We start from the raw sequence: 56,313 nt of genomic DNA, 5'->3' as shown, positions 1-56,313 counted from the left end.
GCGGCACACGAAAAACTACTGGGACGCGCGAGGGCCGGCGGCCGGACGCTGATCGAGGAATGCCGGATCACCCTCGGCGGCGACTCGTCCCCCCGGACGGTCCCGGCCCAGGAAGGCCCGAGGCCGAGGCCGAGAACCCCGGACGAGCGGGGCACCTCCGTATCCGACCAGCCGGACGCCCCTGTGTCCCACGAGCCGGACACCCCTGTACCCGGCGGCCTGAACGCCGACGTCCCCGGCGGCCGAGACGTCCCTGCTCCCGACGCATCGGCCGGCCCCGTCCCCGCCACGCCTGACACCACCGTCCTCGCCACCTCCGACGCATCGGCCACCCCCACCCCCGCCCCGCCCGGCGCTCCCCTCCCCGGCCCCACCCGCGACCCCGCCGACGACGCCTCCGCGCCCCTGGGCCGGGTGGGCGCGGCGCTCGCCGGGGTTCGTACTCCGCAGGAGCTTGCCGGGTGCCTGCTGGAGCATCTCGCCGGCACCGTCGGCGCCGACGCGGTCATGATCTTCGCCCGGCTTCCCGCCGACGGTCTCGAACTGGTCGGGCACGCGGGCATCGACGCCACCCTGGCCGCACAGTGGGGCCATGTGCCGCCGCTGACCGGCGTCGCCGCGCTGGAGACGCTGCGCACCCGCGAGGCGCGCTGGCTGGAGGACCTCCCGGCGGACCGGAAGCGGTTCCTGCTCATCGGGAACCCGCCCGAGCGCTGGCGGTCGCGGGCCTGGCTGCCCGTCGACGCCGCCGAGATCTCCATCGGCGTCCTGCGCACCCACCCCGGCCCGTTCACGCCCCGCGCCCGCGACCATCTGCGGGCCGTCGTCCGGCTGTGCGCGAGCCGGCTGCGGGCGTTCGACGCCGCCCCGCAACCCGCCGCCGAGGGCTTCGCCCAGACCGTCCAGACGGTGCTCGACACCCTGCCCGGCGCGGCGATGCTGCTCACCCCGCTGCGCGCTCCCTCGGGCGACGTCGAGGACTACCGCATCGACGCGGTCACCCCGGAGGCCGTCGACGTCGTCGGGCGCACCGGCCGTGAACTGGTCGGACTGCGCATCCTGGAGTGCTGGCCGCCGATCGCCGACGAGTCGCTGTGGCAGCGGTGCCAGGACGTGCTCGGCGCCGGAAAGCCGTACGAGGGCGAGCCGCTCGCACACCAGGACGTGGTGGCGGGCGGCTCCGAACCGTCCACCTACTCCGTCCGCGTCGCACGGCTGGGCGAGGGCCTCGTCGTCAGCTGGGTCCGGCACGACCCGCCGGACCGCCAGGAGCAGCGGCTGGCGGACGTACAGCGGCTGGGCAACCTCGGCTGGGCCAGCTGGAACCTGCCGACCGGCGACGTCACCTGGGCCGACCAGGTCTTCACCGTCCTCGACCGCGACCCCGCGGACGGCCCGGTGCGGATTTCCGACCTGCCCGGCCTCGCGGTGCCGGAGGACGTACCGGTCCTGACCCGCGCCATCAGGGCACTGGTGCACGAAGGGCGGCCGGCCGACGTGCCGTTCCGGATCCGGACGGCGCGTGGCGTGCGTCATCTGCGAACGGTCGCCGAGGCGGTGGCCGACCTGCACGGCACGCCCGTCGAGGTGCACGGCTTCCTCCAGGACCTCACGGCGCGGCGCAACGCCGAACTGGCCCTGGTGGAGAGCGAACAGGAGAACCTCACCCAGCACGGAGCGCTCCAGGCCGAACGGGCGCTGGCCGCCCGGCTCCAGCACGCGCTGCTGCCCCTGCCGGACAAGCCGCTGCAACTGGCCGGGCTGCGGGTCGAGGTGACGTACCTGCCCGCCCAGTCGGGCATCCACGTCGGCGGCGACTGGTACAGCGCCATCGAACTGCCCGACGGCACCGCCCTGTTCGTGGTGGGCGACGTCGCCGGTCACGGCATGGACGCGGTCGCCACGATGGCCCAGCTCCGGTTCACCGCCAAAGGCATGGTCATCACCGGCTCCTCCCTGACGGGTGCCCTCAGCCGGCTCAACACCCTGCTGCTGCACTCCCGCGACCCACACGGCACGGCGACCATGGTGCTGGCCCACTACCACCCGGACGAGCGCCGGCTGGTCTGGGCCCAGGCCGGACATCCCCCGCCGCTGCGCTTGCGCGCCGGTGAGGTACAACGGCTCGGCCGGCCCGGCGGGATGCTGCTCGGCGCGAGCACCACGCCGGTCTTCGAGCAGGCCGAGACCCGACTGGAGCCCGGCGACCGGCTGTTGCTGTACACGGACGGTCTCGTGGAGCGCGCGTCGGAGGTCATCGACCTCGGTATCGAGCGGCTCGCGCGGGCCCTCGTCACGCACCACACCGAAGAGCCCGGCTCACTCGGCCCGCTGCTCGCGGCCGTGCTGGAGGAGGACCGGCGCGACGACGTCTGCGTGGTGGACATCCGCGTGCCGACCGACGGCGCCTAGCCCCGTCCGACGGGGGTGATCACCGGCCCGCAGGACATCCTGCGTCCAGCGGTCACATACGCATCAGCGCCGTGGTGCGCGTCAGCCTCTGTCGCGCGTGTCAGCCTGTCGTACGTGTCAACCTTCGCGGGCCGACGCCCCGCTGTCCGCGGGCTCCCGGCCGCGGTCCGCCTCGTCCTGCGCGAGCAGGGCGAGCAGCGCGGCCACGGTCAGTCCCGCCTCGGCCGGGTGCCGCAGCACCTTGCTCGGCTCGATGCGGTACGTGTTGCCCCGCCCCTCACGCCGGTGGGACAGATAGCCGGCCTGCTCCAGGTCGGCGATGATCTTCTGCACGGCTCGCTCGGTGAGCCTGCAGTGTGCCGCGATGTCGCGTACGCGGGCGGTGTGATCATCGGCGATGGCGGCCAGCACCCGGGCGTGATTGGTGAGGAAGGTCCATCCGGTGTGCGGCTCAGGGACTTCACTCATGGGGCCATCATAGGACCGAGGTTTCCCGTATTCAAAAACGCGAACTAGATTTCATGTATCTCTTGACGTATCGCGGTGTGAGGACGACTCTGATGGAGACGGCAGGCAGGAGTTTCGAAGGAGTGTCGGCCATGCCGGAGCCTGCGTATCCCACGCAGTCCGCCACCCCGGCGGCCCCGAGGCCCGGGGCACTGTCGGTCGCCGTGCGGCACGACGACGTCCGCTCGGCCGTGACGGTGCGCGGGGAGCTGGACCTGCACGCGGCCGACGATCTGCGTGGCGCCCTGCGTGACGCGCTGAAGTCCGCGGCCAAGGGCATCGACCTCGATCTGCGAGGCGTGACCTTCTGCGACTGCTCCGCCCTCAACGTCCTGCTAGCCCTCCGCGAACAGGCCCTCGCCGAGGAGAAGACGGTGATGATCCAGGCCCTCAGTCCCGTGGCCGAGCGGCTCCTCACCCTCACGGGCACGCTGCCCCAGTTCACCGAGGCCGCCGACGAGGACGACGACCACGATCTCGGGGTGGAGGTCGTCCAGCTGCGCCGGGCCATGCAGACCCGGCCGACCATCGATCTGGCCCGCGGGGTCCTGATGGCCACCTTCGGGCTGAGCCCGCAGGACGCGTGGCACGTGCTGGTGATGGTCTCGCAGAACACCAACACCAAGCTCCATCTGCTCGCCCAGGACCTGGTGACGGCCGTGCGCGGAGAACCACTGCCCGACGCGATACAGCGCCAGGTGTCCGCGGCCGTGAGCCGGCTGGCCGAGTCCGGCGACCCGGGAGTGCCGGAGGACGAGGACGCGTAGCGGCGTACCGTGCGGGGCACTCAGTCCCCCGGGGCAGCACCGAGTGCCATCGAGGCCTGTTCAGGTGTTACGTTCCGTCCCATGAGCGCGAAACCGCCCATGCGCGAGTCCCTGGTCGCGGCGGCCTTCCAGCTGTTCCTTGAACGGGGCTACGAACAGACCACCGTGGACGACATCGTGGCCCTCGCGGGCGTGGGGCGGCGGTCTTTCTTCCGGTACTTCCCGTCCAAGGAGGACGTGGTCTTCCCCGACCACGAGCGGTGCCTGGCCGACATGACGGCCTTCCTCTCGAGCGGCGGCGAGGACGACGAGCCGGTGGGCCGGGTCTGCGACGCGGCCCGGCTGGTGCTGAGGATGTACGCCGAGAACCCGGACTTCTCGGTGCAGCGCCACCGGCTCACCAGGCAGGTGCCGGGGCTGCGCGCGTACGAGCTGTCCGTGGTGTGGCGCTACGAGCGCGCCCTCGCCGGCTACCTGCGCGGCCGCTTCGCGGGCCTCCGCGACGGCACCCTGAAGGCGGACGTGATCGCGGCCGCCGTGGTCGCGGCGCACAACAACGGGCTGCGGTCCTGGCTGCGTTCGGACGGAAGGGGCGACGCTGCCGCCGCGGTGGACCACGCCCTGGGCATGGTGCAGGGAGCCTTCGGCGCCGGGCCCACGTACCCGGCACCGGAGCGGCCCGAGGACGTGGTGGTGGTCGTCTCGCGGCGCGACGCTCCGCTGTGGCGGGTGGTGCAGGAGATCGAGACGACGCTCGGGCCGGCCTGACCACCCGGGATTTCAGGGTACGGAGTGCCTTTACGCGTGGCACTCAGTGCCATACGCTGTGGCCGTGCACGGTGGCACGGCAAGCCGCGCACAGGCGTGCGCACAGTGTCGCGCACGCGGATTTCCGGCCGAGCGCAGGGAGTTGACAGCGTGTACCACCACTCAGGGACCGTCGCTCAGCAGGCATCCGGCTCCGCCGCGGGCGTCCTCGACCGCCGCCCCCAGGACCAGGAGGCCCTTCACTTCCAGCGGTGCGCCTGGTGCGGCACCGCCATGTACCACCGGCTGCTCTGCCCGGTCTGCCAGGGCAGCGACCTGCGCACCGAGCGCAGCGAGGGCACCGGTACGGTGCGCCACACGACGGTGGTCCACCGCAACACGCCCGCCGCGCGCAACGTGTCCCTCATCGAGATGGCCGAGGGTTTCGTCGTGCGGGGCCGGGTGATGGGCCCGCTCATCGGCATCCACAGCGGCGACCGCGTGCGGCTGTCCACCGCCAAGGACCCGGTGCGGGGCGAGCCGGTGTTCCAGCTGCTCGACGAACCGTACCGGGCCTGGACCTGACGGGCCGTGGCCGGGTCGCCGGGCGTCCCTAGCCGTTCACGGTCACGCGGATTCCGACCGTGCCCTCCGCGCCGCGCCGCAGCCGGCTGCCGAGGAGCGTGAGGCGGCCCACGACGCCGTACTTGCGGGCGATGAGCTTGCGGTAGCGGGCCGTGGTCTCCGCGTCGGTGATCCCGGCGGTGCCCGGGACCTGCTCACCGGTCGGGTTGCCGCGCAGGTCGCAGGGGCCCACGAGGACGTCGGAGCGGCGCCTGATCCGCTTGACCTTCCAGGAGTCGGCGACCGTCCAGACCCCGAGCGCGTCGCCGTCGGCGACGACCCAGACGGGCGTGGGGACCGGCGTGCCGTCCTTGCGGTAGCTGGTGATCAGCAGGTACTTGCCGGCTCCGAGCCGTGTGGCGTCCATGGCCGGAAGTGTAGGCATGCCGCCCTCACTTCAGCGCGGCGGCCATCCGCCGTACCGCCTCCGTGATGATCTCGGGCGAGGTGGCCAGGTTCAGCCGTACGTGCCCGGCGCCGCCCGTCCCGAACGGCAGGCCGGAGTTGAGGGCCACCCGGCCCCGCCGCAGGAAGACCTCGGCCGGGTCGTCGCCCAGGCCGAGGGCCCGGCAGTCCAGCCAGGCGAGGTAGGTGGCGTCACCGGGGCGGTAGGCCACGGCCGGCAACAGCCCGGCCAGCGACGCGGCGAGCAGGCGCCGGTTCTCGTCGAGGCCCGCGAGCAGAGCGTCCAGCCAGGCGGTGCCGTCGCGCAGCGCGGCCGTGTGCGCGAGTACGCCGAGGTGACTGGGGCCGTGACCGACCTCCTCGGGCAGCAGGGCGAGGTCGGCGGCCGACTCCGGGCCCGCGACCGCGAGGGCCGCCTTGACGCCGGCGAGGTTCCAGGCCTTGGAGGCGGACATCAGCGACAGACCGCTGCCGCCGCCCGGCACGCTGAGGTACGGCACGAAGTCCGTGTCGCCGACGACCAGCGGGGCGTGGATCTCGTCGGCGACGACACGCACGCCGTACTCCCCTGCGAGGCGGGCGACGGCGGACAGTTCCTCGGCGGTGTGCACGGTCCCGGTCGGGTTGTGCGGGCTGCACAGCAGGTACGCCGCCCGGCGCCCGCCCGCCGCGGCCTGCCGGAAGGAGTCCTCCAGGACCCCGAAGTCGATCCGCAGGTCCGGGCCCAGGGGCGCCTCGGCCACCAGGCGGTCCATGTGCGTGACGAACTGGAAGAACGGCGGATACACGGGCGGGTTGACCACCACGGCGTCCCCCGGCCCGGTCACCAGCCTGAGCATCTCGACCACGCCGAGCATCACGTCGGGCACGATCGCCGTGCGCCCCACGTCGAGCCCGGACCAGCCCCACCGCTTCTCGGCGAAGCCGGCCAGCGCCTCTGCGTAGGCGGTCCCCGCCGGGTAGCCGGTGTCGCCGAGCGCGAGCGCGTCGGTGAGGGCACGGACGACGGGTGGGGCGAGGGGCACGTCCATCTCCGCCACCCACAGCGGCAGTACGTCGTCGGGGTAGCTGCGCCACTTCATGCTCGTACGGCGCCGTAGCTGATCGAGGTCCAGTGCGCGCAGGGGGTTCGGTTCACCGGACGGTCCGTGCGGGTTCCTGGTCATGGGCACACGATAGGCGCCCGCGGGAGGAGCGCACGGGCACGCGGGCACGGAAAACGCACAAGGCCCGGCAAAGATCAATTCATCGGTCTAGATTGCGTCTTGACACCGCACGGGGCGTCTTCCCGCCCTGCACCAGGCACCCCCAGGAGCTGATTCCGTGACCGAGAACCCGCCAGCCGCGGACGGTTTGGCCCAGTCATTGCGCGAGCGCATCAACACGTCCCAGCCGCACACGGCCCGCATCTGGAACTACTGGCTCGGCGGCAAGGACAACTACGAGGTCGACCGGGCGGCCGGCGACCAGATCCGTCAACTGCACCCGGGCATCGGCGAATACGCCCGGGCTGACCGCCTGTTTTTGGGCCGCGCCGTGCGGCACCTGGTCTCCGACCTCGGCATCCGCCAGTTCCTGGACGTCGGCACCGGCCTGCCCACCGCCGACAACACCCATGAGGTCGCCCAGCGGATCGCTCCGGACGCCCGGATCGTGTACGTGGACAACGATCCACTCGTCCTCGCGCACGCCCGCGCGCTGCTCACCAGCACGCCGGAGGGCCGCACCGACTACCTCGACGAGGATCTGCGCAACGTCGACGCGATCCTCGAACACGCCGCGAAGACGCTGGACCTCACGCGGCCCGTGGCGCTGATACTGCTCGGCGTCGTCATCTTCCTGCGTGACGACGAGGACCCGTACGGCGTGGTCCGGCGGCTGATGGACGCGCTGCCTCCGGGCAGCCACCTGGTGCTGTCGCACACCATCACCTCGCCGTCGATGCCGGACGTGGACGAGGCGGTGAAGTTCTGGAACGAGCACGGCACCCCGAAGCTGACCCAGCGCACACCCGAGGCCCTGACGGGCTTCTTCGACGGCCTCGATCTGCTGGAGCCGGGTGTCGTGTCGTGTTCGCGCTGGCGTCCGGAGGCCGGTGACGGCGCCGAGCCGGAGGAGGTCGCGATGTTCGGCGGGGTGGCCCGCAAGAACTGAGCCGGCCGTCCCCAGGGGTGAACGCTGCCGAACCCCGGCACGTATGGAGAGAGGGCGCTCGACGACCCGGGCGCCCCGCGGCGCGGTCGCGCCGCGTGTTCGGGGTTCGGGAGCCACGCATGAGGCACGTACGACGACGGATGGTCCGGCGGGTGACACGGCTGGCGTCAGTCGGCGGGATCGTCCTCGGGGCGGCGATGGTCACGCAGGCGGTCGCGAGCGAACCTCCTGCCGCCGCGCCCCGGGTCCTCGCCGAGGACGCCGGCCCGGGCGTAGGCCAGGACACCGGCGCCGGCCTCGTCGAGCGGCTCGGCTCCTCCCGCACGGCGGGCAGCTGGATCGACGACGAGGGGCGGCCGGTCGTCGCGGTCACCGACGACGAGGCGGCCGCCGAGGTCCGCGGGGCGGGCGCGACGGCGAAGCTCGTGCGGCACAGCATGCGCGAGCTCAAGTCCGCCACGCGGCAGTTGGGTTCGGCACCGCGCGTGACGGGCACGGCGTGGATGGTGGACTACCGCTCGAACGAGGTGGTGGTACGAGGTGACAGCACCGTCTCCGCCGGCGACTGGTCCGAGCTGACCGACCTCGCGGACGGCATGGGCGACTTCGTCCGCATGGAGCGCGCGGAGGGCACCTTCACCACCCGGATCAACGGCGCCCTGCCGATCCTGTCCACCGCCGGGCGCTGTTCGGCGGGCTTCAACGTCACCGACGGGAAGACCGACTTCATCCTCACGGCCGGGCACTGCGGACCCGACGGTTCGGTCTGGTTCGCGGACAACCGGGGCGACCAGCCGGTGGGCCGGACCGTCGCCGGCAGCTTCCCGGGCAACGACTACTCCCTCGTGCAGTACAGCGGCGGGCGGGCGGGCGACGGCGCGGGTGTCGTGGCGATCGGTGACGGACAGGGCGTGCGGATCACGGGCGTGGGCGAGCCGTCCGTGGGGCAGCGGGTGTTCCGCAGCGGCAGCAGCAGCGGATTGCGCGACGGCGAGGTGACCGCGCTCAACGCCACGGTGAACTACCCCGAGGGCACGGTTTCCGGCCTCATCGAGACGAACGTGTGCGCCGAGCCGGGGGACAGCGGCGGGCCGATGTTCTCCGAGGGGATCGCCCTCGGCGTGACCTCGGGCGGCAGCGGGGACTGCCGGGCGGGCGGCACGACGTACTTCCAGCCGCTGCCGCAGGCGCTGTCCGCGCTTGGCGTCCAGCTGATCGCGTCGGGCCCGCAGAACGGGCAGGCCGCTCCGGCGCCGTCGGGCCCCCAGAGCGCGGCGGCGCCGGGAACGTCGACGCCGATCTCGGCGGAGGCGGGCAGGCAACTGCTGGCCCGGCTGGCGGACCCGAGGAACGTCGGGCCCGGTCTGCTGGTCGTCGGGGGCAGTCTGATCGCGCTGGTGGCCACGCGGTGGATCCGTACGGAACAGGACCGCAAGGCCTACCAGCGCTATTACTCGGCCACGTGGGGCTGACGGAGAGGTCCGGGGGCCGGAAGGGGCACGGGGCCCGTCACGAGCGGGTCAGGCGGCCTGCGCCGGCTGCGGCGCCGCGGCGGCCCACTCCAGGACGAGGCGCTGGTACACCTCGCGCTGCTCGGTGCTCAGTGTCCCGCCCGACCGGCGCCACAGCGCCCGGATCTCCTCGTTGACCTCCGCGGCCGATCGCTCGGTGGCGGCTTCAACACTGGTGGACATGCTGTGAAGCATACGGCGCCCCAGGTGAAGGCGATGTGAGTAATCGCGAGCCAATCGGACATATCGGGCCGTGTCGCTGATCACGTCCATGTCCCCGAACGGGACGGGCAGTTCAGGCGTCCGCCGCGCCCAGCACCAGGACCTGGATGGCCAGGACGGCGGCACCGCGGGCCCAGTCGTGGAAGTCGGACTTCCTGGTCTCCAGGTCGACCGGAGCGGCCAGCGGATGCCGTCGGCCGCGGATCGTCTCCTCCACCGTGTTCCTCGCCACATCCATCAGTCCGACCCCCTCTCCGGCGAGCAGGATCTTCTGCGGCATCGCGAAGTTGGCGATGTGGGCGAGGAGGATGCCGAGGGCGCGGGCGGCCTCGGCGACCACCCGGGCGGGCATGGCCTCCCCGGCGGCGGCCAGGCCGAGGATCTCCTCGTAGGTGTGGTCCCGTCCGGTGGCGGCCCGGATCTGGTAGCGGATGCTGGGGATGGTCAGCAGCGAGACCGCGCTGCCGCGCTCGCCGTCGGGCGTGAGCGGCCCGTTCGGGTCGAGGATCCAGCGTCGGCCGAAGGCCCGGTCCTCCCCCTCGGACGGCACCCGTCTGCCGCCCAGCACCAGCCCGTAGCCGATGCCCGCGCCGATGGTGAGCACCACGAACCGGTCCAGGCCGCGCCCGGCGCCGAACCACGTCTCGGCCTCGACGAGGGCGGCCACGTCGTTCTCGACGACCACCGGCAACCCGGTGCGCTCCTCGACGAGCGCGGCGAGAGGAATGTCACGCCAGTCCAGGAACGGCGACTCCCCCACCACGGCCCGGTCCTGCACGAATCCGCCCACCCCGATGCCGATCCCGGCGAGCCCCGGGTGGCTGTGGGCCAGCTCACCCGCCATCTGCGCGAGCAGGTCGGCCACTTCACCCGGGTCGTGCGTGGTCAGGGGACGGTCGTGGCGCGCGACGATCTCGCTCCTGAGGGTGGTGACGACGCCGTAGACCATGTCCTCGGTGACCTTGAAGCCGAGGAAGGACCGGGACTCGGCCACCACGTCCAGCGGCTGCGAGGGCCTGCCCTGCCTGCTCTCGCCCGCCGCGCACCCGTCGGGGGACTCGATCAGCAGACCCGACTCGATCAGCGGCTTGGTCAGCCGGGTGAGGCTGCCGGCGGAGAGGTCCAGACGCCGGGCGAGCTCCGCGCGGGAGAGGGGGCCGTTGACGAGCACCTCGATCGCCACCGAGCGTTCACCGGGACTCAGCGGCAGCCAGCTGGCGGAACCTGCGGTCATGTAGGTCAGACTCCCACGCCTTGTTTCTTTTGCTCCTGAAGTAATGAATCCACTCTAGAGCCTCGACTGCCGCCTCCAGAAGATCGCTGCACACCTCTTGACGGGAAGATTCTTCCGGCTCAAAAGTAAGTGGCCCCAGGACGAGCCGCCACAGCCGAGGAGCCTGCCCATGTCCGTCGCCTCCAGCAGTCCGCCGACGCCCCGGGGGGACGGGCGTCTCGCGGCCGTGTTCCTCGCGCCCGCCCTGCTGGGCTTCCTGGTCTTCCTGCTGTGGCCCACGCTGCGGGGCGTGTATCTGAGCTTCACCCGGTTCAACCTGCTGACGCCGGCGGAGTGGGTGGGCCTCGACAACTACGTCCGTATGGTCAAGGACCCCATCTTCTGGGAGTCGTTGCGGACCACCGTCGCGTACGTGGTGATCAACATCGGTGTGCAGACCGTCTCCGCACTCGCGATCGCCGTGCTGCTGCAACGCCTGACCCAGTCGGCGACGCTGCGCGGCATCGTGATCACGCCGTATCTGATGTCGAACGTCGTCGCGGGCATCGTCTGGCTCTGGATCCTGGACACCCAGCTGGGCATCGGCAACGAGATCGTCACGGCCCTCGGCGCCGACCGGATCCCGTTCCTCACCGACGAGACCTGGGCGATCCCGACGATCGCGCTGATCAACGTGTGGCGGCACGTGGGCTACACCGCGCTGCTGCTGTTCGCCGGCCTCCAGGCCATCCCGGGCCACCTGTACGAGGCCGCGAAGGTGGACGGCGCCGGCGAGTGGCGGATGTTGTGGCGGATCACGCTGCCGCTGCTGCGCCCCGTCCTGGCCGTCGTGCTGATCATGACGGTGATCGGTTCGTTCCAGGTGTTCGACACGGTCGCCGTGACGACCATGGGCGGCCCGGCCAACGCCACCAACGTCCTTCAGTACTACATCTACGGGTCCGCCTTCGGCCGCTTCCAGTTCGGCTACGCCTCCGCGATGTCCGTGGCCCTGCTGATCGTCCTGACCGCCATCACCGTCCTGCAGTACCGGCTCACCCGGGCCGGCCGGACCGACCTCGGCTGACGGACCGGCTGACAGAAGGGAGAGAGACGACATGACTGCCGTCACGACGACGACCGTACGGCGGGCGAGGCGCAGGCCTTCCCTCGGGCGAGTGGTGGCCTGGGCGGTGATGGCCGCGATGGTGCTCATCACGCTGCTGCCGTTCTACTGGATCCTGCGCACCGCGCTGTCCACCAACACCGGGCTCGCCGCGCAGCCCGCCGACCCCCTGCCGGCCGACTTCACCACCGGCGGTTTCGAGCGGGCGCTCGGCCTGCAGTCGACCGAGGAGGCGATCGCGCAGGGCGGTTCGGGCGGCGGGCTGGCGTTCTGGCGCTACCTGCTCAACTCGGTGCTGGTCTCCACGCTGATCACCGGGTGCCAGATCTTCTTCTCGGCGATGGCCGCGTACGCCTTCTCCCGGCTGCGCTGGCGTGGCAGGGACACCGTGTTCGGGCTGTTCCTGGCCGGGCTGATGGTGCCGACGATCTTCACCCTGCTGCCGAACTTCGTGCTCATCAAGGAACTCGGCCTGGTGGACACGCTGTTGGGGATCGCGCTGCCGACGATGTTCATGACCCCGTTCGCGGTGTTCTTCCTGCGCCAGTTCTTCATGAACATCCCCCGCGAGGTGGAGGAGGCGGCTCTCCTCGACGGCGCCGGGAAGGTCCGCGTCTTCTTCCGGGTCCTGCTGCCGATGGCGTCTGCGCCGGTCCTGACGCTGGCCGTGCTGACGTACATCACCTCCTGGAACGACTACTTCTGGCCGCTGATGGTGTCCTACAGCGACAGCTCGCGCGTGCTGTCCGTCGCGCTGGCCGTGTTCCGCGCGCAGACGCCGCAGACCGGCACCGACTGGTCGGGGCTGATGGCGGCGACGCTGATCGCGGCGCTTCCGATGCTGGTGCTGTTCGGGCTGTTCGCCCGTCGCATCGTCGGCTCCATCGGCTTCACCGGGATCAAGTGAGGGAACTTCCATGCGATTTCGTACGGTCTTCACGGCGCTGGCCGGTGCCGTGGCGCTGTCCCTGGTGACCGGGTGCGCCCAGGTCGGCTCCTCGGGGCCGACGGGGAACACGGTGACGTACTGGCTCTGGGACGCCAATCAGCTGCCCGCATACGAGGCCTGCGCCAAGGGCTTCGAGGAGCAGAACCCCGGTCTGGACGTCGAGATCACCCAGATGGGCTGGGACGACTACTGGACCAAGCTCACCGCGAGCTTCATCGCGGGCACCGAGCCGGACGTGTTCACCGACCACATCCAGAAGTTCGGCCAGTTCGCCGATCTGGACGTGCTCGAACCCCTCGACGACCTGGGCATCGAGGAGTCGCACTACCAGCCGGGACTCGCCGCCAACTGGATCGGCCAGGACGGGCGTCGCTACGGCGCCCCGAAGGACTGGGACACGGTCGCCCTCTTCTACAACAAGAAGCTCGCCGAGGACGCCGGGCTCACCGCCGCGCACCTGGGCGACCTGTCCTGGAACCCCGAGGACGGGGGCACCTTCGAAAAGGCCGTGGCCCGCCTCACCGTCGACAAGAACGGCAGGCGGGGCGACGAACCGGGCTTCGACAAGAACAACGTCGAGGTCTACGGGCTGGCCACGGGGGGCGCGGGCGACGGCGACGGGCAGACGCAGTGGAGCCCGTTCACCGCGTCGGCCGGCTGGAGCTACACGGACGAGAAGCGCTGGGGCAGCGCGTACCAGTACGACAGCGAGACCTTCCAGTCGGTCGTCGACTGGTACTTCGGCCTGGCGAAGAAGGGCTATCTCGCGCCGTTCGCGGACTGGAGCAACAACGCCAACCCGCCCAACGCGCAGATCGCCGCCGGCACGGCCGCGGCCGCCTTCGACGGCGCCTGGATGATCTCCACCTACTACGGCGCGAAGGGCCTGGACGTCGGCACCGCCGTCACTCCGCGGGGCCCGACCGGCAAGCGGGCGACGATGATGAACGGCCTCGCCGACTCGATCACCAAGAACGCCCGCAACAAGGCGGGCGCCAAGAAGTGGGTCCGCTACCTGGCCTCGGACGAGTGCCAGCGGACCGTCGGCGACTACGGGATCGTCTTCCCGGCGACACCGGACGGCACCGAGGCCGCCGTCGCGGCGTACCGGAAGAAGGGCGTCGACGTCTCGGCCTTCACCGAACCGGTCGCGGGCGAGGGGGACTTCTCGACCTTCTCCTTCCCCGTCACCGACTACGCCGCGGACGTGTTCGCGCTGATGCGCCCCGCCATGCAGGACATCTACGCCAACGACGCTCCGGTGAGCGGCCTGGACCAGACCAACAGTCAGATCAATTTCCTCCTCGGCCAGTGAAAGGCTCCCTTACATGACGTTCTCCCTCGGCATCGTCGGCGCCGGGCAGTTCTCCGGACAGTTCGCGAAGCTCTTCCTCGCCCACCCCGGCGTCAGCGACGTCCACGTCACCGACCTGCTGCCCGAGCGGGCCGAGCAGTTGGCCGCCGCGGAAGGCCTGAGCGGCACCTTCCCGACGTACGAGGCCATGCTGGAGTCACCGGAGGTCGACGCGGTCGCGATCTTCACCCAGCGCTGGACGCACGGTCCGCTGGTGCTCCAGGGGCTGAACGCCGGCAAGCACGTCTACTCCGCGGTGCCGATGGCGATCGCCACGGAGGAGATAGCGGCGATCATCGACGCGGTCAAGGCGACCGGACTGACGTACATGATGGGCGAGACCAGTCAGTACAACCCGGCCACCGTGCACGCCCGGGACCAGATCGCCAAGGGCGCCTTCGGCCGGATCTTCTACGCCGAGGGCGACTACGTCCACGACATGGATCTGGGGTTCTACGAGGCGTACCAGTACAGCGGCGGGGAGAACTGGAAGGCGACGGCGAGCTATCCGCCGCTGCTGTACCCGACGCACTCGGTGGGCGGTGTGCTGGGCGCCTGGCAGACGCACGCGGTGAGCGTGTCGGCGCTCGGGGTCGTGGACGAGCGGGGCGACGGCGTGTTCGACCGGTCGGTGAGCCAGTTCGACAACGACGTCTCGAACGCCACCGCGCTGTTCGAGGTCGCGGGCGGCGGTTCGTTCCGTACGAACGAGTTCCGCCGAGTGGGCTACCCGTCCCACATCAGGGAGTCCCGGTTCCGCTTCTTCGGCACGGAGGCGAGCATGGAGCAGCTCGCGACGGTGGCGTTCTGGCAGGACAAGTCAGGTGTCACCGATATTTCCGAACTGCTGGAGCCCAAGCAGACGATGTCCCCCGACGACCCGTCGCTCCAGCACATAGCGCCGGATCTGCGGGCGGCCTTCACCTCGGGTTCCGCGCCCGTGCACGACCGGTCCCGGCTGCCGCGCACGTTCGACCACCTCCACAACGGCCACGAGGGCAGCCACCATTTCCTGGTGGACGACTTCGTGACGGCGGTCAACACGCGCTCACTGCCGTCCGTGAACGCCTGGGTGGCGGCCCGCTACACCCTGCCGGGCATCATCGCGCACGAGTCCGCGCGGCAGGGTGGCGTACGGCTGGAGATCCCGGACTTCGGCGACGCGCCGCAGGCCTGACGCGCCGGGTGGGCCGGGTGCTCTCTCAGGTGCCCGGCTTGCGCCCGTACACGTAGACGTCGTCGCCGTTCTTCAGCAGCGACCAGTACTTCTTCGCCGTGGTCTTGGTCATGTTGACGCAGCCGCGCGAACCGGGCGGGTTCCACATGCTGACCCCGGCGGAGTGGAAGGCCTGGCCGCCGTCGAAGAACTGGGCATAGGGCATCGGGACGTCGTAGATGCTCGACACGTGGTCGATGTTGCGCCAGTAGATCTTCTTCAGGCCGGTGCGGGTCTCGTAGCCGTTGCGCCCGGTGCGGACCGCCACGGGGCCGTAGACCAGCTTCTTGCCGTCCTGGATCCAGCTCAGTTGGAGCGAGAGGTTCACACAGGCGATACGGCCCTTGTTGACCGGGCACTTCCCGGCCTTGTTCGGGTTCTTGCCGACGGCCTTCTGCTTGTTCATGAGGTCCATCACGCCCCAGGTGACGGGCCCCGCGTAGCCGATGTTCGGTGTGATGCCGTGCTTGGTCTGGAACGCCTGGGTGGCCTTGCAGTCGGCGCTGGACTGCCTGCCGTCCACCGGGCGGCCCAGGAACTTCTCCACCTGCTTCTGGTACGGCCCGGTCTGCGTGGTGCAGCTCGCCGCCTGCGCCGGGGCTGCGCCCAGCGCCAGTGTGAGCGGCGCCACCAGTGCGGTGGTCCCCAGGACGACGGTGGCCCGTCTGCGAATCTCCCCCATGGGCTGGCCTTGTCTCTCGCGTCGGATGCGCGTCTGCCGCGCGGTCTCTGCCTGCTAGACCGGTCAGGGGCGGATTCGGTTGTAGGCGCGGGCCGACCGCGACAAAACGGTGACATTCGGCGCGGAGGGGAGCGCGGCCGCCGGGCTCATGGGCGTTCGTCGCCGCGCCCCGTGAGCGTCGTGAAGCCGGTGTTCACCGCGGTGATCCCACCGTCGACGACCAGCGTCGTGCCCGTGATCCAGGACGCGTCCCGGGAGGCGAGGAAGGCCACGGCGGCGGCGATGTCCTCCGGCTCGCCGACCCGGCCCAAGGGATAGTGAGGGCGGAGCGCGTCGAGTTCGCGGTCGCGGCCCTGCCACGCCGTGGTACGGACGGTGCCGGGGGCGACGAGGTTGACCCGGACGCCCCGGCCGGCGGCGTGCCCGGCGAGGGTGCGGGTCAGCGATCCGAGGCCGGCCTTGGCCGCGCTGTAGGCGTGGTTGCCGAAGTCCTGGAGGCCGTTCACCGAGCCGACGCAGACGACGGCGCCCCGTCCGGAGGCGGCCAGGTGCGGCAGTGCGGCCCGGCAGCAGCGGTACGCCCCGGTCAGGGTGACGTCCAGGTCACGCGCCCACCCCTCGTCGGTCTCCTCCTCGAACAGCGGCGCGTCGGGATGGCAGCTGTAGGCGTTGTTGACCAGCACGTCGAGGGTGCCGAAGGTGGCGACGGCCCGAGCGACGGCGCCCTCGACGGACGCCCGGTCCGCGACGTCGCAGGCGTGCGCCTGCGCCCGGAGCCCGTCGTCGCGCAACTCGCCGGCGGTCTTCTCGGCCGCCGCCGCGTCGACGTCGGTCACCAGGACGGCCGCGCCCTCCGCGGCGAGTCGCCGGGCGGTCGCGGCGCCGATGCCGCGGGCCGCGCCGGTGATCAGAACTCCGTACCCGTCGAAGCGCTTGGTGTCGGTCATGCGCAGACCGTACTCCCGCAGTGATCAACGGGGCAGGTACCGCGCAGGGGCCGGTTTCCCCCCGGCCGCTCGTCACCGGTACCCGGTCGTGTCCGCCGGCTTGCCCGGGTCCTGGACCTCCACGAGGTAGCGCCAGGCGTCGGGGCGGCTGCCGTCGAGGTCGGTGAAGCCGTACTCCTGGGCGAGGGCCCCGCTGGAGAGGGACCGGCCGTTGAAGCGGGCGACCTCGGGGTCGGCGGCGAGGGCCGTGACGGCGCGGCCGACGAAGCGCGGGGTCTCGGAGATGGCGAAGTGCGGGACCTGGTCGAGGGCGTCGCGCCAGTTGTCCTCACGGACGCCGAAATGCTCCAGCATCATCTCCGAGCGGAGCCAGCCCGGGGTCAGCGCGACCGCGGTGGCGCCGCGCGGGCCCAGTTCGTGGCCCAGGGAGAAGGCCATGCGCAGCACGGCCGTCTTGGCGAGGTCGTAGAAGAAGTTGACCCGGTAGGTGTCGCGGTTGTAGTCGGCCGTGCCGTCGGTCATCTCCACGACCAGGCCGCCGGGGCGGCGCAGCAGGAGGGGCAGGGCGTGGTGGCTGGTGATGGCGTGCGTCTCGACGGCGAGGCGGAGCAGCCGCAGCCCGTTGTCGAGGTCGTGCTCCCACACGGCCTTGTCCCACTCGAAGAGCTTCTCGCCGCCCCAGATGTCGTTGACGAGGATGTCGAGGCGGTCCTGCTCACCGCCGACGCGGTCGACGAGGGCGCGCACCTGCGCCGGGTCGAGGTGGTCGGTGGGCACGGCGACGCCGTGCCCACCCGCCTCGGTGACCAGGTCGGCGGTGTCCTCGAGGGTCTCGGGGCGGTCGTACTCGGAGCGGCGGGCGCGGGTGCTGCGGCCGGTGACGTAGACGGTGGCGCCGGCCGCGCCGAGCTCCAGCGCGATCCCGCGGCCCGCTCCCCGTGTCGCTCCGGCGACCAGCGCGACCTTGCCCCGCAACGGCTGTGACATGTCCGACCTCCCGTGTGGCTGTTTCCCGCAGACGAGCCTCCCGCGGAAGCCAGACATCTTCTGTCGCCTTTCCCGGCCGGTTGCTCCGCTGCCCCGGCGGGACCGGGCCTCAGTGGCCGCGCGTGATCCACTCCTGGAGGTGCGGGGCCTCCGCCCCGATGGTCGTGGGGTCGCCGTGTCCGGTGAGGACCTCGGTCTCGGGCGGAAGGGTGAGGAGCCGGTCGCGGATGGAGCCGATGATCGTCGGGAAGTGGGAGTACGAACGGCCGGTCGCGCCGGGGCCGCCCTGGAAGAGGGTGTCGCCGGTGAAGACGACTCCCAGGCCCGGGTCGTACAGACAGACCGCGCCGGGGGCGTGCCCCGGTGTGTGCAGCACCCGCAGGTCGGCACCGGCGGCCTCGATGACCTGCCCGTCGAGCAGCCCGGCGTCCGGCTCGCGGCCGGGGTGGGTCTGCTTCCACAGCGGCAGGTCGTCGTGGTGCAGCCAGATGACGGCTCCGGTGCGGTCGGCGAGCGCGGGCGCGGCATTGACGTGGTCGTTGTGGGCGTGCGTGCACACGATGGCCTTCAGGCGGCGGTCCCCCACCGCCGCCTGAATCGCGTCGGCGTCGTGGGCGGCGTCGATGACGACGACCTCGTGGTCGTCGCCGACGAGCCACACGTTGTTGTCGACGTCCCAGGAGCCGCCGTCGAGGGTGAACTGACCGGAGGTCACGAGGCGTTCGATGCGGGCGGTCATCACAGCACCACCACCGAGCGCAGCACGTCGCCGTGGTGCATCCGCTCGAAGGCCTTCTCCACCTCGTCGAGCTGGATCGTCTCGGTCACGAAGGCGTCCAGGTCCAGGCGCCCCTGCAGGTGCAGGTCGATCAGCATCGGGAAGTCGCGGGACGGCAGGCAGTCCCCGTACCAGGACGACTTCAGTGCCCCGCCGCGGCCGAACACGTCGAGGAAGGGCATTTCGAGCTTCATCTCCGGGGTGGGCACACCGACCAGGACGACCGTGCCGGCCAGGTCACGGGCGTAGAAGGCCTGCTTGTACGTCTCCGGGCGGCCGACCGCCTCGATGACGACGTCGGCGCCGAACCCCCCGGTCAGTTCACGGATCGCCTCGACCGGGTCGGTGTCGGCCGAGTTGACGGTGTGCGTGGCGCCCATCCTGCGGGCGGTCTCCAGCTTGCGGTCGTCGATGTCGACGGCGATGATCCGGGCCGCTCCGGCCAGCCGCGACCCGGCGACGGCCGCGTCGCCGACGCCGCCGCAGCCGATGACGGCGACGGTGTCGCCTCGGCCGACGTTGCCCGTGTTGATGGCGGCACCGAGGCCGGCCATCACACCGCAGCCGAGCAGTCCGGCCACCGCCGGGGAGACGGTCGGATCGACCTTGGTGCACTGGCCGGCCGCGACAAGCGTCTTCTCGGCGAACGCGCCGATGCCGAGGGCCGGGCTGAGCTCCTGGCCGGTCGCGGCCAGGGTCATCTTCTGCTCGGCGTTGTGGGTGTCGAAGCAGTACCAGGGCCTGCCACGCAGGCAGGCCCGGCAACGGCCGCAGACCGCACGCCAGTTGAGGATCACGAAGTCACCGGGTGCCACGTCGGTGACCCCGTCCCCGACGGTCTCGACCACCCCGGCGGCCTCGTGGCCGAGCAGGAAGGGGAACTCGTCGGTGATGCCGCCCTGCTTGTAGTGGAGGTCGGTGTGGCAGACCCCGCAGGCCTGCACCCGCACCACGGCCTCTCCCGGACCGGGGTCCGGTACGACGATCGTCTCGACCCGCACCGGCTCGTCACGCCCCGGTGCGATCACGCCGCGTACTTCCTGCGCCATGTGCTGGCCCCTTCCGTCTCCGCGCGTCCGTCCCGACATCCGACCCTACGCGTGACTGATCGGTAAGGGGACGGTTGCGGGTGCGCGCCGCGCACGCCCACGTCGGTTGTCAGTGCTGCCCCGTAGTCTCCGAGCGTCCCCTCGGACCCGTGAAGGAGCAGCGTGAGCATCGCAGAGACGGAGACCGCCCCGCCCCCGTGGCGCATGCTCCTGGGCTATGTGCGGCCCCACCGGTGGACCCTGTTCGTGGGCGCGCTGCTGTCGCTGGTCACCGGGGCCACCGGCCTGGCGTTGCCGCTGGTGGCGCGGGGGCTGATCGACGACCTGTCCCACGACCGGGCCATCACCGGGGCGTTGCTGGCCATGTCGGCCCTCGTCGTGGCCAACGCCGCGCTGGGCGCTCTCGGCGGGTACGTGCTCCAGCGCACCGCGGAGTCGGTGGTGCTCGGCGCACGGCGGACCCTGTCGTCGTACCTGCTGCGGCTGCGGATATCCGCGGTGGACCGCAGTGAGCCAGGTGACCTGATGGCCCGCATCACCTCGGACACCACGCTGCTGCGCGAGGTCACGACCGACTCCCTGGTCGGCCTCGGCACGGGTGGGCTCACGCTGGTGGCGACCGTGGTGATGATGGGTTTCGTCGACCCGGTGCTGCTCGGCGTCACGCTCGCCGTGGTTCTCGGCACGGGAACGGTCCTCGGCTTCATCGTGCCCCGCATCAACAAGGCCAGCCGCCGGGCACAGGACGCCGTCGGCGTGATGGGTGCCTCGCTCGAACGGGTGCTGGGCGCGCTGCGCACGGTGAAGGCGTCCGGCGCCGAGCACCGCGAGGAGCGGACGCTGCACGCGGCGGCCGAGGAGTCCTGGCGGCAGAGCGTGCGGGCCGCCAAGTGGTCGGCGGCCGCGGGCAACACGGCCGGGCTGGCGATGCAGATCGCCTTCATCACGGTGCTCGCGGTCGGCGGCGCGCGGGTCGCGACCGGCGCCGTGGACATCGGCACGCTGGTCGCCTTCCTGCTGTACGTCTTCTACCTCATGTCGCCGATCCAGCAGGTCGTCGGCGCGATCACCCAATACCAGACGGGGGCCGCCGCCCTGGCCCGGATCCAGGAGGCGCTGCGGCTGCCCGCCGAACCCCGGGCGGCCGCCGCCTCGTTGCCGTCGGCCGGCGCGCCCCCGGCGGCGCTGGCCTTCGAGGACGTCCGCTTCCGCTACGCCGACGACCTGCCGTACGTCCACCACGGCGTGAGCTTCGAGGTGGCGGCGCAGGGCATGACGGCGTTCGTCGGCCCGTCCGGCGCGGGCAAGACGACGGTCTTCTCGCTCATCGAGCGGTTCTACGACCCGGAGTCGGGCGTGATCACGCTGGACGGGCGGGACCTCACGGAGTGGGAGCTGCCGCAGCTGCGCTCGGCGATCGGTTACGTCGAGCAGGACGCGCCGGTGCTGTCGGGGTCGCTGCGCGACAACCTGCTGCTGGGCAACCCGGAGGCGGGCGACGACGCCCTCACTCGGGTGCTGAAGACGACTCGGCTGGACGGGCTGGTCGAGCGGCTGCCGAAGGGGGTCGAGACGCTCGTCGGGCATCGCGGCACCAAGCTGTCGGGCGGGGAGCGTCAGCGGGTGGCGATCGCCCGCGCGTTGCTGCGCCGTCCGAGACTCCTGCTGCTCGACGAGGCGACCTCGCAGCTGGACGCGGTCAACGAGGCGGCTCTGCGCGACACCGTCGCCGACGTGGCCCGTACGACGACCGTGCTGGTCGTCGCGCACCGGCTGTCCACGGTGACGATGGCCGACCGGATCGTGGTGATGGACTCGGGCAAGGTCCGCGCGGTGGGCACGCACCGCGAACTCGTGACCGCCGACCCGCTGTACGCGGAGCTGGCGGCCACGCAGTTCCTCGCCACGGCCGGCTGACGGGCCGCGGCGGCGGGGTCAGCGGACGTCGGGGAGCAGTCCGGTGACGGGGGCCGCCATGTCGGTGATCTGGCGGAGCTGGTTGAGGTCGTTCAGCCGCTTCATCTGGGTCAGCTGCGCGGACGGCCGCGGGAAGTCCTCCTTGTACTCGGCGGGGATGTCGCTGACGGAGAGGGAGTCGAGGAGGGCGACCGGGCTGAGTGCGCCGGCGCCCGGGGCGTCGGCCTCGGCCGCGCTCACCGACGGGGCGGCGAGTCCGGCGACACTGGCCGCGAGCCCAACGGCTGCGACGAAACGACGTGTTGAGATCATGCTTTCAGCAACGCGAACCGCCCCCGGCCGGACACGGTCGGCCCAGTCCCCTCACCCGTCAGGCGCAGCCCTGCCGCGCTTGCCGGGGCCGACCGTGCGGAGGAGTCTCGTAGGAGAGGCTCCGCGCGGCCCGCCCGCGGGCCGCGGCCCCGAAGGAGGTCACGATGGGTACTGCGGCCAGTCCCGCCTTCGACGCCGAGACCCTGCGCCGGGCCGTGGAAGGCAATCCGAACACCCTCCTGTCGCTCTACGCCGACGACGCCGAGGTGCGCGTCGTGGACCGGGACACGCAGCCCAGCCGTCCCCGGGTGCTGCACGGCCGGGACGAGATCAGCGCGATGCTCGACGACGTGTACAGCCGCGACATGACGCACAGGCTGGAGGAGTGCGTGGTCCAGGGAGACCGCGCGGCCTTCACCGAGTCCTGCGAGTACGCGGACGGCGTCCGGGTCCTGTCCGAGTCGATGCTCAGGCTGCGGGACGGCAAGATCACCGAACAGACCCTGATCCAGGCGTGGGACGAGGGGTAGCGGGACGGGGCAGCGGCGGGACGGAAGCTGCGGCACGGCCTCGGTTACGCTGTTCCGGGACCGTGACTGGCGCTGAGGTGGAGTACCACCGGGGAGCGGTTCACGCAGAGTCGATGCCGCGCGCCTGGGCGATCCGGTCGATCGACCCAGGAGTGGATCATGTCTCAGGCCCGGCTCATGGACGGTACGGCGCTCGCCCGGCGCATCGTCGAGGACACCGCGAAGCGCGCCGCCGATCTCACCGACCGCACGGGCACCGCCCCGTGCCTGGCCACGGTGCTGGTCGGCGAGGACCCCGCGTCCGTCACCTACGTCCGTATGAAGCAGAACCGCTGCCGCGAGGCCGGCATCACCTCCCGTCATGTGGTGCTGCCCGCGACCACGACCACCGCCGAACTCGTCGGCACGCTCAGGGCTCTGTCCGACGACCCCGAGGTGCACGGCATCCTGCTCCAGCACCCGGTCGGGGAGCACATCGACGAGCGGGCCGCGTTCGAGGCGATCGCGCCGGAGAAGGACGTCGACGGGGTCACCTTCGCGTCGTTCGCGACGATGAGCTTCGGCCTGCCGGGGTTCGTGTCCTGCACACCCGGCGGCATCATGCGGCTGCTCGACGAGTACGAGGTCGACCCGGCCGGGAAGCGGGCCGTGGTGGTCGGCCGCAGCGCCATCCTCGGCAAGCCGGCCGGCATGCTGCTGCTCGCCCGGGACGCCACGGTCACGTACTGCCACTCCCGCACCCAAGACCTGTCGGCGGCCGTCCGGGAAGCGGACATCGTGGTCGCCGCCGTCGGGCGCCCACGCCTGGTCCGGGGCGAGGACATCAAGCCCGGCGCCGTCGTGATCGACGCCGGGTACAACGCGGGGAACGTCGGTGACGTCGACTTCGACCAGGCGGCCGAACGGGCCGCGCTGATCACCCCCGTGCCCGGTGGCGTCGGCCCGATGACGATCGCCACGCTGCTGGAACAGACGGTCGGCGCGGCCGGACGGCAGTTGGGCGCGGCCTGACGTCGGGGTGCCACCGGCGGGGGCGGCCTGACGTGAGGACTCGTTCCGCCGGATCGCGACGGACCCACGTCGGCGCGCCCCGGGCCGCGACCCCGCGACGCAGTGTTGCGAGCAGCTGGTGGACGAGCTCGTCCACCAGCTCGTCCTGCGTCGCGGGCACCCGACCCCGTGCTCCGATCGTGGATCAGGCCGTTGACGCTGCCGATGAGGCCGTCGCGGCGAGGCGGTGGTCGCGGCGGGCCGCCTCGCCCCGCTCGTGCCGCGCTGACCTCCGCCGGCCGGCGGTGCCTCAGGTACCGACCCGGCGTGTCACGTTCAGCAGGTACTCCTTCCGGTTCAGCGGATTGTGGTCGGTGCGCGGCCGCTCGGGCACCGCGGCGCCGGACGCCACGGGCGCGTAGTGGTCGAAGGCGCTGTCCAGCTCGCCCTCGCCCCGGGTGAGCCCCGGCAACCGCTGTTCCAGGGCGTGCACCTGGGCCGCGGGCACCGTGCCCTCCATGACACAGGCCGCGTCACCGGTCCCGGTCGTCCGCGGCACGGCGCGCAGCGCGGCCAGCATCGGCAGCAGGGCGCCGAGCGTGTCGGCCGGGGCCTCGATCCGGAAGCGGTGCATCGGCTCGTGCACCCGGGTGCCCGCACACCGCAGCGCCTCGATCAGCACCAGCGGGGTCAGGCCCCGGAAGTCCTGGCCGGTGCTGGACATGCTCTTGTCGAAGCCCTGGTGGGCGTGGCTCTGGCGGGGCGAGTAGCCGGAGTGCGTCATGGTGACCGTGCAGTCGGGGATCCGCCAGCCGTGCAGGCCCTGGTCGAGGGTCTCGCGGACGGTGTCCTCCACGGCCTTGAAGAAGGCGTACGGCATGGAGCCGAGCTCCACCTCCAGCCGGAAGCGGACGCCCGCACCGGGCGGGGCGGGGTCGACGCGCAGGCCGACCGTGGCGAGGAACGGGTTGGCGTCCTTCCCGTTGAACTCCACCGCCGACCCGGTCCCGGCCAGCCGCTCGACGCACAGAGGTGTGGTCTCCCGGAAGGTGACGTCCAGTCCGTAGTCGCCCGCGAGCGTGGCCTGGACGACCTCCTTCTGCACCTCGCCGTACAGGGAGACGGACGTCTCCGCGCGCACCTCGTCGTGCCGCAGCGCGATCAGGGGGTCCTGCTCGGCGAGCTGGGTGAGCGCCAGATGCAGGGCCCGCCGGTCCGTCCCGGGGCCCGGGACGACGACCGTCTCCAGGGTCGGCGAGGCGAAGAAGTGCCCGTACGGCTCCCGCGGTACGCCGAGAGAGTCGCCGATCCTGATCTCGGTCAGGCCCCACAGCCGGGCGATGCGGCCCGCCGGGACGGCGTCCTGCCGGGTGTCGGTGCCCTGGTCGAAGACGCTGATGGCGGTGATCCGGCCCTCCGTGCGCTCCGCGCCGCACGGCACCCGGTCACGGATGCGCAGTGTGCCGGAGAACAGGCGCGCGTAGGCGACCTTCTCGCCCGCCGGGCCCCGCTCGACCTTGAAGACGGTCCCGGAGACCGGGCCCCCGGGATCACCGCCGGCGGTCGGCAGCAGGTCCCTGATGCCACCGATCAGGGCGTCGACGCCGGCGCCCGTGATGGCCGAGCCGCCGTAGGCGGGGTGGACCAGGGCCTCGCGGGTCCGGGCCGCGAGGGACGCGCGCAGCAGGCCGTCCGGGACGGTGCCCCGTACGAAGGCGGCGAGCAGGTCGTCGTCGTGCTCGGCGAGGACGTCGAGCGCGGCCGGGCCGGGACCGGGAGTGAAGCCGGCGGCCGGGGTGCCGAGGCAGGTGGCCGTGCCCATGGGGACGACGGACGCGCCGAGACGTTCGGAGACCGAACGCAGCACCGCGTCGTAGCGGGCTCCGCGGCGGTCGATCTTGTTGACGAAGAGCAGCGTGGGAATGCGCAGCCGGCGCAGGGTCCGCATCAGGACGCGGGTCTGCGCCTGGACGCCCTCGACGGCCGAGACGACCAGGACGGCGCCGTCCAGGACCCCGAGCACCCGCTCCACCTCGGCGATGAAGTCCGGGTGACCTGGGGTGTCGATGAGGTTGACGGTCACGTCGTCGAGGGGGAACGAGACGACGGCCGACTTGATGGTGATGCCGCGCTGCCGCTCCAGCGCGAGGGTGTCGGTCCGGGTGCTGCCGGCGTCGACGCTGCCGATCTCGTCGATCACCCCGGCGGAGTGCAGCAGCCGTTCGGTCAGGCTGGTCTTACCCGCGTCGATGTGCGCGAGGATCCCCAGGTTGAGCAGGTGCACGAAGCGTCATGTCCTTTGTGGAGTGGGTCTTTGCGGCGGCGGAGGACATGAAGGGAGATCGCATCGGTGACTCCTTGCTCGCTGACGACTGGTCGGGTGCAGTGCAGCAGAAGAGCGGCGGCGCGACAATGGATTAACGCTCAACCATGCGAGGGTCGCCATATGCGTGAGATTCTTCCGGCGCTGCGCCACTGGTACGCGCAATCAGCCCCGTTCGGCCTGGCCACGGTCGTGGGGGTGAGCCGCAGTGCGCCGCGTGATCCGGGTGCCGCGATGGCGGTGGGACCGGACGACGAGGTGGTCGGCAGTGTGTCGGGGGGCTGCGTCGAGGGGGCGGTGTTCGAACTGGCCCAGGAGGTCGTCGAGAGCGGCGAGGCCCGGCTGGAGACCTTCGGGTACAGCGACGACGACGCTTTCGCGGTGGGGCTGACCTGCGGCGGCGAGATCACCCTGCTGGTCCGGCCGGTCACACCGGAGCGGGACCCCACCTTCGGGGCGGTCGCCGAGACGGTCCTGGACGGCCGCCCCGTGACCGTGGCGACGGTGACCGACGGGCCGGCGCCGCTCGGGGCGACGCTAGCCGTGTGGCCGGACCGGGTGGCCGGCACGCTCGGCACGGGCGGTCTGGACGCGGCGGTCACCGCCGACGCGCGCGGCGAACTGGCCCTCGGCGCGACCGGCGTACGGCACTACGGGCCGCGCGGGGAGCGGCGCGAGGACGACGTCTCCGTGTTCCTGCACTCCTTCGCGCCGCCGCCGCGCATGCTGGTGTTCGGCGCGATCGACTACGCGGCGGCGGTCGCCCGCGTCGGTGACTTCCTCGGCTACCGGGTCACCGTCTGCGACGCCCGACCGGTCTTCGCCACGCCGAAACGTTTCCCGCCCGGCGTGGAGGTCGTCGTCGACTGGCCGCACCGCTATCTGCGCGCTACCGGCACCGACGAGCGCACCGTGATCTGCGTGCTCACGCACGACCCGAAGTTCGACGTGCCGCTGTTGGAGGTGGCCCTGCGCCGGCCCGCCGCGTACATCGGGGCGATGGGCAGCCGGCGTACCCACGACGAGCGCACCAAGCGCCTGACCGAGGCCGGTCTCACCGACGGTGAGCTGTCCAGGCTGCGCTCCCCGATCGGCCTCGACCTCGGCGCGCGGACGCCGGAGGAGGTGGCCGTGTCCGTCGCGGCGGAGATGGTGGCGCTGCGGTGGGGCGGCAGCGGGACGCCGCTGACGGCGACCAGGGGGGCGATCCATCCGCAGTCGTAGCCGCGACCGGCGCGGCGGGCGGCACGGTCAGCGGGGCGGCAGCCGGTGCAGGGTCACGTCCGTGAGCCGGCCGCCGGCGACGGTCGCGGTCATGTAGGTGCAGTGCGGCTGGCGGCGGCGGTCCGTCGGGGAACCGGGGTTGAGCAGCCGCAGGCCGGTCGCGGCCGTGGTGTCCCAGGGGATGTGGCTGTGGCCGAAGACCAGGACGTCCAGACCGGGGAAGCGGGCGGCGCAACGGGCTTCGCGGCCCTGCGCGGGGCCCGACTCGTGGACGGCGGCGAAGCGCAGGCCGTCGAGCTCGGCGTGGGCCACCTCGGGCAGCCGGGCGCGCAGTTCGGGTCCGTCGTTGTTGCCGTACACGCCGATCAGCCGGCGGCAGCGGCTCTCCAGCAGGTCCAGGGTGGCCGTGTCGACCCAGTCACCGGCGTGGAAGACCACGTCCGCGTCCGACATCTCGGCGAGCAGCGTGGCAGGCAGCGCCTTGGCGCGCTTCGGCAGATGGGTGTCCGACGTCAGGAGCAGGCGCACTGTCACAGCGTAGGACGGCCCTCGGCCGTGGGCGCGCGAGGGCGGTCCACGGCGGCTGATCCGTCAGGAGTCGCTCTGTCAGGACGGCCGGGTCGGGACCGGCCGACGGAGGTGTTGCCTCAGTCCTCACCTCGCACGATGTTCCACTCCGGCGCTGTGTGCGAGGTCCGGGGTCCGTCCGGGCTCTCCACGGCGGGGAGCCAGGTGCGCAGTTCGCTCTTCGCGCGCAGCCGACGGGCCTTCGACCAGCCGGTTTCCAGCCGGCGGACGACGGGTTTGTCACTGGTGGACGTGGTCACGACGCAAACCTCTTCCTTCTGCGTCCCCTCGTACGAGTGTACGGAACTGGTGACCGGGTCCCCCGTCGTCGCCGCCGGTAAACGCCGTGCGGCTCAGGCGCCGCCGGGGCCGCCGCTGCCGAAGGAGCCGCTGGAGCCGCGGTTCCAGCGTGGCCTGCGCTGGTCGCCGCTGGACATGCCGCCGGAGGGCCGCAGGTCGTGCGGGGTGAGGCGGTCGTCCGCACCCATCTCCCGGGGTGCCCGCTGTTCCCGGGTCTCCCGGACCGCGCCGGAGGCCGGCAGCCGGGGCTGCTCGTCGGGCCGGGGCCGTCGGGGCTCGCGCTTGCGGACCTTGATGCCGAGCAGCACGGCCCAGACCAGGGCCCCGGTGACGATGACGCCACCGACGAGGACCGCGACGAACCCGGCGACGGAACCAGCTGCGGCTACTTCGTATGCGGTGAGGTTCATGCGCTCCGAGTACCCGGTCGACGGCGGTGAATGACTCCGCGGCCGCCGCGGACGCCGGAGCCGGCCGGCGGTGCGCGACGGGCTACGGGTTGGGCCTGGCCACGCTGATGTCGCCGAGCGCCGACTGCGGATCGCGCTCCATGGCCAGGTCGCCCAGGGAGACGATGCCCACGGCGTGGTCCTCGTCGACGACCGGGATGCGGCGGACGGCGTGTTCGCGCATGAGTTCCACCGCGTGGTCCAGTTCCTCGTCGGACCGTACGGTCACGAGGTCGTCGCTGCACGCGGCGGCCACGGTGATCTCGTCGGCGTCGCCGCCGTCGGCGATGGACCGCACCACCAGGTCACGGTCGGTGACCAGGCCACGCAGGTGGTCGCCGTCCGTGACCAGGACGGCGCCGAGGTCCTGATCGCGCATGATCCGGGCCACCGCCGCGACGGACGTCTGCGGTTCCACGGTCACCGGGTCTGCGGTCATGATGTCGCGGACGTACTGGGCCATGACGTGCCTCCTTCGTCTGCTGTCCTGTGTCGTGTGTCCTCTGTCCTCGGCTCCGAGTACCCGGGGCGGCAGCGACGGCACGTGCGGGTCAGCGGTCCAGGGCGATCTCGCTCCACACCTGCTTGCCGCCGCTGGCCGGCACCGTGCCCCAGGACGCCGACATGGCCTCGACGAGGAGCAGGCCGCGGCCGCCGGTGGCCTCCCAGCCGATGCTGGTGGGCTTGACGGGCGTGCGCGGGGAGGTGTCGGCGACGGTGAGGCGCAGCCGGCTGTCGACCAGGGTGAGGTCGAGGCGGACCGGACCGTCGGTGTGCACCAGGGCGTTGGTGACGAGCTCGGAGACGATCAGCAGGATGGCGTCGGTGTGCGCGGTCACACTCCAGTCCCGCAGGGTGCGCCGGGTGAAGCGGCGGGCATGGCGGACGGCCTCCGGGACCCGCCAGACGGTCCAGGTCTCGCGCCGCGGACGGACGTCCATGCCGTCGTAGCGCATGAGGAGCAGGGCCACGTCGTCGCCGCGGTGCGCGTCACCGAGCAGGCCGTCGGCGACCAGGCCCAGGTGGGCGGGGTCGGAGGCGGCGAGCCGCTCGGCGAAGCCCGCCATGCCCTCGTCGATGTCGGAGTCGGCGGTCTCGACCAGCCCGTCGGTGGTCAGGGCGATGAGCGTGCCGGGCTGGAGCCGCAGCGGGCTCATCGGGAAGTCGGCCTGGGCCAGCACGCCGAGCGGCAGGCCGCCCGCGACCTCCGCGATCTCGGTGCTGCCGTCGGGCTGGCGCAGCACCGCGGGCAGATGCCCGGCGCGCACGCACCAGGCGGAGCCCTCCTCCATGTCGACGTCGACGTAGACGCAGGTGGCGAAGAGGTCGGTCTCCATGCCGACGAGGAGCCGGTTGGCGTGCGAGACGACGACGTCCGGTGGGTGGCCCTCGACGGCGTAGGCGCGCAGCGCGGTGCGCATCTGGCCCATGAGGGTGGCGGCGCCCGCGCTGTGGCCCTGGACGTCGCCGATGACGAGGGCGACGTGGTTGTCGGGCAGCGGGATCACGTCGTACCAGTCGCCGCCGACCTCCAGACCGGCCGTCGCGGGCAGATAGCGGGCGACGGCGACCGCGCCGGGCAGCTCGGGCAGGCGGCGCGGGAGCAGTTGGCGCTGGAGCATGCCGACGAGTTCGTGCTCGGCGTCGAAGGCGTGGGCGCGCATCAGGGCCTGGCCGGCGAGACCGGCGGAGGCGGTGAGCAGGGCGCGTTCGTCGGGTCCGAAGTCGTGCGGGCGGTCCCAGCCGATCAGGCAGGCACCGGCCATCCGGCCCCCCGCGGGCAGCGGGAGCACGGCGAGGCCGCCGGGCCCGACCTCGGCGAGCGCGGGTTCCAGGGCGGTGCCCGCGGGCCAGATCTGGGCGCGGCCCTCGCGCAGGGCGGCGGCCAGGGTGGGCATGGCGCGCACGGGCGCGTCGGGCCATTCGGTGCGCCATTCCAGGCGCCACAGCTCGGGCCAGGCCTCCGGTTCGGGCGGGTCCAGGACCGTGACGACGAGTCGCTCGTGCTCCAGTTCGGCCAGGGCGATCCGGTCGGCCTGCAACGGCCGGCGCAGGGCGGCGACCACCGCCTGGCTGACGTCACGGACGGTGCCCGCGGTGGCCAGGGCCGCGGCCAGGCGCTGGACACGGGTGACGTCCGTGACGTCGGACCGCAGCGTGGAGGTGTCGTCGACCGTGCCCGACAGCCGGGAGGCGACGCCCTCGCCGCCGGGCAGCAGACGGCCGCGCAGCCGGAGCCACTTGGGTGGCCCGCCGGGCTGGCGCACCCGGAACTCCAGTTCGCGGTCGCCGATGGTCATGTGGTCGGCCTCGACCACGGACATCAGCGACGGCAGGTCCTCCGGCACGGTCCGGCCGAGCAGCGTCTCGACCTTGCCGTCGAACTCGTCCCGGCCGATGCCGAACAGCTCCAGGAGGTCGTCGCCGACCTGCACCAGGCCGGTGTCCATGGCGAGGCTGAACCCGCCCGGCGCCAGCTCACCGCCCTCGGCGTGCGGTGACGGGGAGGGCGCCGCGACGGCGTCGGCGATCAGCTCCAGGCATTTGCGGTCGTCGGTGTCGAAGCCGTCCCGGTACTCGCTCACGGCGAGCAGGCATCCTCCGCCGCCGGTGCGACGGGCGGGCAGCGCGGCCAGGGAGAAGTCCCGCGCGGCGGTACGGCGGGACTCCGCCCGGTCGGCGAGTTCGCCCGGGCCGAGCCACACGGCGCGACCGGTGTGGTGGGCGTCGGCCACCGGCGAGCCGCCGGTGAGCGGATAGCCGTCGCGCAGGCCGTACAGGGTCCTGGGCACGCCGGCCGACTCGGCCATGCACAGCACCTCGCCGTCGTCGCTGGGCGTGTAGAAGGCGGCGAAGGTCGCCCGTGCGAAGACGAGCGCCTGTTCGAGGAGGCGGTGCCCGCGTTCGGGGGTGTCGGGGTCGGCCATGAGCGCCGAGAGGGCGTCCTCGGCACGCAGCACTCGCGCCCTGCGCCCGGCAACGCCCTCACTGACCACGTCCGTATTACAGCGCTAATGAACGCCGCGCGCAGCCCCTGTGGACACAGTGCGGCCCTTCGACGGGCCGTCGGGCGGGCCCACGCTCGAAACGGATCGGACAGGTTTTTACACATGCGTACCGCACGGCCGTCTCGTGACAGGCGTGACTGTCCGGGGCCCGCCCCCGGCTGGAAGGCTCGTTGCCGGTCACCGAGGGGGAGGCATGGACAAGCGGTACGAGGTGTACGCACTGGCGGACAGCCACTTCCACGACACGCCCGACCGGCTCGGAGGTGGCGGCCAGCCCCTGTACGAGACGGCCCCACCCAGGGCTGGAAGATCCACGCCTCCGCCACCCGGGCGGACGCGGACCGGATCGCGGCGATCGTGTGGGACTACTGCGTGCCCCGGCGCATCCCGTTCGAGTTCGTGCCGGCCGCCCACCTGCTGCACCTGCGCAACGCCAAGTACGCCCCGCGCGACAGCAGCGGCAAGTTCGTCACCGTCTACCCGGCCGACGAAAAGGATCTGCACCTGGTGCTGCGCGAGCTGCTGAAGGGCTTCGAGGGGCCCTACGTCCTGACCGACCTGCGCTGGGACGACGGTCCGCTGTACGTCCGCTACGGCGCCTTCGCTCGTGCCACGTCGTCGACGAGCGCGGCTCGCTGGTGCCTGCGGTGCGGGACGGCGAGGGCACGCTGGTGCCGGACCGGCGGACGCCGTCCTTCCAGGTGCCCGGCTGGATGACGCTGCCCGCCTTCCTCGAACCGCAGCTCGCGGCCCGCAACACCACGACCGTCGGCGACCTGCCGTACCGGATCGAGAAGGCGCCAGACGCCGGCGGAGGCCGGCGCCCAAGGGCTGCTGCGCCGGGCCGGGCGGCACAGCGGGGGTCGGTGCCTGGCGCTGTGCCTGGCGGGAACGGCCGCCACCGGGGCCCGGCCGAGTACACCTGGAGCGCGTGCCCCAATTCCTGGCCGCCGTTGCCGTGTGGCGGCACGCGAATCCGGCCAATGGGATACGCGGGGGCGCGCACTCCGTGCCTGTGCTCCACCGCACGCTTCGACTCCTGGGGCATGGCCCGGGGCGCTCGGGGTACGCGGTGCCTTTCCCCGTCATCGCCGCTGCCCGTGTGGAGGGGCGCTCGCCGTGCGGGGCGGGCCGTCCCGGGGCAGATTGATTTCCGGGACTCGTCCCGCGGCGCTGCGAGGAGGTGGTCGGCGTGCCCGACGAACAGGCGCCCGCGGCGCGCAAGGCCCCCGCCGGTGGTCCCCTGCTGTCGCTGGCCCTGGCCACGATGATGGACGGCGTCAACGCCCACTCCGGCGCGGTGTATCTGCTGGACGCCGACGAGACCGTGCTGGAGATGGCGGTGGCGGGCGGACTGCCCCGGGCGTTCGCGGCTCCCTGGGAACGGGTCGGGGTGAACGCCCCCATCCCCGTCGCCGAGGCGCTGCGCTCGCGGCGGCTGGTCTGGGTGGGTGGCGAGGAGGACATGGCCCGCCGCTTCCCGCGCGTCTCCGTGGTGCTGCCCTACCCCTTCGCGCTGGCCGCGCTGCCGGTGGCGACCGCGACCAGGGCCTACGGCGCGGTGTTCGTGACCTGGCCCGGCTCCGACCATCACGAGCTGACCGACCGGGAGCGGGAGCATCTGACCGCGGCGGGCGAACGGCTCGCCGTGCGGCTGGAGCGGGCCGCGGAGGAGAGCCGGCCGGTGCTGCCGGAGGCCGATCTGCTCGCCTCACCGGCCGTCGGGTCCCTGGCGGGCACGATGGGCTCGGTCGAGGCGGCGCGGATGGTGGCACGGCTGCCGTACGGACTGTGCTCACTGGATCTGCACGGGCGGATCACCTACGCCAACCCCGCGGCGGCCGAGCTGATCGGCGTACCGGCCGGCCGGCTGCAGGGCACCCAGCTGTGGGCGACGGTGCCGTGGCTGAACGATCCGGTGTACGAGGACCGGTACCGGGCCGCGCTGCTCAGCCAGCACGCCACGTCGTTCGTCGCGGTGCGCCCGCCGGGGGACTGGCTGTCGTTCCGGCTGTATCCGAGTGCGACGGGGCTGAGCGTCCGGGTGAGCAGGGCCCGCGCGGTGTCCGAGATGCGCCGGGCCGTGCCGCCGCCCGGAGACGGGCCGGGACCGACCCGGCTGGTGACCATCTCGCAGGTGCTGAGCCTCGCCGGTGCGCTGACGGAGGCGGTGACCGTGCAGGACGTGGTGCAGCTGGCCGCCCAGGAGGTCGTGCCGGCCCTGGGCGGCCAGGCGCTGGTGCTGCTCGGCTCCCGTGCGGGCCGGCTGCATGTGCTGGGGCACCACGGCTATCCGGACCCGCACGTCGTGGAGCGGTTCGACGGCTCGCCGCTGAGCTCGCCGACGCCGGGCGCGCACGCGCTCAACAGCGGGGTGCCGGCGTTCTTCGACTCCCGGGCGGAGCTGGAACGGCTGTATCCGATCCGGCACGAGACCCCGGACGGCTTCGCGGCCTGGGCGTACCTGCCGCTGATCGCGTCCGGGCGCCCGGTGGGCACGTGTGTGCTGGCCTACGCCGAGCCGCACACCTTCCCCGCCGACGAGCGTGCCGTGCTGACCAGCCTCGGCGGACTGATCGCCCTCGCCCTGGAGCGCGCCCTGCTCTACGACGCCAAGCATCAGCTGGCGCACGGCTTGCAGGCCGCTCTCCTGCCGCCCTCGCTGCCACCGCTGCCCGGCATCGACACGGCCGCGCGCTATCTGCCGGGCACCCGGGGCATGGACATCGGCGGCGACTTCTACGACGTGATGCCGCTGGAGGGGCAGGCGGCCGCGGTGATCGGGGACGTGCAGGGGCACAACGTGACGGCGGCCGGGCTGATGGGGCAGATCCGCACCGCCGTTCGCGCGTACACGATGGTGGGTCAGGCCCCGGCGGAGGTCATGCGCAGCACCAACGAGCTGCTCATCGGCCTCGGGGCCGAGCTGTTCGTCAGCTGTCTGTATCTGCGGATCGACGCGGCACGCGGGCGGGCCGTGATGGCCCGTGCCGGGCATCCGCCGCCCCTGCTGAGGCGGCCGGACGGCAAGGTGCGGGTGCTCGACCTCGCGGGCGGGCCGCTGCTCGGGATCGACGGCTCGGCGACGTATCCGACGACCGAGGTGGACCTGCCGCCGGGTTCGGTGCTCGTCCTCTACACGGACGGGCTGGTCGAGTCCCCCGGCGTCGACATCGAGGACGCGCTCGCGGAGCTGGGACGGCGGCTGGCCGAGGCCGGGGACCTGCCGCTGGACGAGCTGGCCGACGTGATGGTGGGTCAGGGGGACACGGAGGAGCGGGTCGACGACGTGGCGCTGATGCTGCTGCGGACGCGGGGGGACGGGGACGTCTGAGGGGTCCCGGACGCGGGCGGGCGCGGCCGGGCGCCGCGGGAACGGAGCGGTCCGGCCCTCCCGCCGGAGGGCCGGGCCGTGGTCAGCGCCGGGTCACTGGGTCCCGGTCAGCCCGGAGCCGTCCTCCGGTCCCGCGTGGTCGCCGCCGGCACCGGCGTCCTCGCCGCCTGCTTCCCCACCGGCCTGCTCGCCGCCGACGTGCTCACCGGCACCGGCTTCTTGACCGGCACCCGCGTCCTCGCCGGCTCCGGCGCCTTCACCGGCACCGGCGCCCGCGTCGCCGTCCGCACCGGCACCGGCTTCTTCACCGGCACCCGCCTCGTCACCGGCGCCCGCACCGGCGTCGTCGCCCGCACCGGCGCCACCCGCGTCCCCGCCCAGCGTCGCGCCGACGGCCTCCAGTGCCGTCGTGACCGGCTGGAAGAAGGTCTCACCGCCGGCCGTGCAGTCGCCGCTGCCGCCCGAGGTCAGGCCGAGGGCCAGGCCGTCCTGGGTGAACATCGAGCCGCCGCTGTCGCCGGGTTCGGCGCAGACGTTGGTCTGGATGAGTCCGGTGACCGTGCCCTCCGGGTAGTTGACGGTGGCGTCGAGCCCGGTGACCGTGCCGTCGGCGAGGCCGGTCGTGCTGCCCATCCGGAAGACCTCCTGGCCGACGGTGGCCTCCGCCGCCTGGAGGATCGGGACGGTCTGCCCGCCGCCGACGTCGACGTCGCTCGGCGCCTCCGTCGCCGGGTCGTCGTACTTCACGAGCGCGAAGTCGCCCTCGCCGGGGAAGACGGCCTGGTCGACGGTGGCGATCGGGGCGCCGTTCTGCGCGTCCGACCACTCGGCGACCGCGACGCCGCAGTGACCGGCGGTCAGGAAGGCCGGGGAGCCGTCGCCCGCGGTGACGTTGAAGCCGAGCGAGCAGCGGGAGCCGCCGCCGAATATCGCGTCACCGCCGGAGGCAAAGGTCTTGAAGGTGCCGGCCGACTTCTGGACGGTCGCCATGCCGGAGCCGAGGCCCTGCACGGTCGACTCCAGCGTGTCCCACTTCGCGCCGGTGACCGTGCTGTCGGCGGTGACCCGGATCTTGTTCGTCCTGGGGTCGACGGCCCACGAGGTGCCCGGGATGGTGGCCTCGGTCTTCAGGATCTGCGCGGCGGACCGCAGTTCGGCCGTGCTGTTCTCGACCTGGCGGACCGCGGCGCCGGCCTTCTTGGCCTGGACGACCTGCTGGTTGTTGTCGCCGACCACGTTGACGACCAGTTGCTGGTTGTCCTCGTCGTAGTAGGAACCCGCGAAGGCGTCACCGAGGAGACCGGCGAGCTGCGAGGCGAGGTCCGAGGCGTCGCCCGCCTTCAGGGTCCTGGGCGCCGCGGCCGTGTCCTCGGCGCCGTCCTGGGACGCGTTGGCGTTCGGCAGAAGAAGTGCGGCCGCTCCGAGCGCCGCCACGCCGCCCACCGCGATTGCGGCCTTGCGCTTCGGAATTCGCTTGTGACTCAAGGGTTCTCGACCTCCTGGAGGACGGGGTCCGTTCCGCCGTCTCTTGGCAGCTGTTGGGGCGCCTGGATGGCCACTGGTACGCACGGGGCGCGCGGGACGTTCAATTCCGCTTCGCCGCGTGCCCGTCCGTACGCCGAATCGGCCAAGCTCCGCGCGCGCCCGCCGCGCGCCGGGAACAATCCCCCATATGACGATGACGACCGCCGAAGCCGACAAGATCCTCTCCGCCAACTTCGCCCCCTGGGTGCTGGAACTCGCGCTGTCCGTCCAGGACTTGGGCGAGGACCGCGCCACCCTGCGCCTGCCCTGGTCGGCAGCGCTGGCCCGGGAGGGCGGCGCGCTCTGCGGGCAGGCCCTGATGGCCGCCGCCGACACCGCCACCGTGATCGCCGTCTCGGCGGCGCGGGGCACCTTCGTCCCGATGGCGACCGTTCAGCAGTCGACGTCCTTCCAGCGCGCGGTGACGGACTCGGATGTCCTGATCGTGGCGGTCCTGACCAAGCTGGGCCGCCGGACGGCGTTCGTCGACATCTCCATGACGGCCGAGCGGACGGGTGAACTCGCGGCCCACGCGAGCACCGTCTATGCGCTCCTGGGCTGATACGGCTGGTAATCGATCAGCAACGATCCGTTCAGGACTCCTAGCGGAATCCTCGCTTCAGGGAATCTGCACATTCAATACTCAACCAAGTCACCGGGCCCCAGGCTTCTGCACATTCGCGCGCCCCGGGGCACGCCTTTGGGGCGGGAGTGCCGGATTCGCCGTCCGGACCGCAAGAGCCGGTGCGGGGCGATGCCGGGCACCGTGTGAAGAAGTCGCCGACAAGCCGTGCCCACACCTGCACGGATGGGGACCGCTGGGGCTCAAGTGCCCTGGTGAGGCCTGTGTTTGATTGGAAGCCCGGTAGCGCCGCGTGCTTTGATCCATCGCACCGCAGGGTCCGCGAGGGCTCCCCGGCCAGGGGTGCCCGGCGCCCGCGGCCGCGGCCGTCCATCTGTCCCCAGAGGGGGCCGCTCCCCCCTTGTGAAATTGCCATACGAAGGGAAGTTCCATCATGAACTCCACCCCCCAGGTCGAGACCGTCGAGATCTCCGACGCCGAGCTCGACAACGTCTCCGGCGGCCTCTCCGTGAACGCCGTGAACACCGTCGTCGGCGCCGTGGACGGCATCGCCCCGGTTTCCGGTCTGGTCGACACGGTCGTCGGCACCGTCGAGGGCGTCACCGGCCTCAACACCGCGCCGGTCACCAACCTGGTCGCCGGTCTCTGATCGCACGCCAGTGCCGTTGAGTCCCGGAGCCGTTTCCCGGCACCGGGACTCTTCGGATGCCGTCACACAGTCCACCCGGTGAGGGAAGATCCGTGCAGTTCCGCCAACAGGCCCTCGCCAAGCTCCAGTCGCCCGAGGAACTCGACCTCCCGGTGCGCCTCGCCCGCCCGCAGGGCTGGCTCGTGCTGTCGGTGACCGTGGTCGCGATGGCCGCCGCGTCCGTGTGGGCCGTGACCGGGTCGGTGACCTCCACGGTGAGCGCACCCGCCGTCCTCACGCACGGCGAGGGCAGTTACATCCTGCAGAGCCCGGTCGCAGGCCAGGTCACCGCGATCCTCGCCGAGGAGGGCAAGCGCCTCCCCGCGAACTCCCCCGTCCTGAAGGTCCGTACCGCCGAGGGTGAGACCGAGGTCCGCACCATCGCCGCCGGGCGCCTCACCGCGCTCGCGGCCACGATCGGACAGATCATCTCCACCGGTGCGAACGTCGCCGCCGTCGAGAAGGTCGCCGACGCGGACGATCCGCTGTACGCCACCGTGTACGTGCCCGCCGAGAACGCCGGGTCCATCCCCGCGGACGCCGCCGTGGACCTGACCGTGCAGACGGTCCCCACCCAGGAGTACGGCGTGCTGCGCGGCCATGTGAAGTCCGTGGACCGGGCCCCGCAGTCGCCGCAGGAGATCGCCTCGTTCCTCGGCGACAACCAGCTCGGCGAGCAGTTCACCAAGGACGGCCGCCCCGTCGCCGTACTGGTACGCCTGGACCGGTCCTCCGGCACCAGGAGCGGCTACAAGTGGTCGTCGGCCGACGGACCGCCCTACACCCTCACCTCCATGACGATGGCCACGGGCTCGATCCGGCTGGCCGATCAGCGTCCCGTCGATTGGCTGCTGCCGTGACCACCGCCGCACCCGATACCCGTGGCCGGCGCAGGGCCACCCCGCCCAAGCGCACCGTCCCCAAGGTCCGCCGCGGAACGGTCCGCACCCCCACCGTCCTGCAGATGGAGGCCGTCGAGTGCGGCGCCGCCTCCCTCGCGATGGTCCTCGGCCACTACGGCAAGCACGTCCCGCTGGAGGAGCTGCGCATCGCCTGCGGTGTCTCCCGCGACGGCTCGCGCGCCAGCAATCTGCTGAAGGCTGCGCGCAGCTACGGACTGACCGCCAAGGGCATGCAGATGGACCTGGCCGCCCTCGCCGAGGTGAAGGCGCCGGCCATCCTGTTCTGGGAGTTCAACCACTACGTCGTCTACGACGGCATCGGCCGCCGCTTCGGCCGCCGGGGCGTGTTCGTCAACGACCCCGGCAAGGGCCGGCGCTTCGTGCCGATCGAGGACTTCGACAGCAGCTTCACCGGCGTCGTCCTCACGATGGAACCGGGCGACGGATTCACCCGCGGCGGACGCAGGCCGGGCGTCTGGGGCGCGATGCCGGCCCGGCTGCGCGGCACCGCCGCGACGATGCCCGCCGCCGTGCTGGCGAGCCTGCTGCTGGTGGTGGTCGGCGCGGCGGTGCCCGCGCTCAGCCGTACCTACATCGACATGTTCCTGATCGGTGGGCAGACCTCGCTGCTGGACGTGCTGTTCGCGTCCATGGGCGCCTGCGTGCTGCTGACGCTGGTGCTGACCTGGTTGCAGCAGGCCAACCTGCACCACGGCCGCATCATCTCCTCGACCCTGTCCAGCGCGCGCTTCCTGCGCCATCTGCTGCGGCTCCCGGTCACCTTCTTCTCCCAGCGCAGCCCGGCCGACCTGGTGCAGCGCCTCCAGTCGAACGACGCGGTGGCCGAGACGCTGGCGCGTGACCTGGCGTCGGCGGGCGTGGACGCGGTGGTCGTGGTGCTCTACGCCGTGCTCCTTTACACCTACGACCCTCAGCTCACCTTCGTCGGCATCGGCGTGGCGCTGCTGAACGTCGTCGCCATGCGCGTCGTCATCCGGCTGCGCGCGACCCGTACCGCCAAGCTCCGCGCCGACAACGCCCGGCTGACGAACACGGCGTACACCGGCCTCCAGCTGATCGAGACGATGAAGGCGACCGGCGGCGAGGACGGCTACTTCCGCAAGTGGGCCGGGCAGCACGCCACCACCCTGGAGGAGCAGCAGCGGCTCGGGGTGCCGAGCGCCTGGCTGGGCGTGGTCGCGCCGACGCTCGCCACGCTCAACAGCGCCCTGATCCTGTGGATCGGAGGTATGCGCGCGATCGAGGGTCACATCTCCGTCGGCCTGCTGGTCGCCTTCCAGGCGCTGGTCACCCGCTTCACAGCCCCGCTGACCCGTCTCAACGGCGTCGCGGGCCGCATCCAGGACTTCGCGGCCGACGTGGCCCGCCTGAAGGACGTGGAGAACTTCCGCACCGACCCGCTGTACGACCGCGCCGGCGGCGACTCCACGCGCAGGCTGCACGGTCATGTCGAACTGGAGAACATCACCTTCGGCTACAGCCCGCTCGACAAACCCCTCCTCGCCGGTTTCGACCTGACGGTCGGACCCGGTCAGCAGGTCGCCCTCGTGGGCGGCTCGGGCAGCGGCAAGTCGACCGTCTCCCGGCTGATCTCGGGCCTGTACACGCCCTGGGAGGGCGTGATCCGCATCGACGGGCAGCGCCTGGAGGACATCCCGCGCGGCGCGCTCGGGGCCTCCGTCTCCTTTGTCGACCAGGACGTGTTCCTGTTCGAGGGCTCCGTCCGGGACAACGTGGCGTTGTGGGACCCGTCCATCCCGGACGAGGCGGTGCTGGAGGCGCTCAGGGACGCCGCGCTGCTCGACGTCGTGATGCGCCGCCCCGGCGGCATCCACAGCCGGGTCGAGCAGGACGGGCGCAACTTCTCCGGCGGGCAGCGTCAACGGCTGGAGATCGCCCGGGCGTTGGTGCGCCGGCCGAGCATCCTCGTGCTGGACGAGGTGACCAGCGCGCTGGACGCCGAGACCGAGCTGGCCGTCATGGACAACCTGCGCCGGCGCGGCTGCGCCTGCGTGGTGATCGCACACCGGCTCAGCACCGTGCGGGACAGCGACGAGATCGTCGTACTCCAGCACGGCACGATCGTGGAACGCGGCCGGCACGAGGAACTCGTGGCGCGCGGCGGCGCGTACGCGGCGCTGGTCAGGGAGCGGTGAGATGAAGGCCGTGCACGGCGACGACTACGTCCTCGGGGCGCTCGGACAGGTGGGCACGCCCCTCGACTGCGCCGGGTTCAGCCGGCTGGACCTGGAGGGTCCGCAGGCGCTGTGGCTGGTCGCGGCGGGTGCCCTGGACCTGTTCGCGGTGGACGCGGCGCAGCAGGGCCATTGGCACCACCTGGGCCGGCTGGAGGCGGGCTCGCTGCTGCTCGGCCCGGTGCCGGGCCCGCAGCACACGCTGATCGCCCGTCCGGTCAGGGACTGCGTGGTGCACCGCATCGGGCTGCGCGAGCTGTACCAGCCCGCGGTGACACAGACATGGTCGTACGACGAGTACGGCAACCCGCAGTACGTCCCTCCGACGACGAGTCCGCTGGAGTACGCCCTCGCGCTCGGCGTCGGCCGCAGCCTCGCGATCCTCTTCCAGGCGCCGACGGCCGGTGAGGGGGCCGCCGAAAACGGGGGTGCCCCCGTGCGCGCGCATGCCGACACGGGGGACGACGACGACGTGTTCTGGATGCAGGTGCCGCCCGGCAGCGTCCAGTACGGCTCCGTGTACGGCGCGGAGGCGGCGGCCGACCTGCTGATGGACCCGGCGGTCTGGCAGAGCATGGTCGACCAGCAGTACCGTCTGCTGACCACGCTGGACCGCTGGATCGAGCAGCTGGAGCGCACCCACGAGACCCGTACGGCCGCCGGTATCAAGGCCGGTGAGCAGGTACGCGCGCAGGCCGACCGGACGTTGCTCGCGGCGATCGGCAAGCCGTCGGCCAAGCGCACCACCGCCGCCGACGCGGACGCCACGTACGCCGCGTCCAAGCTGGTCGCCGCCGCGGCCGGGATCCCGCTGGCGGACCCCGGGCACGGTGGCGCCGAGAGCGACCGTCTCGACCCGGTCGAGCGCATCGCCCTCGCCTCACGCGTCCGCACCCGGGCGGTACGGCTGGACGGCAGCTGGTGGCGTGACGACGTGGGCCCGCTGGTGGGCCACCGGGCGTTGTCGGGGGCTCCGGTCGCGCTGCTGTGGCGGCGTGGCGGCTATGTGGCGGTGCATCCGGCGACCGGACGCGAGACGCCGATCGAGAAGGCCAACGCGCCGGAGTTCGAGCCGCGCGCGGTGATGTTCTACCGGCCGCTGCCCGAACGCCCGCTGGGTCCGCTCGGGCTGCTCCGGTTCTGCATGCGCGGCACGCGCCGGGATGTGACCGGGCTGCTGCTGAGCGGGCTGGTGACGGTGGCGATCGGCGCGCTGGTGCCCATCGCGACCGGCAAGGTGCTCGGTGAGTTCGTGCCGAAGGCCGAGGCGGGGCTGATCGCGCAGGTCTGTCTTGCGGTGATGGTCAGCAGCGTCGTCGCGGCCGCCTTCATGCTGCTCCAGAACATGACCATCCTGCGGCTGGAGGGCCGTATCGAGGCGACGCTGCAACCGGCCGTGTGGGACCGGTTGTTGCGGCTGCCGACGAAGTTCTTCACCGGCCGCTCCACGGGCGAGCTGGCCAGCGCGGCCATGGGCATCAGCGCGATTCGCAGGCTGCTCGCGGGGGTCGGCCCGACCGTCGCCCAGTCGGTGACCGTGGGGGCGATGAACCTGGGGCTGCTGCTCTGGTACAGCGTGCCGATGGCGCTGGCCGCGATGGGCATGCTCGTCGTGATCGCCGGTGTCTTCCTCGGGCTCGGGCTGTGGCAGGTGCGCTGGCAGCGGCGGCTGACGGTGCTCGCCAACAAGCTGAACAACCGGGCGTTCCAGACCTTGCGCGGGCTGCCCAAGCTGCGGATCGCGGCGGCCGAGAACTACGCGTACGCCGCCTGGGCCCGCGAGTTCGCGCGCAGCCGGGAGCTCCAGCAGCGTCTCGGCCGGATCAAGAACCTCACCACCGTGCTCGGCGCGATCTATCTGCCGCTGTGTTCACTGGTGATGTTCATGTTGCTCGCGGGACCGGCGCGGGGCTCGATGTCCGCCGCCGCGTTCCTCGCCTTCAACACCTCGGTGACGATGCTGCTCACCTCGGTCACCCAGATCACGGGCGCGTTCGTGTCGCTGGTGGCCGCGCTGCCCCTGTACGAGGAGATCAAGCCGGTGCTGCGGGCGACGCCGGAGGTGCGCACGGCCAGCACCCGGCCGGGGCCGCTCACCGGGGCCGTGGAGGCGCGGCGGTTGTCGTTCCGGTACTCCGACGACGGGCCGCTGGTCCTCGACGACGTGTCGTTCGAGGTGCGGCCGGGCGAGTTCGTGGCGGTCGTCGGGCCGTCCGGCTGCGGCAAGTCGACGCTGCTGCGGCTGCTCATCGGCTTCGACAAGCCGGTCTCCGGGAGTGTGCTGTACGACGGCCAGGACCTGGCGGCGCTCGACCAGTCCGCCGTACGGCGCCAGTGCGGGGTGGTGCTCCAGCACGCGCAGCCGTTCACCGGCTCGATCCTGGACGTCATCTGCGGCACCGAGCCGTACACGCCCGAGGAGGCGATGGCGGCGGCCGAGATGGCGGGCCTCGCCGAGGACATCAAGCGGATGCCGATGGGCCTGCACACCATCGTCGCGGGCAACGGGGCGGTCTCCGGCGGCCAGCGGCAGCGGCTGATGATCGCCCAGGCGCTGATCCGCCGGCCGCGCATCCTGTTCTTCGACGAGGCGACCAGCGCCCTCGACAACGAGACGCAGCGCATGGTCATCGAGAGCACCAGGGCGCTCAACGCCACCCGCGTCGTGATCGCCCACCGCCTGTCGACGGTGCTGGACGCCGACCGCGTCATCGTGATGGAGGACGGCAAGGTCGCCCAGCAGGGCCCCCCGGCGCAACTGCTCGCGGACACCAGCGGCAGGCTTCACGAACTGGTGCGCCGGCAGTTGGCCTGACGGGTCAGGGCTGTCCCGGAATCGGGGCTCCCGACGGGACACCCGCGTCGACGTAGCCCTGGTAGAAGCCCTTCCAGTGCGCGTCCGACCCCGCGTGCGGTTCCTCGAAGCGCTCCCCGCGCGCCTTGGCGTCCAGCGCCGCCAGGCAGACCTCCCAGCCGGCGCCGTTGCGTGCGGCGGTGTCGGCGGCGTCGAGCACGTTGGTCAGGGTGAACCGGGTGCTGTTGCCGTCGGTCTCCTCCAGGTCGAAGTGGACCTCGTCGCCGCCCCAGTCGAAGGACAGGTGCCGGGGCGGGTCCACGGCGATCACCTCACCGGTGGAGTCCTCCATGTGGGGGTCGCCGCCGAACGTGACGCGGCCGCCGGGGCGCATCTCGATCTCCGCGCGGGACGGGAACCACTCGGCGAGTTCGTCGGGGTCGGTGACGAAGCGCCAGACGCGCTCCACCGGGTGGTCGTAGGTGCGGCCGAAGCGGATCGCGGGGCGGCCGTCGTCCAGGTTCAGGTAGGTGCCGGTGAGGTCGGCGGGCATGATGACCAGTTCCTTCGATGATCGATGTGTACGAAACAGTTTCGTTTACGAAGTCATTGTCTCGCGAACACCCTTCCCTGGAGTGGCTCCCTTGTCCCGCAAGACCCTGACGGACGGCCCCCCGCGGGGGCAGCCGAGGGACCGAGGGCCGCCGCCATCAGGGAGACGGCGCCCGTCCGGCGTACGGGCGCACTCCGGACGGCGCACGGGTGGCGGAGGCAGTTGGAGGGGGTCGCGAGCGGGTACTCGCCCGTCCATGCGAATCAGTGTGGTGGACGTGGGGTCGAGAACGGTCCGGCTGGTGGTGGCGGACGCGCAGGGCGGGGTTCCGCTGCCGGTTCATACCGCCAAGTGGCGGCTGAGGCTGTCCGAGCACGTCAAGACGGGGGAGGCGATCCCCGAGGAGGCCACGGAACGACTGGCGGAGGCGGTCACCGAGGCGAGCCGCACGTCGCAGCGGTGGGGTGCGGCGGGGCCGCTGGCCTTCGCCACCACCATCGTGCGCAGCGCGCCGAACCGGCTGGAGGTGCTGCGCGCCGTCCGGGCCCGGAGCGGGGTGGAGCTGTGCACACTGCCAGGCGAGGTGGAGGCCGAGCTGACGTTCCTGGCGGCGCGGCGCTGGATGGGGTGGCGGTCGGGGCCGCTGGCGCTGCTGGACATCGGGGGCGGCTCGTTCGAAGTGGCGTTCGGACGGGGGCGCCTGCCGGACTTCGTGGCCTCGCTGCCGCTGGGCGCGGGGCGGCTGACGCACGAGTTCTTCCCGGTACAGCATGCCCCGTCGCAGGACCAGGTGAAGGCGCTGCGCCGCAAGGTGCGGCACCAACTGCGGGACGTCGGCGCGCGGATCCGCTGGGAGGGGCCGCGGTCGGCGGTCGTCACCTCGCGGACCTTCCAGCAGCTGGGCCGGCTGTGCGGTGCCGTGCCCGGGCGTGAAGGGCCCTTCGTCGAGCGGGAGTTGCGGCGCGCCGACCTGCGCGCCGCCATGACCCGGCTGGCCGCCCTGCCTCCCACCGAGCGGGCCCAACTGCCGGGCATCTCCGCGCCACGCGCCGGGCAGAGCCTGGCCGGGGCGGTGATCGGGCACACGGCCATGAAGGTGACCGGGCTGAAGAACGTCACCGTATGCCCGTGGGCGATCCGCGAGGGCGTCCTGCTGCGGCACATCGAGGAGGGCCCGTCCTGGTGGGCGGAGGTCAGCCGGCTCAGCGAGGAGACCGCACCGCCGGACCCGGTGCCGCTGCGGCTCGCGTCCGCCACGTCCTGACGCTCGCGTCCATCCGTGCAGCCCCCACCACGGACCGGGCGGCACGGGTGGCGGCTTCAGCGTGCAGTTGATCACTGATGGCCCTCATGGGGCTCGGGAAACCCGCGAAACCGGGTGCCGGTCGGACGGGAGCCTTGGCGTCACGCGGGTACTCGGTCCCGCATGACGCACGACCATCAGGAACCACGGCTGCCGTCCGCCCGCGGCCCCCTCTCCGCCTCGGTCATGGAGTACCTCCGGGGCACGGGCCCACTGCCCGGCCCCGGGGAGGTCGCGGGCGCGGCACCGTACGGCGAGGACCTCCAGCTCGCCCTCTACCTCTGCTACGAGCTCCACTACCGCGGCTTCGCGGGCGTACCCGACGACCGTGAGTGGGACCCCGGCCTGCTGGGCGTCCGCGCCGCGCTGGAGGACCGCTTCCTGTCCGCCCTGCGCGCCGACACCCCCGTGCACGACGACGTCGACGACGCGCTCGCGGAGATCCTCGTCGAGCCGGTCGACGGCACCGGGGTCAGCCACTTCCTGCGCGACAAGGGCGAGCTGTGGCAGGTGCGCGAGTACGCGGCGCAGCGCTCGCTGTACCACCTCAAGGAGGCGGATCCGCACGCCTGGGTGCTGCCCCGGCTGTGGGGCAGGGCCAAGGCGGGGATGGCGGCGGTGGAGTTCGACGAGTTCGGCGGCGGCCGCCCGGACCGCGTCCACGCCCTGCTGTTCGCCCACCTGATGACGGACCTGGGCCTGGACACGACGTACGGGCACTACCTGGACGCGGCCTGCGCCGAACTCCTCACCACGGTGAACCTCATGTCCCTGTTCGGCCTGCACCGGTCGCTGCGGGGTGCCCTGGTGGGTCACTTCGCCGCCGTGGAGATCACCTCGTCGCCGGGCTCCCGGCGGCTCGCCGAGGCCATGCGCAGGACCGGGGCCGGCCCGGCCGCCGAGCACTTCTACGACGAGCACGTCGAGGCCGACGCCGTGCACGAGCAGGTCGTACGGCATGACGTCATCGGCGGTCTGCTGGCGGAGGAGCCGCAGCTGGCCCGGGACGTCGCCTTCGGCATCGACGCGACCGGGTATGCCGAGGACCGGCTCGCGCAGCGGCTGCTCACCGACTGGCAGGCGGGCAGATCGTCGCTCCGGACACCGCTTCCCCCACCCCTTCCACCCGAAACTTCCCATATTTTCTGAATGCGCGGGTACCTGGTCGACGTGAACCCACTGGTGCCACCCGGCGTCTACACGCCTCAAGAAGACACAGACCTGCTGGCCGAGGCCCTGTCCGAGGAGCCGCTCCCACCGGGTGCGGACGTTCTTGACGTCGGCACCGGCAGTGGGGCGCTGGCGCTGCACGCCGCGCGCCGGGGCCTGCGGGTAACGGCCGTCGACGTGTCACGACGCGCGGTCTGGGCGGCCCGGATCAACGCCCGGCTGTCCGGACTGCGGGTCCGCATCCTGCGCGGAAACCTCTTCGATCCCGTGCGCGGGCAGACGTTCGACGTCATTCTGGCCAACCCGCCGTACGTCCCCGACCCGGACCCGGATTCAGCGCCGCGCGGCACGGCCCGGGCGTGGGACGCGGGCCACGACGGGCGGCTGATCCTGGACCGCATCTGCCGGGAGGCACCCGCCCTGCTGCGCCCGGGCGGAGTCCTGCTGGTCGTCCACTCGGCCCTCAGCGGGCCCGAGCGGACCCTGACGCTGCTGCGTGCCGCCGGCCTGAAGGCGAGCCTGACGCGCCGGCGCCGGATCGCCTTCGGTCCCGTGCTGCGGGAGAGACAAGGGTGGCTGCGGGAGCGGGGGCTGCTGTCCGCCACCGAGGACAAGGAAGAGCTGGTGGTGGTCCGTGCCGAACTCCCCGTCTGACACCCCGCGCCGGATCGCCGTCCAGCGCCGCGGGCCCCTGTTGGTGGAGGGGCCGGTGGAAGTGGAGCTGGAGGACGGTACGACCGTCTCCTCCGACCGCTTCCGGGTCGCGCTGTGCACCTGCCGGCGCAGTCGCCGCTACCCCTGGTGCGACACCAGCCACCGGGCCCGGGCCCAGCGGCCCGACGAGTGATCCCAGGGGTCGGCGGGCGGCCCCACTCCGCCCGGCCGACCCCTGGGGCGAGACCCACCAGGGCCCCCGCGACGACGGCCCGCACTCCCCAACTGCGGGTCGTTCGCGGCATTCACGGGGGCCCGGCGATCCCGGTCCTAGAACGCGAAGACGCTCGTTCCGTACGAGTTCTTCACGCACTCGTTGGCGAAGGTGCGCTCATAGGAGACGTACTGGCCCTGCCAGACACCGTCGACCCGGACGACCACGGGGTCGTACTCACGGGTGCACCACACTCCGCCTCTACTTTCCAGGGCGTCGAGGTTCCCGTCGGCGCCGCGTAGTTCGGCGCAGGCCGCGACGGTGTTCGGGTGCGTCCCGGACGCCTTCGGGGCGCAGCTCAGCGTCACCGCCCGCTCGGGGGTGACAGTGGCCGAGCTCTCTCCGTGGCCCGTGGTGAGCACCAGGGCTGACGGGGCGTAGAGCGAGGCCGGATCGGCGGCGGGGCTGGCGTGCGCGGCTCCGGTCAGGGGTCCGCAGACGGCGGCGGCCGTGAGGCCGAAGGTCGCTGCCCAGCGCGCGGGGTTCCGCATTGTGTGCATCCTTCCGCTTGATTGCGTGTCGTGCCGGAGTGGGCGTGGTTGGTGCCCGACCGGCGACGGCGAGTCTGCCTAGTCCGCCGCCGAAACTCACCTCGACCCCATGCGTTTCAGTAACCTTGCGTATTGAAACAGTGGCGCGAAGTCACGGAATTCGAACGTTACAACCGCGTGAAGGTGCCGTTCTTGATCACCCACATGGCCGAATGGCTGGATTTCCGCAGTTCCTTAATCGGCCTGAAACATTCCGGATGCACTCTGGGCGCGGTCCGTTTTGCCCTTTGCGCTTTTCCGCTGGAGTCGCCGGCGCTGCCCGACCGACCCCCTGGCCGCCGTCCCCGGGCAGCTTGTCGGTGCCACGCGCTACGTTGCCGCCATGACCGAATTCGTGCTTGTGGCAGGTGCGTGGCTGGGCGCCTCGGCGTGGGACGAGGTGGCGGCGGAACTGCGCGGGGCCGGCCACGGGGTGCGCCCACTGACCCTGTCCGGCCTCGCCGGGAGAAGGGACGAGCCGGCCGGGCAGCAGACGCACGTCCAGGACATCGTCGACGAGGTCGAGCGCCTGGATCTGCGGGACGTCGTGCTCGTCGGGCACAGCTACTCCGGCATCCCGGTCGGCCAGGCCGGCGAGCGGATCGGCGACCGGCTGGCCCGGATGGTGTTCGTGGACGCCAGTGTGCCCGTCGACGGGGAGTCCTTCCTGTCGGGGTGGCCGAGCGACCATGTGCGCGCGACGATCGAGAAGAACGACGGCCGCTGGCCGCCGCTCACCCCCGACGACTACGCGGGCCAGGGCCTGACGGACGACCAGATCGCCAGGATCGTGCGGGACTCGACCCCGCACCCGGGTGCGACGCTCACCGAGCCGGCGGTCCTGTCCGGCTCCCTGGCCGAGCTCCCGGCGACGTACATCAAGTGCCTGCTCGACGGGGAGGAGCCGTTGGGCGCCGCGCGGGTGCTGCTCGCCGGTGAGCACTGGGAGCTGGTGCGGATGGACACCGGGCACTGGCCGATGTACTCCCGGCCCCGCGAACTGGCCACGATCCTGCACCGGTCGGTCGCCCAGGAGTGAGGCGCACCGCTGGACGGACCTGCCCTTACTCGCCAGTATCGTCGGGACGACGCGGCTCGACGGCGAGAGGGCGGGGACCTGGCGATGGCGAAACACTGGGCCGACTTCCAGTACGAGATCTATCTGAACGGGATGACGGGAGCCGTGCCGCGGCTGCCGACCGACCTGACCCGTCTGGAGGAGCTCACCGAGCAGCGGCTCGGACCCGGACCCGTCGGCTACGTCGCGGGCAGCGCCGGCGACGGCAGCACGGCCCGCGCCAACCGGGCGGCCCTGCGCCGCCGCCGGATCGTGCCGCGGATGCTGCGGGACGTGCACGAGCGGGACCTGTCGGTGGAGGCGCTGGGCCGCGCCCTGCCCGCGCCGGTGGCGCTGGCGCCGGTCGGGGTGCTGTCGATCATGCACCCGGACGCGGAGTGCGCCGCCGCCCGGGCGGCCGCCGCGCAGGGCGTGCCCTTTGTACTGTCCTCTGCCTCCAGCACGCCCATCGAGCAGGTCGCGAGGGCGATGGGCGACGCCGAGCGCTGGTTCCAGCTGTACTGGGCCAAGGACCGTGAGGTGACCCGCAGCTTCCTCGGACGGGCGAAGGCGGCAGGGTTCAGCGTCCTGGTGGTCACCCTGGACACGCCGCTGCTGGCGTGGCGGCCACGCGACCTGGACCAGGCGTATCTGCCGTTCCTGCACGGTGTCGGCACCGCCAACTACTTCACCGACCCGGCCTTCCGCGCGGGCCTGGCAAAGCCCGTGCACGAGGATCCCAACGCGGCGGTCATGCACTTCGTCGGCATGTTCGCCGACCCCGCCAAGACCTGGCCGGACCTGACGTTCCTGCGGGAGAACTGGGACGGCCCGATCGTCCTCAAGGGTGTCCTGCACCCGGACGACGCCCGGCAGGCCGCCGACGCCGGGATGGACGGCGTCGTGGTGTCCAACCACGGCGGGCGCCAGGTGGCCGGTTCCGTGGCGGCGGCCGACGCGCTGCCCGGCGTGGTGGCGGCGGCCGGTGACCGGCTGACGGTGCTGTTCGACAGCGGGGTGCGCACGGGGGACGACGTCTTCAAGGCGCTGGCCCTGGGTGCGCGGGCGGTCCTGGTCGGACGGCCCTACGTCTACGGTCTCGCGCTCGACGGCCAGGGGGGCGTGGAGCACGTGATCCGCTGCCTGCTCGCCGAACTCGACCTGACCCTCGCCCTGTCGGGCCACGCCACCCCCGCGACCATAGGTCCCGCCGACGTCGTGGAAGGACCCGCCTGACCGCCGCACGGGCGGCGGTCGCGCCCTGGCAGGCGCCGACGCCGGTCAGGGCCAGCGGGCACACGGACGCGTCCGCCAGGTGTCGTCGCGCCCTTGTCGAACTCCCTTTGGCCGCGCGGCGTCAGGTGCGCCCTCAAGGGCGGACGACGGCAGTGTGACGCCAGGGTCTAGCCCCCGCTCCCCAGCCCCGCCTGCCGCGCCGACGCGTCGGTCGTCTCGGCGACCGACAACGAGCCCGCGCCGGCTGTCTGCGGATCGGTCAGCCACCGCTGGTCGTCGGAGCCGTCGCGGACCTTAACGACGATGTCGGCGCCCGGGTCGCCCGTCGTGACGGAGAGCGCGAGCTGCTCGTCCCAGCGCGGCAGCAACTCGCCCTGGACGGTGAGGTCGTAGCGCACATCGTTCGCGCGCCCGTCCCACTCCCCCGCGCACGCGCCGAGGATGACGACACCGGCGTCCGCGTGCGAATCCAGGCACAGCTCGGGGTCGGCCACGCTGCGCAACTGCCCGTCGGTCTCGTACGACCACTGCTGGGTCGGCTCGGGCGAGCACGCCTCCAGTACGGCCGCTGCCGCCTCCTCGACCTCGCCGCGGATGTCGAGGCACAGCTCGCTCTCGGCGTTGCGCAGCCGGGTCTGCCGGGGCGCGTTCGGGAGCTGGGCGGTGCCGGGGGCAGTGGGCTGGGCCTGGGTGCCGGTGCCGGGCACCGACTCGGTGCCGTCAGTGCCTTCGGTGGCGCCCGCGGAGGCCGTGGGGTCCGTGTCACCGTCGTAGGACGACAGGCTGGTGGCGAGGAGCGTGCCGAGCAGGGCGGCGGAGGCGATGCCCGCTCCCGTGCGCAGCGCCCGGGAGGAGCGCCCGGTCATGCCGGGAAGGCGGGCCAGGATGCCGTGCCGCTCCACGCGGCGGGCGCGGCTGCGACGGGCCGCGGCGCGGGTGCGCGGCCGGTGCTGGTTGCGGCCGGGCCGGGAGTCGAGATAGCGGCGACTGCCCCAGCCGAGCACGGCCTCGGCGAGCAGCACGCCCAGCCCGCCCTCGAAGTGGCTGAGCTGCTCGGCGGCGTCACGGCAGTAGCGGCACTCCACGAGGTGCTGCTGGACGTCCGGCAGCAGGGCGCCGCCACGGCGGATCGGGACATCGAGGAGACGGTTGTAGTAGCGGCAGTCCTTGGACGGCGCGAGTTCCTGATGGGCCCGCACACAGCCCTCGCGGAATTTGTCCCGGGCCTGTTCGAGGATGGCCGACGCGGTGTCGGTGTCCGTGCCGAGCAGACCGGCGGGGAGGGTGATCGGCTCCGCCTCGACCTCGTGGTGCCACAGCAGAGTGCGGGCCGCTCCGGGAAGACTCTGGAATGCGCGTTCGGCCAGCTTGCGGTTTTCCGGCGTCATGGACTTGGCGGCGCGCATACCCCGCCCACCGGCCGGTTTCCGCAACTCCGGCAGTGCCCCCGCTATTCGCTCCTCCGCGGACCACAGCCGGACGACGTCCCGCACGGTCACCAGCACCCGGGGCCGCAGCGCCTCGCCCGATTCCCCCAGGGTGAGACGGTCGAAGACCTGGTGGAAGGCCGCCGAGGTGACCATGGACGCGATGCCCGTCGAGGAGGCGAGGCAGATCACCGCGTAGTCGTGGGCCGACTGCCAGTGGCGGGCGAGCAGCAGCGCCGTGGAATGGGCGACCTCGACGTCCGGGGCGCCGGTCAGCCGGGCGGCGAGGGCGACGTCGGACTCGGCCGGATCACCGCCCGCCGGCGGGTGAGGCGGACGAGGGGGGTGGGGGGTGGGCACTGAGCGGATTCCTTCCCACGCAAGGTGACACAGGAGTTCTGTCCGTCAAAAAGGGCGGCCTGGTTGGTGCGTACCCTTTTCACGGGGTGCGAGGGGCGTGAATTGTGCGCGTGCGCCCGGCCATTACCCCCCGCCGGAGGGTTCACCTTTGCACAGCTCGCTCTGGACCAACAAGGCGGTTGGGCAACATACCCACCACTGACAGAAAGTAAAATTCGGCGGCAACTCTTGCGCGTGGCTCGCCATTCGCCATTTCGAGCGCCGCGTGTGAAACTCCCGTACGCCCGCGTGGTACCCGGGCGTCAGATCTGCCAGGACCGCAGCCGGTCCGCCGCCCCGTACGCGTCCGTCCTGCCGTCGATCAGGTCGCGGGTGAGGCCGACCAGGGCCCCGGAGGGCGGGTCGACGCCGACGCCGCTGACGAACATGTAGGCCACGGCGGTCGCGCAGGCGAAGCGGGCGTTGGCCGAGGGCAGGGGCTTGAGCAGGGCGAGGGTGTGCAGCAGGGCCGCGGCCCGCCAGGCGGGGTCGGAGTTCACACCGAGGCGGGGCGGGTCGACGCGGTGCCGGGCGACGGCGGCGACCAGGGCGGAGAAGTCGTTGATCGTCGGCTGGTCCGGCAAAACCTCCTCGTGCCGCTGGAGGAGCCAGGGGACGTCGATGTGCAGGACGGGTGCCATCTCTCAGGCGGCCCGTCCCTCGCCACCGGCGGGCGGCTCGTCGTCGGGGAAGGCGTCCGCGAACTCGTCCGCGTGGGCGGCGAAGAACCGGCGGAAGGCCTCGGCGCCCTCCTGCAGCGCCCGATGGCGCGCGATGTCGGCAGCGGCCGCCTCACGCACGAGGGCCTTCATCGACGTACCGCGCTCCTTGGCGATCTGCCGCAGGTCCTCCAGCTCACGCTCACTGAACTCCACGTTGAGGGCTGGCATGTCCTCAAGGTACCGCCAGGGTACTCGACCGTAAATACCACCAGCTCAGAGGGACCAGGAGACGGTACCGGACGGACGGAGGACGCTCAGAATGCGGGCGAGACGGGTCACCCGTGGCCGATGACGTGCCGAAGCACTCACAAGGTGTCACGGACGAACAGCTTCTGACCTGGCGCCAGGCGGCCGGCGACCGGATTCGCACGGGACCGCCACACACTACGCTGGAACCGATGTGGCTCGATTGTTCACTGTGCGTATGCGCGATGGAGTGACGACGATGACCCCGGAGTACCCGTTCGACGAGGCTGCCACGGCCCGGGCCGTCATCGACGCCGAGGGCCGGGTGACCGAGTGGGGCGAAGGTGCCCGGCGGCTGCTGGGCTGGACGGCGGACGAGGTCGTCGGGCGCTCCGCCGCGCGGCTCGTCCAGGGTCCGGCGCCCACGACCCACGGTCCGCGCTGGGACGGCACCCTCACTCTGCGCCGCCAGGACGGCCGCACGGTGTCCGTCTGGCTGCTCGCCCACCGGCGGCCCGGCCCGGACGGCGGTGGCGGGGAATGGCTGGTCGTCAGCCCGCTGGAGAGCGCCCGGTCCCGCCCGGAGAGCAGTGCGCTGGACCGGGCCGAGCTGATCCAGTCGCCCTGTGCCGTCGCGATCTACGACGATCACCTCCGGCTGTACCGGATGAACGGTGCCCTGGCCTCGCTCGTCGGGCTGCCCGAGGAGCGGGTGCGCGGCCTGCGCGTGCCCGAGCTCAGCGGCCGGCTGCAGGGCCAGGAGATCGAACGGCAACTGCGGCACGTGCTCACCACCGGCGTGGGGCACGACATCCGGACCTATCTCCCGGTAGGCGAGGACGGTCTGATGCACGCCTGGCTGGCCCGGATGGCGCCGATCAGGGACGAGGCGGGGCGGGTGCGCGGGGTGAGCGTGGCCGTGCACGACTTCACCGACCAGTACCTCGCCCGCGAACGGCTCCAGTTGGTCAACGAGGCGAGCCGCCGGATCGGCAGCACCCTCGACGTCGTCCGGACGGCGCAGGAACTGGCGGACGTCTGTGTGCCCCGGCTCGCCGACTTCGTCAGCGTCGACCTGCTCGACCCGCCCGAGCCCGGGGGCGAGACCGCCACCGGCCCGCTCACCGCGCCGATCACGCTGCGCCGGGCGGCTCACCGACCGGTCGGGCCCGGCAGTCCCGAGGCGGTCGTGCGGCCGGGCGAACTGGACACCTACCCCGCCACCTCGCCGCAGGCCGACTCCCTGCTGTCCGGCCGGACGACGGCGGCGGTCCTGCCGGCCGAGGCCCTCACCCAGTGGCTGAGCCGGGACACCGCCCGCAGGGAGTGGATCCGGCAGTACGGCGTCCACGCCATGATGTCCGTGCCGATCCGGGCGCGCGGTACGACCCTGGGCGTCGCGGTTCTCATCCGGTTCCGCCGCCCGGACCCGTTCACGCCGGACGACCAGTTGCTGGCCGAGGAGATCACGGCACGTGCCGCCGTCTGCATGGACAACGCCCGCCGCTACTCCCGGGAGCGCGAGACCGCCCTCGCCCTGCAGCGCAGCCTGCTTCCGCAGTCACTGCCGAGCACGGCGGCCGTGCAGGCGTGCTCGCGCTACCTGCCGGCGGCACGGACCGGGGTGGGCGGCGACTGGTTCGACGTGATCCCGCTGTCCGGGATGCGGGTCGCGATGGTGGTCGGCGACGTCGTCGGCCACGGCATCCAGGCCTCCGCCACGATGGGACGGCTGCGTACGGCCGTGCGCACGCTCGCCGACATCGACCTCGCCCCCGACGAGCTGCTCACCCACCTCGACGACCTGGTCCTGCGGCTCTCCGACGAGGCCGGCACGGACGGCAGCCCGGGCGAGGTGGGGGCGACCTGTCTGTACGCGGTGTACGACCCTGTGTCGCGGCGCTGCACGCTGGCCCGGGCCGGGCATCCCGCCCCGCTCATGGTGCGGCCGGGGAGTACGGCCGAGGAGGTCGAGCTGCCGACGGGGCCACCGCTGGGCCTCGGCGGGCTGCCCTTCGAGACGGCCGAGCTGTATCTGCCCGAGGGCACCGTCCTGGCGTTCTTCACCGACGGACTGGTCGAGTCCCCCGACCGGGACGCGGAGGCCGGCCACCGGCTGCTGCGCGAGTCCCTGTCCCGGACCGCCGCGACCCTGGACGTGACCTGCGACCAGATCCTGCACCAGCTGCTGCCGGCGGGCGGCGCCTGCGACGACGTCGCCCTGCTGCTGGCCCGCACCCAGGGGCTGCCCGCCTCGCGGGTCGCGACCTGGGACATCCCGGCCGACCCGGCGCTGGTCGCCCCGGTGCGCAGGCAGGTGATCGAGCAGCTCGGCGTCTGGGGGCTGGAGGGGGCAGGGTTCACCACCGAGCTGGTGGTCAGCGAGCTGGTCACCAACGCCATCCGGTACGGCGCCCGCCCCATCCGCCTGCGGCTGATCCACGACACGGTCACTTTGATCTGCGAGGTGTCGGACACCAATCACAGCGCACCGCACCTGCGGCGCGCCAAGACCTGGGACGAGGGTGGGCGCGGCCTCCTCCTGGTCGCCCAGCTCACCCAGCGCTGGGGCAGCAGGCACACACCCGAGGGCAAGACGATCTGGGCGGAACTGGCACTGCTCGACGAGGAGTGAGCCACGCGGGACCCCGGTGCGCCGACCTTGGGGCGCCATTGCCCGGCGCCCGCCGCATCTGTCGCCGGGCCCCGGGCACAAGCAAAGGTACGCACGCATCCGCGAACGTCCGGGAGTGGTGAGGAACATGACGTCCACGGCCCCGTCCGCGCTGCGCTCCCCCACGGCGCGCCGCCCGGCGCTCCTCGTCAGCGCGGTCGCGGTGCTGGGCCTGCTGTCCGGATGCGGCGGCACGACCGGCGGCGCGGACGGCCGGCCGCAGGAGCCGCCGCCCGGCACGGACGCCGCGTCCGCGAGCGCGCCGGGCACCCCCGGCGAGGCGGCGACTTCCACGGGCCCCGCCGCCACGGCCGCCGAGCCCGGCACGGGCGGCACCCGCTGCCACACCACCGACCTGCGCGCCTCCCTCGGCCGCGCCGACCCGGGCGCCGGCCAGCGGAACTTCCCGATCGTGCTGACCAACACCTCGCCGCGCACCTGCACCCTGTTCGGCTATCCGGGCGCCGCCTTCGTCGACGCCTCCGGCAGGCAGCTCGGTCCCGACCCGGTGCGCGAGGGCGGCGGTCCCGCCAGAGTGACGCTGGGGCCGGGCGACGCCGCCTGGTCCGGCCTGTCGTACACCAGCGCCGAGCTCACCGGCGCCCGTACGGCCACTCCGGCATCGCTGCTGGTGACCCCGCCGGACGAGCGTGACCAGCTGACGGTGGGGTGGACGGGCGGGGAGGTGCCCGTGGCCGGGAACGATTCCGAGGTGTCCCTCACGGTGATGCGGGCGGGCAACGGAGCCTGATCTCACCGGACTCTTGCCCTCACCTGTTGCCAGGGACAGGCACCAGTTGATCGACGCCCGAGGATC

The 56,313-nt window shown here is 72.3% G+C and carries 51 protein-coding genes, 1 pseudogene and 1 riboswitch (1 of these 53 only partly in view); of the genes and pseudogenes, 29 read left to right on the top strand and 23 right to left on the bottom strand.

What is annotated here, in order from left to right; translation table 11 throughout:
- Positions 1-2,412 carry the 3' portion of a SpoIIE family protein phosphatase gene (locus tag AB0O67_RS08950; protein ID WP_365447757.1) on the top strand. The gene continues 129 nt to the left of window position 1, outside the view, so only the last 2,412 of its 2,541 coding nucleotides appear in the window; the start codon falls outside the window, past its left edge; the stop codon is at positions 2,410-2,412.
- Between the two features lie 117 nt (positions 2,413-2,529).
- Here AB0O67_RS08950 and AB0O67_RS08945 read toward each other — a convergent pair whose 3' ends face one another.
- Positions 2,530-2,880 (bottom strand): helix-turn-helix domain-containing protein, encoded by a 351-nt coding sequence (locus AB0O67_RS08945; protein ID WP_365447725.1) that lies wholly within the window; start codon positions 2,878-2,880, stop codon positions 2,530-2,532.
- A gap of 131 nt (positions 2,881-3,011) precedes the next feature.
- Between AB0O67_RS08945 and AB0O67_RS08940 the strand changes: the two genes are divergently transcribed.
- From AB0O67_RS08940 to AB0O67_RS08930, 3 genes are all read left to right on the top strand, one after another.
- On the top strand, positions 3,012-3,686 hold the full coding sequence (locus tag AB0O67_RS08940; RefSeq protein WP_365447723.1) for an ANTAR domain-containing protein: 675 nt from the start codon (positions 3,012-3,014) through the stop codon (positions 3,684-3,686).
- A gap of 99 nt (positions 3,687-3,785) precedes the next feature.
- Positions 3,786-4,454: a TetR family transcriptional regulator gene (locus tag AB0O67_RS08935; protein WP_365447755.1), complete on the top strand. Its 669-nt coding sequence runs from the start codon at positions 3,786-3,788 to the stop codon at positions 4,452-4,454.
- A 150-nt stretch (positions 4,455-4,604) separates the two neighbouring features.
- The gene (locus tag AB0O67_RS08930; RefSeq protein WP_365447721.1) at positions 4,605-5,018 is read left to right on the top strand and encodes a hypothetical protein; all 414 of its coding nucleotides are present in this window, start codon (positions 4,605-4,607) and stop codon (positions 5,016-5,018) included.
- 28 nt (positions 5,019-5,046) lie between these two features.
- Here the strand turns inward: AB0O67_RS08930 and AB0O67_RS08925 are convergent, their stop codons facing one another.
- Together AB0O67_RS08925 and AB0O67_RS08920 are read right to left on the bottom strand one after the other, a co-directional pair.
- Positions 5,047-5,424, bottom strand: coding sequence for a PPOX class F420-dependent oxidoreductase (locus AB0O67_RS08925; protein WP_365447719.1), 378 nt, complete (start codon positions 5,422-5,424; stop codon positions 5,047-5,049).
- 25 nt (positions 5,425-5,449) lie between these two features.
- A complete protein-coding gene (locus AB0O67_RS08920) occupies positions 5,450-6,628 on the bottom strand; it encodes an aminotransferase class I/II-fold pyridoxal phosphate-dependent enzyme (RefSeq protein WP_365447717.1) in 1,179 nt (392 codons plus the stop codon).
- 157 nt (positions 6,629-6,785) lie between these two features.
- Between AB0O67_RS08920 and AB0O67_RS08915 the strand changes: the two genes are divergently transcribed.
- Together AB0O67_RS08915 and AB0O67_RS08910 are read left to right on the top strand one after the other, a co-directional pair.
- On the top strand, positions 6,786-7,616 hold the full coding sequence (locus AB0O67_RS08915) for an SAM-dependent methyltransferase (RefSeq protein WP_365447715.1): 831 nt from the start codon (positions 6,786-6,788) through the stop codon (positions 7,614-7,616).
- Positions 7,617-7,735: 119 nt separating this feature from the next.
- On the top strand, positions 7,736-9,088 hold the full coding sequence (locus AB0O67_RS08910; RefSeq protein ID WP_365447713.1) for a S1 family peptidase: 1,353 nt from the start codon (positions 7,736-7,738) through the stop codon (positions 9,086-9,088).
- 48 nt (positions 9,089-9,136) lie between these two features.
- Here the strand turns inward: AB0O67_RS08910 and AB0O67_RS08905 are convergent, their stop codons facing one another.
- On the bottom strand, positions 9,137-9,322 hold the full coding sequence (locus AB0O67_RS08905) for a hypothetical protein (protein WP_365447711.1): 186 nt from the start codon (positions 9,320-9,322) through the stop codon (positions 9,137-9,139).
- Positions 9,323-9,422: 100 nt separating this feature from the next.
- Positions 9,423-10,583 carry an ROK family transcriptional regulator gene (locus tag AB0O67_RS08900; RefSeq protein ID WP_365447709.1) on the bottom strand — a complete coding sequence of 387 codons (1,161 nt, stop codon included), beginning with the start codon at positions 10,581-10,583 and terminating at the stop codon, positions 9,423-9,425.
- Positions 10,584-10,752: 169 nt separating this feature from the next.
- Here AB0O67_RS08900 and AB0O67_RS08895 point away from each other — a divergent pair, with 169 nt between their 5' ends.
- The 4 genes from AB0O67_RS08895 to AB0O67_RS08880 are packed head-to-tail and all read left to right on the top strand — an operon-like array spanning position 10,753 to position 15,168.
- Positions 10,753-11,649 (top strand): sugar ABC transporter permease, encoded by an 897-nt coding sequence (locus AB0O67_RS08895; RefSeq protein WP_365447707.1) that lies wholly within the window; start codon positions 10,753-10,755, stop codon positions 11,647-11,649.
- A 31-nt stretch (positions 11,650-11,680) separates the two neighbouring features.
- On the top strand, positions 11,681-12,595 hold the full coding sequence (locus AB0O67_RS08890; protein WP_365447705.1) for a carbohydrate ABC transporter permease: 915 nt from the start codon (positions 11,681-11,683) through the stop codon (positions 12,593-12,595).
- A gap of 10 nt (positions 12,596-12,605) precedes the next feature.
- Complete coding sequence (locus tag AB0O67_RS08885; RefSeq protein ID WP_365447703.1) at positions 12,606-13,952, top strand: sugar ABC transporter substrate-binding protein; 1,347 nt, start codon at positions 12,606-12,608, stop codon at positions 13,950-13,952.
- Between the two features lie 13 nt (positions 13,953-13,965).
- Positions 13,966-15,168, top strand: a complete 1,203-nt coding sequence (locus tag AB0O67_RS08880) for a Gfo/Idh/MocA family oxidoreductase (RefSeq protein ID WP_365447701.1) — start codon at positions 13,966-13,968, stop codon at positions 15,166-15,168.
- A gap of 25 nt (positions 15,169-15,193) precedes the next feature.
- Here the strand turns inward: AB0O67_RS08880 and AB0O67_RS08875 are convergent, their stop codons facing one another.
- The 5 genes from AB0O67_RS08875 to AB0O67_RS08855 all read right to left on the bottom strand — a co-directional run bounded on the left by AB0O67_RS08875 (position 15,194) and on the right by AB0O67_RS08855 (position 19,650).
- Positions 15,194-15,889, bottom strand: coding sequence for a L,D-transpeptidase (locus tag AB0O67_RS08875; RefSeq protein ID WP_365447699.1), 696 nt, complete (start codon positions 15,887-15,889; stop codon positions 15,194-15,196).
- Between the two features lie 146 nt (positions 15,890-16,035).
- Entirely contained in the window at positions 16,036-16,836 is an 801-nt protein-coding gene (locus tag AB0O67_RS08870) for an SDR family NAD(P)-dependent oxidoreductase (protein WP_365447697.1), read from the bottom strand.
- Positions 16,837-16,908: 72 nt separating this feature from the next.
- A complete protein-coding gene (locus AB0O67_RS08865) occupies positions 16,909-17,823 on the bottom strand; it encodes an SDR family oxidoreductase (RefSeq protein WP_365447695.1) in 915 nt (304 codons plus the stop codon).
- Positions 17,824-17,932: 109 nt separating this feature from the next.
- Complete coding sequence (locus AB0O67_RS08860; RefSeq protein ID WP_365447693.1) at positions 17,933-18,562, bottom strand: MBL fold metallo-hydrolase; 630 nt, start codon at positions 18,560-18,562, stop codon at positions 17,933-17,935.
- On the bottom strand, positions 18,562-19,650 hold the full coding sequence (locus AB0O67_RS08855; RefSeq protein ID WP_365447691.1) for an S-(hydroxymethyl)mycothiol dehydrogenase: 1,089 nt from the start codon (positions 19,648-19,650) through the stop codon (positions 18,562-18,564). The genes AB0O67_RS08860 and AB0O67_RS08855 overlap by 1 nt, the downstream gene beginning before the upstream one ends.
- Before the next feature lie 162 nt (positions 19,651-19,812).
- Between AB0O67_RS08855 and AB0O67_RS08850 the strand changes: the two genes are divergently transcribed.
- Positions 19,813-21,567, top strand: coding sequence for an ABC transporter ATP-binding protein (locus tag AB0O67_RS08850; RefSeq protein ID WP_365447689.1), 1,755 nt, complete (start codon positions 19,813-19,815; stop codon positions 21,565-21,567).
- An 18-nt stretch (positions 21,568-21,585) separates the two neighbouring features.
- Here AB0O67_RS08850 and AB0O67_RS08845 read toward each other — a convergent pair whose 3' ends face one another.
- The gene (locus tag AB0O67_RS08845) at positions 21,586-21,879 is read right to left on the bottom strand and encodes a hypothetical protein (protein ID WP_365447687.1); all 294 of its coding nucleotides are present in this window, start codon (positions 21,877-21,879) and stop codon (positions 21,586-21,588) included.
- Positions 21,880-22,043: 164 nt separating this feature from the next.
- Between AB0O67_RS08845 and AB0O67_RS08840 the strand changes: the two genes are divergently transcribed.
- Together AB0O67_RS08840 and AB0O67_RS08835 are read left to right on the top strand one after the other, a co-directional pair.
- Entirely contained in the window at positions 22,044-22,409 is a 366-nt protein-coding gene (locus tag AB0O67_RS08840; protein WP_365447685.1) for a nuclear transport factor 2 family protein, read from the top strand.
- Between the two features lie 52 nt (positions 22,410-22,461).
- Positions 22,462-22,546: riboswitch (ZMP/ZTP riboswitch) on the top strand.
- 22 nt (positions 22,547-22,568) lie between these two features.
- Positions 22,569-23,420, top strand: a complete 852-nt coding sequence (locus AB0O67_RS08835; protein ID WP_365447683.1) for a bifunctional 5,10-methylenetetrahydrofolate dehydrogenase/5,10-methenyltetrahydrofolate cyclohydrolase — start codon at positions 22,569-22,571, stop codon at positions 23,418-23,420.
- A 289-nt stretch (positions 23,421-23,709) separates the two neighbouring features.
- On the opposite strand, the gene AB0O67_RS08830 is transcribed toward AB0O67_RS08835, so the two are convergent.
- A complete protein-coding gene (locus tag AB0O67_RS08830) occupies positions 23,710-25,683 on the bottom strand; it encodes a translation factor GTPase family protein (protein WP_365447681.1) in 1,974 nt (657 codons plus the stop codon).
- A 162-nt stretch (positions 25,684-25,845) separates the two neighbouring features.
- On the opposite strand from AB0O67_RS08830, the gene AB0O67_RS08825 reads away from it, so the two are divergent.
- A complete protein-coding gene (locus tag AB0O67_RS08825) occupies positions 25,846-26,946 on the top strand; it encodes an XdhC family protein (RefSeq protein ID WP_365447679.1) in 1,101 nt (366 codons plus the stop codon).
- A gap of 27 nt (positions 26,947-26,973) precedes the next feature.
- On the opposite strand, the gene AB0O67_RS08820 is transcribed toward AB0O67_RS08825, so the two are convergent.
- The 5 genes from AB0O67_RS08820 to AB0O67_RS08800 all read right to left on the bottom strand — a co-directional run bounded on the left by AB0O67_RS08820 (position 26,974) and on the right by AB0O67_RS08800 (position 31,258).
- Positions 26,974-27,474, bottom strand: a complete 501-nt coding sequence (locus AB0O67_RS08820; RefSeq protein WP_365447677.1) for a metallophosphoesterase — start codon at positions 27,472-27,474, stop codon at positions 26,974-26,976.
- Positions 27,475-27,593: 119 nt separating this feature from the next.
- Complete coding sequence (locus AB0O67_RS08815) at positions 27,594-27,773, bottom strand: hypothetical protein (RefSeq protein WP_365447675.1); 180 nt, start codon at positions 27,771-27,773, stop codon at positions 27,594-27,596.
- Positions 27,774-27,866: 93 nt separating this feature from the next.
- The gene (locus AB0O67_RS08810) at positions 27,867-28,223 is read right to left on the bottom strand and encodes a DUF6479 family protein (RefSeq protein WP_365447673.1); all 357 of its coding nucleotides are present in this window, start codon (positions 28,221-28,223) and stop codon (positions 27,867-27,869) included.
- An 82-nt stretch (positions 28,224-28,305) separates the two neighbouring features.
- The gene (locus tag AB0O67_RS08805) at positions 28,306-28,725 is read right to left on the bottom strand and encodes a CBS domain-containing protein (RefSeq protein ID WP_365447671.1); all 420 of its coding nucleotides are present in this window, start codon (positions 28,723-28,725) and stop codon (positions 28,306-28,308) included.
- Positions 28,726-28,813: 88 nt separating this feature from the next.
- Positions 28,814-31,258 (bottom strand): SpoIIE family protein phosphatase, encoded by a 2,445-nt coding sequence (locus AB0O67_RS08800; protein WP_365447669.1) that lies wholly within the window; start codon positions 31,256-31,258, stop codon positions 28,814-28,816.
- A 205-nt stretch (positions 31,259-31,463) separates the two neighbouring features.
- Here AB0O67_RS08800 and AB0O67_RS08795 point away from each other — a divergent pair.
- Positions 31,464-32,070 (top strand): annotated as a pseudogene (locus tag AB0O67_RS08795) (lantipeptide synthetase); the annotation flags it as partial.
- 383 nt (positions 32,071-32,453) lie between these two features.
- A complete protein-coding gene (locus AB0O67_RS08790; protein ID WP_365447667.1) occupies positions 32,454-34,604 on the top strand; it encodes a SpoIIE family protein phosphatase in 2,151 nt (716 codons plus the stop codon).
- Positions 34,605-34,697: 93 nt separating this feature from the next.
- Here AB0O67_RS08790 and AB0O67_RS08785 read toward each other — a convergent pair whose 3' ends face one another.
- Positions 34,698-36,089: a S1 family peptidase gene (locus AB0O67_RS08785; protein ID WP_365447665.1), complete on the bottom strand. Its 1,392-nt coding sequence runs from the start codon at positions 36,087-36,089 to the stop codon at positions 34,698-34,700.
- Between the two features lie 187 nt (positions 36,090-36,276).
- On the opposite strand from AB0O67_RS08785, the gene AB0O67_RS08780 reads away from it, so the two are divergent.
- The 5 genes from AB0O67_RS08780 to AB0O67_RS08760 all read left to right on the top strand — a co-directional run bounded on the left by AB0O67_RS08780 (position 36,277) and on the right by AB0O67_RS08760 (position 43,332).
- A complete protein-coding gene (locus AB0O67_RS08780; RefSeq protein WP_365447663.1) occupies positions 36,277-36,690 on the top strand; it encodes a PaaI family thioesterase in 414 nt (137 codons plus the stop codon).
- Between the two features lie 454 nt (positions 36,691-37,144).
- A complete protein-coding gene (locus AB0O67_RS08775) occupies positions 37,145-37,360 on the top strand; it encodes a type A2 lantipeptide (protein WP_196456400.1) in 216 nt (71 codons plus the stop codon).
- Positions 37,361-37,452: 92 nt separating this feature from the next.
- Positions 37,453-38,259 carry an HlyD family efflux transporter periplasmic adaptor subunit gene (locus AB0O67_RS08770; RefSeq protein ID WP_365447661.1) on the top strand — a complete coding sequence of 269 codons (807 nt, stop codon included), beginning with the start codon at positions 37,453-37,455 and terminating at the stop codon, positions 38,257-38,259.
- Positions 38,256-40,478 carry an NHLP family bacteriocin export ABC transporter peptidase/permease/ATPase subunit gene (locus tag AB0O67_RS08765; protein ID WP_365447659.1) on the top strand — a complete coding sequence of 741 codons (2,223 nt, stop codon included), beginning with the start codon at positions 38,256-38,258 and terminating at the stop codon, positions 40,476-40,478. Before AB0O67_RS08770 ends, AB0O67_RS08765 begins: the two co-directional genes overlap by 4 nt.
- Position 40,479: 1 nt before the next feature.
- Positions 40,480-43,332, top strand: a complete 2,853-nt coding sequence (locus AB0O67_RS08760; RefSeq protein ID WP_365447657.1) for an NHLP bacteriocin export ABC transporter permease/ATPase subunit — start codon at positions 40,480-40,482, stop codon at positions 43,330-43,332.
- A gap of 4 nt (positions 43,333-43,336) precedes the next feature.
- On the opposite strand, the gene AB0O67_RS08755 is transcribed toward AB0O67_RS08760, so the two are convergent.
- A complete protein-coding gene (locus AB0O67_RS08755; protein WP_365447655.1) occupies positions 43,337-43,864 on the bottom strand; it encodes an SRPBCC family protein in 528 nt (175 codons plus the stop codon).
- A gap of 256 nt (positions 43,865-44,120) precedes the next feature.
- Here AB0O67_RS08755 and AB0O67_RS08750 point away from each other — a divergent pair, with 256 nt between their 5' ends.
- From AB0O67_RS08750 to AB0O67_RS08735, 4 genes are all read left to right on the top strand, one after another.
- Complete coding sequence (locus tag AB0O67_RS08750; RefSeq protein WP_365447653.1) at positions 44,121-45,128, top strand: Ppx/GppA family phosphatase; 1,008 nt, start codon at positions 44,121-44,123, stop codon at positions 45,126-45,128.
- A gap of 162 nt (positions 45,129-45,290) precedes the next feature.
- Positions 45,291-46,316, top strand: a complete 1,026-nt coding sequence (locus tag AB0O67_RS08745) for an iron-containing redox enzyme family protein (RefSeq protein ID WP_365447651.1) — start codon at positions 45,291-45,293, stop codon at positions 46,314-46,316.
- Entirely contained in the window at positions 46,317-46,991 is a 675-nt protein-coding gene (locus AB0O67_RS08740; RefSeq protein ID WP_365447649.1) for a HemK2/MTQ2 family protein methyltransferase, read from the top strand.
- Positions 46,972-47,184: a CDGSH iron-sulfur domain-containing protein gene (locus tag AB0O67_RS08735; RefSeq protein ID WP_365447647.1), complete on the top strand. Its 213-nt coding sequence runs from the start codon at positions 46,972-46,974 to the stop codon at positions 47,182-47,184. Before AB0O67_RS08740 ends, AB0O67_RS08735 begins: the two co-directional genes overlap by 20 nt.
- Before the next feature lie 137 nt (positions 47,185-47,321).
- Here AB0O67_RS08735 and AB0O67_RS08730 read toward each other — a convergent pair whose 3' ends face one another.
- A complete protein-coding gene (locus AB0O67_RS08730) occupies positions 47,322-47,756 on the bottom strand; it encodes a protease inhibitor (RefSeq protein ID WP_365447645.1) in 435 nt (144 codons plus the stop codon).
- 382 nt (positions 47,757-48,138) lie between these two features.
- On the opposite strand from AB0O67_RS08730, the gene AB0O67_RS08725 reads away from it, so the two are divergent.
- Both AB0O67_RS08725 and AB0O67_RS08720 read left to right on the top strand, forming a co-directional pair.
- Positions 48,139-48,834: an alpha/beta hydrolase gene (locus tag AB0O67_RS08725; RefSeq protein WP_365447643.1), complete on the top strand. Its 696-nt coding sequence runs from the start codon at positions 48,139-48,141 to the stop codon at positions 48,832-48,834.
- 84 nt (positions 48,835-48,918) lie between these two features.
- Complete coding sequence (locus AB0O67_RS08720; protein ID WP_365447641.1) at positions 48,919-50,088, top strand: lactate 2-monooxygenase; 1,170 nt, start codon at positions 48,919-48,921, stop codon at positions 50,086-50,088.
- Between the two features lie 167 nt (positions 50,089-50,255).
- Here the strand turns inward: AB0O67_RS08720 and AB0O67_RS08715 are convergent, their stop codons facing one another.
- The 3 genes from AB0O67_RS08715 to AB0O67_RS08705 form a co-directional block, all read right to left on the bottom strand.
- On the bottom strand, positions 50,256-51,875 hold the full coding sequence (locus AB0O67_RS08715; RefSeq protein WP_365447640.1) for an RICIN domain-containing protein: 1,620 nt from the start codon (positions 51,873-51,875) through the stop codon (positions 50,256-50,258).
- A 302-nt stretch (positions 51,876-52,177) separates the two neighbouring features.
- Entirely contained in the window at positions 52,178-52,555 is a 378-nt protein-coding gene (locus AB0O67_RS08710; RefSeq protein WP_365447639.1) for a toxin Doc, read from the bottom strand.
- A gap of 3 nt (positions 52,556-52,558) precedes the next feature.
- Positions 52,559-52,804: a hypothetical protein gene (locus AB0O67_RS08705; protein ID WP_365447637.1), complete on the bottom strand. Its 246-nt coding sequence runs from the start codon at positions 52,802-52,804 to the stop codon at positions 52,559-52,561.
- Between the two features lie 277 nt (positions 52,805-53,081).
- Between AB0O67_RS08705 and AB0O67_RS08700 the strand changes: the two genes are divergently transcribed.
- Both AB0O67_RS08700 and AB0O67_RS08695 read left to right on the top strand, forming a co-directional pair.
- On the top strand, positions 53,082-55,457 hold the full coding sequence (locus AB0O67_RS08700; protein ID WP_365447753.1) for a SpoIIE family protein phosphatase: 2,376 nt from the start codon (positions 53,082-53,084) through the stop codon (positions 55,455-55,457).
- A 127-nt stretch (positions 55,458-55,584) separates the two neighbouring features.
- Entirely contained in the window at positions 55,585-56,247 is a 663-nt protein-coding gene (locus AB0O67_RS08695; protein WP_365447635.1) for a DUF4232 domain-containing protein, read from the top strand.
- Positions 56,248-56,313: the final 66 nt, after the last annotated feature.

The organism is Streptomyces sp. NPDC086077 (genome assembly GCF_040686175.1).
In the GTDB taxonomy this organism is placed as follows: domain Bacteria; phylum Actinomycetota; class Actinomycetes; order Streptomycetales; family Streptomycetaceae; genus Streptomyces.
This window is presented reverse-complemented; position numbering and strand designations above follow the sequence as displayed.

Coding starts and splice junctions, on each gene's coding strand:
- AB0O67_RS08860 (WP_365447693.1), bottom strand. CDS start 18,562: ATGACCGCCCGCATCGAACGCCTCGTGACCTCCGGTCAGTTCACCCTC.
- AB0O67_RS08845 (WP_365447687.1), bottom strand. CDS start 21,879: ATGATCTCAACACGTCGTTTCGTCGCAGCCGTTGGGCTCGCGGCCAGT.
- AB0O67_RS08920 (WP_365447717.1), bottom strand. CDS start 6,628: ATGACCAGGAACCCGCACGGACCGTCCGGTGAACCGAACCCCCTGCGC.
- AB0O67_RS08710 (WP_365447639.1), bottom strand. CDS start 52,555: ATGGCACCCGTCCTGCACATCGACGTCCCCTGGCTCCTCCAGCGGCAC.
- AB0O67_RS08880 (WP_365447701.1), top strand. CDS start 13,966: ATGACGTTCTCCCTCGGCATCGTCGGCGCCGGGCAGTTCTCCGGACAG.
- AB0O67_RS08835 (WP_365447683.1), top strand. CDS start 22,569: ATGTCTCAGGCCCGGCTCATGGACGGTACGGCGCTCGCCCGGCGCATC.
- AB0O67_RS08695 (WP_365447635.1), top strand. CDS start 55,585: ATGACGTCCACGGCCCCGTCCGCGCTGCGCTCCCCCACGGCGCGCCGC.
- AB0O67_RS08855 (WP_365447691.1), bottom strand. CDS start 19,650: ATGGCGCAGGAAGTACGCGGCGTGATCGCACCGGGGCGTGACGAGCCG.
- AB0O67_RS08720 (WP_365447641.1), top strand. CDS start 48,919: ATGGCGAAACACTGGGCCGACTTCCAGTACGAGATCTATCTGAACGGG.
- AB0O67_RS08755 (WP_365447655.1), bottom strand. CDS start 43,864: ATGCCCGCCGACCTCACCGGCACCTACCTGAACCTGGACGACGGCCGC.
- AB0O67_RS08905 (WP_365447711.1), bottom strand. CDS start 9,322: ATGCTTCACAGCATGTCCACCAGTGTTGAAGCCGCCACCGAGCGATCG.
- AB0O67_RS08750 (WP_365447653.1), top strand. CDS start 44,121: ATGCGAATCAGTGTGGTGGACGTGGGGTCGAGAACGGTCCGGCTGGTG.
- AB0O67_RS08910 (WP_365447713.1), top strand. CDS start 7,736: ATGAGGCACGTACGACGACGGATGGTCCGGCGGGTGACACGGCTGGCG.
- AB0O67_RS08780 (WP_365447663.1), top strand. CDS start 36,277: ATGACGATGACGACCGCCGAAGCCGACAAGATCCTCTCCGCCAACTTC.
- AB0O67_RS08870 (WP_365447697.1), bottom strand. CDS start 16,836: ATGACCGACACCAAGCGCTTCGACGGGTACGGAGTTCTGATCACCGGC.
- AB0O67_RS08725 (WP_365447643.1), top strand. CDS start 48,139: ATGACCGAATTCGTGCTTGTGGCAGGTGCGTGGCTGGGCGCCTCGGCG.
- AB0O67_RS08945 (WP_365447725.1), bottom strand. CDS start 2,880: ATGAGTGAAGTCCCTGAGCCGCACACCGGATGGACCTTCCTCACCAAT.
- AB0O67_RS08745 (WP_365447651.1), top strand. CDS start 45,291: ATGACGCACGACCATCAGGAACCACGGCTGCCGTCCGCCCGCGGCCCC.
- AB0O67_RS08940 (WP_365447723.1), top strand. CDS start 3,012: ATGCCGGAGCCTGCGTATCCCACGCAGTCCGCCACCCCGGCGGCCCCG.
- AB0O67_RS08705 (WP_365447637.1), bottom strand. CDS start 52,804: ATGCCAGCCCTCAACGTGGAGTTCAGTGAGCGTGAGCTGGAGGACCTG.
- AB0O67_RS08825 (WP_365447679.1), top strand. CDS start 25,846: ATGCGTGAGATTCTTCCGGCGCTGCGCCACTGGTACGCGCAATCAGCC.
- AB0O67_RS08895 (WP_365447707.1), top strand. CDS start 10,753: ATGTCCGTCGCCTCCAGCAGTCCGCCGACGCCCCGGGGGGACGGGCGT.
- AB0O67_RS08740 (WP_365447649.1), top strand. CDS start 46,317: ATGCGCGGGTACCTGGTCGACGTGAACCCACTGGTGCCACCCGGCGTC.
- AB0O67_RS08875 (WP_365447699.1), bottom strand. CDS start 15,889: ATGGGGGAGATTCGCAGACGGGCCACCGTCGTCCTGGGGACCACCGCA.
- AB0O67_RS08885 (WP_365447703.1), top strand. CDS start 12,606: ATGCGATTTCGTACGGTCTTCACGGCGCTGGCCGGTGCCGTGGCGCTG.
- AB0O67_RS08935 (WP_365447755.1), top strand. CDS start 3,786: ATGCGCGAGTCCCTGGTCGCGGCGGCCTTCCAGCTGTTCCTTGAACGG.
- AB0O67_RS08810 (WP_365447673.1), bottom strand. CDS start 28,223: ATGAACCTCACCGCATACGAAGTAGCCGCAGCTGGTTCCGTCGCCGGG.
- AB0O67_RS08925 (WP_365447719.1), bottom strand. CDS start 5,424: ATGGACGCCACACGGCTCGGAGCCGGCAAGTACCTGCTGATCACCAGC.
- AB0O67_RS08840 (WP_365447685.1), top strand. CDS start 22,044: ATGGGTACTGCGGCCAGTCCCGCCTTCGACGCCGAGACCCTGCGCCGG.
- AB0O67_RS08775 (WP_196456400.1), top strand. CDS start 37,145: ATGAACTCCACCCCCCAGGTCGAGACCGTCGAGATCTCCGACGCCGAG.
- AB0O67_RS08760 (WP_365447657.1), top strand. CDS start 40,480: ATGAAGGCCGTGCACGGCGACGACTACGTCCTCGGGGCGCTCGGACAG.
- AB0O67_RS08865 (WP_365447695.1), bottom strand. CDS start 17,823: ATGTCACAGCCGTTGCGGGGCAAGGTCGCGCTGGTCGCCGGAGCGACA.
- AB0O67_RS08890 (WP_365447705.1), top strand. CDS start 11,681: ATGACTGCCGTCACGACGACGACCGTACGGCGGGCGAGGCGCAGGCCT.
- AB0O67_RS08700 (WP_365447753.1), top strand. CDS start 53,082: ATGACCCCGGAGTACCCGTTCGACGAGGCTGCCACGGCCCGGGCCGTC.
- AB0O67_RS08900 (WP_365447709.1), bottom strand. CDS start 10,583: ATGACCGCAGGTTCCGCCAGCTGGCTGCCGCTGAGTCCCGGTGAACGC.
- AB0O67_RS08805 (WP_365447671.1), bottom strand. CDS start 28,725: ATGGCCCAGTACGTCCGCGACATCATGACCGCAGACCCGGTGACCGTG.
- AB0O67_RS08730 (WP_365447645.1), bottom strand. CDS start 47,756: ATGCGGAACCCCGCGCGCTGGGCAGCGACCTTCGGCCTCACGGCCGCC.